At 50.5% G+C, this 57,671-nt stretch carries 53 protein-coding genes (2 of these 53 cut by a window edge); 8 read left to right on the top strand and 45 right to left on the bottom strand.

The genetic code is table 11. The annotated features are described in order from the left end of the window. The 3 genes from AC506A_RS18460 to AC506A_RS18470 form a co-directional block, all read right to left on the bottom strand. On the bottom strand, window positions 1-704 hold the start of the coding sequence (locus AC506A_RS18460) for a spore germination protein (RefSeq protein WP_495462480.1). The gene continues 721 nt to the left of window position 1, outside the view; the window shows 704 of its 1,425 coding nt (coding positions 1-704); it begins with the start codon at window positions 702-704; its stop codon lies off the left edge, out of view. 127 nt (window positions 705-831) lie between these two features. Next, window positions 832-1,845 (bottom strand): Gfo/Idh/MocA family protein, encoded by a 1,014-nt coding sequence (locus AC506A_RS18465; protein ID WP_495462481.1) that lies wholly within the window; start codon window positions 1,843-1,845, stop codon window positions 832-834. 17 nt (window positions 1,846-1,862) lie between these two features. After that, window positions 1,863-2,756, bottom strand: coding sequence for a sugar phosphate isomerase/epimerase family protein (locus AC506A_RS18470; protein WP_495462828.1), 894 nt, complete (start codon window positions 2,754-2,756; stop codon window positions 1,863-1,865). 187 nt (window positions 2,757-2,943) lie between these two features. Here AC506A_RS18470 and AC506A_RS18475 point away from each other — a divergent pair, with 187 nt between their 5' ends. Together AC506A_RS18475 and AC506A_RS18480 are read left to right on the top strand one after the other, a co-directional pair. Then, complete coding sequence (locus tag AC506A_RS18475) at window positions 2,944-3,813, top strand: helix-turn-helix domain-containing protein (RefSeq protein WP_495462482.1); 870 nt, start codon at window positions 2,944-2,946, stop codon at window positions 3,811-3,813. 15 nt (window positions 3,814-3,828) lie between these two features. Then, the gene (locus tag AC506A_RS18480) at window positions 3,829-4,374 is read left to right on the top strand and encodes a GNAT family N-acetyltransferase (protein WP_495462829.1); all 546 of its coding nucleotides are present in this window, start codon (window positions 3,829-3,831) and stop codon (window positions 4,372-4,374) included. 96 nt (window positions 4,375-4,470) lie between these two features. On the opposite strand, the gene AC506A_RS18485 is transcribed toward AC506A_RS18480, so the two are convergent. From AC506A_RS18485 to AC506A_RS18500, 4 genes are all read right to left on the bottom strand, one after another. Next, on the bottom strand, window positions 4,471-5,469 hold the full coding sequence (locus AC506A_RS18485; RefSeq protein WP_495462483.1) for an aldose 1-epimerase: 999 nt from the start codon (window positions 5,467-5,469) through the stop codon (window positions 4,471-4,473). A 177-nt stretch (window positions 5,470-5,646) separates the two neighbouring features. Then, a complete protein-coding gene (locus AC506A_RS18490; RefSeq protein WP_495462484.1) occupies window positions 5,647-6,450 on the bottom strand; it encodes an alpha/beta hydrolase in 804 nt (267 codons plus the stop codon). After that, a complete protein-coding gene (locus AC506A_RS18495) occupies window positions 6,426-7,358 on the bottom strand; it encodes an aldo/keto reductase (RefSeq protein WP_495462485.1) in 933 nt (310 codons plus the stop codon). Before AC506A_RS18495 ends, AC506A_RS18490 begins: the two co-directional genes overlap by 25 nt. Window positions 7,359-7,382: 24 nt before the next feature. Next, window positions 7,383-8,369 carry a Gfo/Idh/MocA family protein gene (locus AC506A_RS18500; protein ID WP_495462486.1) on the bottom strand — a complete coding sequence of 329 codons (987 nt, stop codon included), beginning with the start codon at window positions 8,367-8,369 and terminating at the stop codon, window positions 7,383-7,385. A 157-nt stretch (window positions 8,370-8,526) separates the two neighbouring features. Here AC506A_RS18500 and AC506A_RS18505 point away from each other — a divergent pair, with 157 nt between their 5' ends. After that, window positions 8,527-9,132 (top strand): DedA family protein, encoded by a 606-nt coding sequence (locus tag AC506A_RS18505; protein WP_495462487.1) that lies wholly within the window; start codon window positions 8,527-8,529, stop codon window positions 9,130-9,132. On the opposite strand, the gene AC506A_RS18510 is transcribed toward AC506A_RS18505, so the two are convergent. Continuing rightward, window positions 9,133-9,918: an arylamine N-acetyltransferase family protein gene (locus tag AC506A_RS18510; RefSeq protein WP_495462488.1), complete on the bottom strand. Its 786-nt coding sequence runs from the start codon at window positions 9,916-9,918 to the stop codon at window positions 9,133-9,135. A 164-nt stretch (window positions 9,919-10,082) separates the two neighbouring features. Between AC506A_RS18510 and AC506A_RS18515 the strand changes: the two genes are divergently transcribed. The 3 genes from AC506A_RS18515 (at window position 10,083) to AC506A_RS18525 (ending at window position 12,572) form a co-directional block, all read left to right on the top strand. Then, entirely contained in the window at window positions 10,083-11,033 is a 951-nt protein-coding gene (locus AC506A_RS18515) for a nucleoside hydrolase (RefSeq protein ID WP_495462489.1), read from the top strand. A gap of 117 nt (window positions 11,034-11,150) precedes the next feature. After that, window positions 11,151-11,645, top strand: coding sequence for an AraC family transcriptional regulator (locus AC506A_RS18520; RefSeq protein ID WP_495462490.1), 495 nt, complete (start codon window positions 11,151-11,153; stop codon window positions 11,643-11,645). 33 nt (window positions 11,646-11,678) lie between these two features. Further along, window positions 11,679-12,572 carry an AraC family transcriptional regulator gene (locus AC506A_RS18525; protein WP_495462491.1) on the top strand — a complete coding sequence of 298 codons (894 nt, stop codon included), beginning with the start codon at window positions 11,679-11,681 and terminating at the stop codon, window positions 12,570-12,572. A 215-nt stretch (window positions 12,573-12,787) separates the two neighbouring features. Here the strand turns inward: AC506A_RS18525 and AC506A_RS18530 are convergent, their stop codons facing one another. From AC506A_RS18530 to AC506A_RS18570, 9 genes are all read right to left on the bottom strand, one after another. Then, a complete protein-coding gene (locus AC506A_RS18530; protein WP_495462492.1) occupies window positions 12,788-14,548 on the bottom strand; it encodes an ABC transporter substrate-binding protein in 1,761 nt (586 codons plus the stop codon). Window positions 14,549-14,627: 79 nt separating this feature from the next. Beyond that, the gene (locus tag AC506A_RS18535) at window positions 14,628-15,533 is read right to left on the bottom strand and encodes a carbohydrate ABC transporter permease (protein ID WP_495462493.1); all 906 of its coding nucleotides are present in this window, start codon (window positions 15,531-15,533) and stop codon (window positions 14,628-14,630) included. Window positions 15,534-15,544: 11 nt separating this feature from the next. Beyond that, complete coding sequence (locus AC506A_RS18540; RefSeq protein WP_495462494.1) at window positions 15,545-16,468, bottom strand: ABC transporter permease; 924 nt, start codon at window positions 16,466-16,468, stop codon at window positions 15,545-15,547. Between the two features lie 91 nt (window positions 16,469-16,559). Further along, a complete protein-coding gene (locus tag AC506A_RS18545) occupies window positions 16,560-18,122 on the bottom strand; it encodes a response regulator (protein WP_495462495.1) in 1,563 nt (520 codons plus the stop codon). Beyond that, a complete protein-coding gene (locus tag AC506A_RS18550) occupies window positions 18,115-19,908 on the bottom strand; it encodes a sensor histidine kinase (RefSeq protein WP_495462496.1) in 1,794 nt (597 codons plus the stop codon). Before AC506A_RS18550 ends, AC506A_RS18545 begins: the two co-directional genes overlap by 8 nt. A gap of 269 nt (window positions 19,909-20,177) precedes the next feature. Continuing rightward, window positions 20,178-20,984, bottom strand: coding sequence for a GTP pyrophosphokinase (locus tag AC506A_RS18555; RefSeq protein WP_495462497.1), 807 nt, complete (start codon window positions 20,982-20,984; stop codon window positions 20,178-20,180). Window positions 20,985-21,024: 40 nt separating this feature from the next. Beyond that, the gene (gene cls / locus AC506A_RS18560; protein WP_495462498.1) at window positions 21,025-22,473 is read right to left on the bottom strand and encodes a cardiolipin synthase; all 1,449 of its coding nucleotides are present in this window, start codon (window positions 22,471-22,473) and stop codon (window positions 21,025-21,027) included. Window positions 22,474-22,732: 259 nt separating this feature from the next. Beyond that, window positions 22,733-23,413, bottom strand: coding sequence for a DNA-binding response regulator (locus tag AC506A_RS18565; RefSeq protein ID WP_495462499.1), 681 nt, complete (start codon window positions 23,411-23,413; stop codon window positions 22,733-22,735). A 215-nt stretch (window positions 23,414-23,628) separates the two neighbouring features. Continuing rightward, window positions 23,629-23,901, bottom strand: coding sequence for a DUF2277 domain-containing protein (locus tag AC506A_RS18570; RefSeq protein ID WP_495462500.1), 273 nt, complete (start codon window positions 23,899-23,901; stop codon window positions 23,629-23,631). 147 nt (window positions 23,902-24,048) lie between these two features. Here AC506A_RS18570 and AC506A_RS18575 point away from each other — a divergent pair, with 147 nt between their 5' ends. Further along, window positions 24,049-24,948, top strand: a complete 900-nt coding sequence (locus AC506A_RS18575; RefSeq protein WP_495462501.1) for an SDR family oxidoreductase — start codon at window positions 24,049-24,051, stop codon at window positions 24,946-24,948. 56 nt (window positions 24,949-25,004) lie between these two features. Here the strand turns inward: AC506A_RS18575 and AC506A_RS18580 are convergent, their stop codons facing one another. The 18 genes from AC506A_RS18580 to AC506A_RS18665 form a co-directional block, all read right to left on the bottom strand. Continuing rightward, entirely contained in the window at window positions 25,005-25,712 is a 708-nt protein-coding gene (locus AC506A_RS18580) for a FadR/GntR family transcriptional regulator (RefSeq protein ID WP_495462502.1), read from the bottom strand. Between the two features lie 18 nt (window positions 25,713-25,730). Continuing rightward, window positions 25,731-26,465: a LutC/YkgG family protein gene (locus AC506A_RS18585; RefSeq protein ID WP_495462503.1), complete on the bottom strand. Its 735-nt coding sequence runs from the start codon at window positions 26,463-26,465 to the stop codon at window positions 25,731-25,733. Further along, window positions 26,455-27,984 carry a LutB/LldF family L-lactate oxidation iron-sulfur protein gene (locus AC506A_RS18590; RefSeq protein ID WP_495462504.1) on the bottom strand — a complete coding sequence of 510 codons (1,530 nt, stop codon included), beginning with the start codon at window positions 27,982-27,984 and terminating at the stop codon, window positions 26,455-26,457. Before AC506A_RS18590 ends, AC506A_RS18585 begins: the two co-directional genes overlap by 11 nt. Next, complete coding sequence (locus tag AC506A_RS18595) at window positions 27,981-28,709, bottom strand: (Fe-S)-binding protein (protein WP_495462505.1); 729 nt, start codon at window positions 28,707-28,709, stop codon at window positions 27,981-27,983. Before AC506A_RS18595 ends, AC506A_RS18590 begins: the two co-directional genes overlap by 4 nt. 124 nt (window positions 28,710-28,833) lie before the next feature. Continuing rightward, a complete protein-coding gene (locus AC506A_RS18600; RefSeq protein WP_495462506.1) occupies window positions 28,834-29,604 on the bottom strand; it encodes a DeoR/GlpR family DNA-binding transcription regulator in 771 nt (256 codons plus the stop codon). Window positions 29,605-29,687: 83 nt separating this feature from the next. After that, window positions 29,688-31,160, bottom strand: coding sequence for a rhamnulokinase (locus AC506A_RS18605; RefSeq protein WP_495462507.1), 1,473 nt, complete (start codon window positions 31,158-31,160; stop codon window positions 29,688-29,690). Window positions 31,161-31,171: 11 nt separating this feature from the next. After that, entirely contained in the window at window positions 31,172-32,461 is a 1,290-nt protein-coding gene (gene rhaA, locus AC506A_RS18610) for an L-rhamnose isomerase (protein WP_495462508.1), read from the bottom strand. Window positions 32,462-32,479: 18 nt separating this feature from the next. Beyond that, window positions 32,480-32,851 carry a sensory rhodopsin transducer gene (locus AC506A_RS18615; RefSeq protein ID WP_495462509.1) on the bottom strand — a complete coding sequence of 124 codons (372 nt, stop codon included), beginning with the start codon at window positions 32,849-32,851 and terminating at the stop codon, window positions 32,480-32,482. A 17-nt stretch (window positions 32,852-32,868) separates the two neighbouring features. Beyond that, window positions 32,869-34,938: a bifunctional aldolase/short-chain dehydrogenase gene (locus tag AC506A_RS18620; protein ID WP_495462510.1), complete on the bottom strand. Its 2,070-nt coding sequence runs from the start codon at window positions 34,936-34,938 to the stop codon at window positions 32,869-32,871. Window positions 34,939-35,298: 360 nt separating this feature from the next. Next, window positions 35,299-36,327 (bottom strand): zinc-binding alcohol dehydrogenase family protein, encoded by a 1,029-nt coding sequence (locus tag AC506A_RS18625; RefSeq protein WP_495462511.1) that lies wholly within the window; start codon window positions 36,325-36,327, stop codon window positions 35,299-35,301. Between the two features lie 25 nt (window positions 36,328-36,352). Beyond that, window positions 36,353-37,396, bottom strand: a complete 1,044-nt coding sequence (locus tag AC506A_RS18630) for a Gfo/Idh/MocA family protein (protein WP_495462512.1) — start codon at window positions 37,394-37,396, stop codon at window positions 36,353-36,355. Between the two features lie 13 nt (window positions 37,397-37,409). After that, window positions 37,410-38,486, bottom strand: coding sequence for a serine hydrolase domain-containing protein (locus AC506A_RS18635; RefSeq protein WP_495462513.1), 1,077 nt, complete (start codon window positions 38,484-38,486; stop codon window positions 37,410-37,412). Window positions 38,487-38,489: 3 nt separating this feature from the next. Continuing rightward, entirely contained in the window at window positions 38,490-39,284 is a 795-nt protein-coding gene (locus AC506A_RS18640) for an MBL fold metallo-hydrolase (RefSeq protein ID WP_495462514.1), read from the bottom strand. Continuing rightward, the gene (locus tag AC506A_RS18645; RefSeq protein WP_495462515.1) at window positions 39,281-40,207 is read right to left on the bottom strand and encodes a ketopantoate reductase family protein; all 927 of its coding nucleotides are present in this window, start codon (window positions 40,205-40,207) and stop codon (window positions 39,281-39,283) included. The genes AC506A_RS18640 and AC506A_RS18645 overlap by 4 nt, the downstream gene beginning before the upstream one ends. Further along, the gene (locus tag AC506A_RS18650) at window positions 40,204-41,577 is read right to left on the bottom strand and encodes a four-carbon acid sugar kinase family protein (RefSeq protein WP_495462516.1); all 1,374 of its coding nucleotides are present in this window, start codon (window positions 41,575-41,577) and stop codon (window positions 40,204-40,206) included. The genes AC506A_RS18645 and AC506A_RS18650 overlap by 4 nt, the downstream gene beginning before the upstream one ends. A 28-nt stretch (window positions 41,578-41,605) precedes the next feature. Next, window positions 41,606-42,379 (bottom strand): FadR/GntR family transcriptional regulator, encoded by a 774-nt coding sequence (locus AC506A_RS18655; RefSeq protein ID WP_495462517.1) that lies wholly within the window; start codon window positions 42,377-42,379, stop codon window positions 41,606-41,608. Between the two features lie 48 nt (window positions 42,380-42,427). After that, on the bottom strand, window positions 42,428-42,841 hold the full coding sequence (locus AC506A_RS18660) for a VOC family protein (protein ID WP_495462518.1): 414 nt from the start codon (window positions 42,839-42,841) through the stop codon (window positions 42,428-42,430). Window positions 42,842-42,871: 30 nt separating this feature from the next. Continuing rightward, the gene (locus tag AC506A_RS18665) at window positions 42,872-43,711 is read right to left on the bottom strand and encodes a fumarylacetoacetate hydrolase family protein (protein ID WP_495462519.1); all 840 of its coding nucleotides are present in this window, start codon (window positions 43,709-43,711) and stop codon (window positions 42,872-42,874) included. 235 nt (window positions 43,712-43,946) lie between these two features. On the opposite strand from AC506A_RS18665, the gene AC506A_RS18670 reads away from it, so the two are divergent. Then, window positions 43,947-46,052, top strand: coding sequence for a Sip1-related alpha-galactosidase (locus AC506A_RS18670; RefSeq protein ID WP_495462520.1), 2,106 nt, complete (start codon window positions 43,947-43,949; stop codon window positions 46,050-46,052). A gap of 384 nt (window positions 46,053-46,436) precedes the next feature. Here the strand turns inward: AC506A_RS18670 and AC506A_RS18675 are convergent, their stop codons facing one another. The 10 genes from AC506A_RS18675 to AC506A_RS18720 form a co-directional block, all read right to left on the bottom strand. Further along, window positions 46,437-47,204 (bottom strand): alpha/beta hydrolase, encoded by a 768-nt coding sequence (locus AC506A_RS18675; RefSeq protein WP_495462521.1) that lies wholly within the window; start codon window positions 47,202-47,204, stop codon window positions 46,437-46,439. A 44-nt stretch (window positions 47,205-47,248) separates the two neighbouring features. Continuing rightward, a complete protein-coding gene (locus tag AC506A_RS18680) occupies window positions 47,249-48,055 on the bottom strand; it encodes a ChbG/HpnK family deacetylase (RefSeq protein ID WP_495462522.1) in 807 nt (268 codons plus the stop codon). A gap of 26 nt (window positions 48,056-48,081) precedes the next feature. Continuing rightward, on the bottom strand, window positions 48,082-48,966 hold the full coding sequence (locus tag AC506A_RS18685) for a carbohydrate ABC transporter permease (protein WP_495462523.1): 885 nt from the start codon (window positions 48,964-48,966) through the stop codon (window positions 48,082-48,084). Between the two features lie 24 nt (window positions 48,967-48,990). Then, a complete protein-coding gene (locus AC506A_RS18690) occupies window positions 48,991-49,890 on the bottom strand; it encodes an ABC transporter permease (RefSeq protein WP_495462524.1) in 900 nt (299 codons plus the stop codon). Window positions 49,891-49,978: 88 nt separating this feature from the next. Next, entirely contained in the window at window positions 49,979-51,700 is a 1,722-nt protein-coding gene (locus AC506A_RS18695; protein ID WP_495462525.1) for an extracellular solute-binding protein, read from the bottom strand. A 175-nt stretch (window positions 51,701-51,875) separates the two neighbouring features. After that, window positions 51,876-53,261 (bottom strand): response regulator, encoded by a 1,386-nt coding sequence (locus AC506A_RS18700; RefSeq protein ID WP_495462526.1) that lies wholly within the window; start codon window positions 53,259-53,261, stop codon window positions 51,876-51,878. Beyond that, the gene (locus tag AC506A_RS18705; protein ID WP_495462527.1) at window positions 53,254-55,020 is read right to left on the bottom strand and encodes a sensor histidine kinase; all 1,767 of its coding nucleotides are present in this window, start codon (window positions 55,018-55,020) and stop codon (window positions 53,254-53,256) included. The genes AC506A_RS18700 and AC506A_RS18705 overlap by 8 nt, the downstream gene beginning before the upstream one ends. 242 nt (window positions 55,021-55,262) lie before the next feature. Beyond that, window positions 55,263-56,228 carry a DMT family transporter gene (locus AC506A_RS18710; RefSeq protein WP_495462528.1) on the bottom strand — a complete coding sequence of 322 codons (966 nt, stop codon included), beginning with the start codon at window positions 56,226-56,228 and terminating at the stop codon, window positions 55,263-55,265. Window positions 56,229-56,329: 101 nt separating this feature from the next. Continuing rightward, the gene (locus tag AC506A_RS18715) at window positions 56,330-56,797 is read right to left on the bottom strand and encodes a GNAT family N-acetyltransferase (protein WP_495462529.1); all 468 of its coding nucleotides are present in this window, start codon (window positions 56,795-56,797) and stop codon (window positions 56,330-56,332) included. Continuing rightward, a protein-coding gene (locus tag AC506A_RS18720) for an MDR family MFS transporter (protein ID WP_495462530.1) crosses the window boundary here: on the bottom strand, window positions 56,794-57,671 show its 3' portion. 673 nt of this gene lie beyond the right edge of the window; the window shows 878 of its 1,551 coding nt (coding positions 674-1,551); its start codon lies beyond the right edge, outside the window; its stop codon occupies window positions 56,794-56,796. The genes AC506A_RS18715 and AC506A_RS18720 overlap by 4 nt, the downstream gene beginning before the upstream one ends.

Below are 57,671 nucleotides of genomic sequence, written 5' to 3' on the forward strand. Positions count from 1 at the left end.
AAGCCGACCACTCTTCCGGCAACAAGCTTGGAAGCAATGGCGTCAGGCCGCTCCGAGGTCAATATTTGCGGAAAAAGCGCATAAGGACTGTCATCAATAAGCTGAATCAGCATGTTCGTATCGAGCACCGCATCCATTTCAATGTCCTGAATTCGATTCTTCAGTTCGTTCACATACTCCATATTGGCAATGTCTTTGATGTAGAGTACATAGACATCCGACTTCGTAACTTCCCCTACAGAGAGTCGGATTACTTTAAGGTGGGAGCTCTTAATTCGCTTGCGCAGCAAGCCGAGGCTGACACCGGCATCCTCTGTGAATGCATCATGTGGGCCGGTAATCGTTGTTTCCTGTTCCGACTGCGAAACGGAGCGCCCTTCGTTGCCGGAAACATCAACTGCATATGCCATATTTTCAAAGAAAAAGGCTGCATGTCCGGACAATATATTGATAACGAGCTTCTTGCTATCCGTCACAGGAACAAACTGCGACTGCGTTACGAGCTGCAGCAGCTGCTCTGGATCCGTATTCTCGATCAGGTTCAGCAAATCTCTGTAAAGCTTGTCCCCTGAAATCAGGTTGCCTATAAAGAGTATATCGACACCTAAACTAGGAATCGATCGGTGAATGAGATCACTACACTCCTGAAACTCATGAAGGGTATGTGCAAGCGTAGGTAGATTATTCTCTTGTGATGAAGTCATACACACGCCTCCGCTGGATGGGATTTCCGTTATTATGTATCGAATGGAAACTCTCTAACCGCATATAAAAAGAGAGCCGCCACTTTGGCCGACTCTCTCTTCCTTACAGCTTCCAATCCATTACAGCTTATAGTTTAATCTTCTGTCCCAAGCGTGCGCTTTCTACGGCGCCAAACACCATTGCAACGCTCTTAATATTGTCATGACAGTTCGTTTCGGCAGGACGGTTCTCCTCCAGCGCCGCGAACATTTCATCCATACAACCGAAATGGCCTTCACGCCCGCTCCATTCTTGACTGCCTTCCACTCTTTTCATTTCACGGGTAAAGCCCTCTGGTTTTGAACGGTCGATGCATTCACCGTACGGCATCGTTGCTCCGTCCCAACATGCCCCGCCTTCGCTGCCGGTTACGCGCCAGTTCGATTCCCATGAGGTATTGAGTCCATCCGCGCACCAGGAACCGTTATAAGTGAAAACCGAACCGTCGCTCATTTCATAGATACAAACGGCAGACGCATTTCCTTTGTACCATGAACCCGGAGGGTTATACTCGTGGCAATAGACAGAAACAGGATCAGCGCCGCTCAGGAAGCGGGCTTGATCGAACGTGTGAATCGCCATATCTACGATAAGCGGATTATCCATGAGGTCACGGAAACCGCCGAAATGCGGTCCGAGGAAGAAATCAGCATGAATCGAACCGACAGTACCGATCGCTCCAGATCCGATTAAATCGCGGAAAGAACGGATTTGCTTATTATAACGGCGGTTTTGCATGACGGAATAGCTTCTGCCTGTTTCCTTGCTCACAGCAACGATTTCTTCGGCATCGGTATACGATTCTGCCATTGGCTTCTCGCCGAACACGTTGCAGCCTGCGCGCATCGCCGTCGTTACGATCAGCTTATGGCTGGCCGGTATTGTCACATCAAACACAAGATTGGCATTCGTTTCAGCTAAGGCTGCTCCGAGATCCGTGAAAGTCGGCACTTGCAGGCCGCGTTTGGCTGCCTGCGCCTTGGCACTCTCTTCATAAATGTCGACTAACCCGACAATTTCGGCATTCTCCCGCTCTGTTGCGTAATCGAGCCACGTATTGGACATGCCGCCGCAGCCTGCTACTACAATGCGATGCTTCATCGATCATCGATCTCCTTTTATACCGGATTAGGAACAAAATCGCCGCCGCGGCAGCGTTTCAAATAGTTGAGACCATGCACTTGACCTGTCATTTCGAGCTCATCCCTGTAGACCGGATCATGCCAGCCCTCGATATCGATGCTGCCTTTGTAGCCGGCTTGACGCAGAATCGAAATAATATCGGTCCAGTTGGAATCGCCGAACCCCGGCGTCCGGTGCCAAACAAATTCACGCGGACCGTGAATGCCATATTCCTTCACAACATCCCATGCGATTGTAGCATCTTTACCATGTACATTGAATATTTTAGAGGTCCATTTGCGAAGCTGTGGAATCGGATCGATCAAGCTCACCATCTGATGGCAAGGCTCCCATTGCAGTCCGATGTTGTCCGCGTTCACCGTATTGAACATCATTTCCCACGCCGTCGGGTTATGCGCGATATTCCATTCACCGCGGCCCCATGTGCCGCCCATATCGCAATTCTCGAAAGCGATTCGAACGCCGCGCGACGCTGCGCGTTTGGTCAGTTCGCCAAACACTTCACCGAATCTCGTCATGGACTCATCAATGCTGCCGGGCATTCTTCCCGTAAATCCGGTGACCAGGTCTGTGCCAAAAGCTTCTGCAGCATCAATCAGCCGCTCCCAGCTGGCTAATGTATCATAGTTGTCTCCCGCGCCAGTGAGTGGATTGCCGAATACACCTAACGTAGAGATGACGATATCGTGCTCCGCCAGCTGCTCCTTTACTTTCTTGGCGAGCTCCGTTAGATCTGTCCCTTGCGTAGTTTGCCAGAAGGTCAGACCGAAGGACTCGAAGCCGTGCGGGATAATTTGCGGTATGACCGATGCTGCCGTATTGCCATTAACAAGCGTACCAATTCGAATATTATTCACGTTAAAGTCCATCACCTTTCCGATTGCTTCCAAATGCTGGTTCTGCTCCTATCGTACCGAAAGTCGGGAATTGAAACTAGAAACAAAATTGCGTAATATTCGAACAATCTTATGATAGTTTTGACGATAAAAGCGATTCCAATTGAGATTGGAGGCAGTTCTATCGTAAAATCGTACGTATAGACAGGAGGCTGTCCCTATGACGGTAAATCCGTTTAAAGAGAATACGTGGATTCCCGATCGCACTTTTCCAATCAATGTGTTCATCGTGAAGGAAGTACATTTGCATTGGCATGATCATATGGAATGGGTGTTTGTCAAAGAAGGCCGCGCCCGCGTACAAATCGATGCTTCTTATAGGCAGTTGAACAAGGGCGAGCTCGCTTTCATCAATACGAAGCAGCTTCATAGCGTCGTACCGCTTGAACCGGATGCTGAGCTTATCTGTATCGTATTTAATGAGGCATTGGTGAGGGGAAGCGGGCTGGATATTACAGAGCATCATTATTTTGTTCCCTACTTGCAGCAGCAGTTGAAATGGCCGAGTACGATGCAGTCCACAGATCCGTACATCGACGAGATGAATCTTTCCTTTGCTAGACTCGTGGAGGAATTCCAAGCGAAGCAGCCGGGATATGAGCTGCTCGTGAAAGCGGAGCTGCTGCGGATCTTCGGGCTATATTTTCGATATGCCCAGCAGCACACCGACTTATCTATGCCGCGCGCACAGAAGCCATATGATTTCTCGCATCTGCTCCAAACGCTTCGCGAGCGTTATCAAGCGTCTATCAGCGTAAACGAAGCTGCACGTATGGTAAATTTAAGCCCGACTCATTTCTGCAAAATCTTCAAGCAGGTCACAGGCAAGACATTGATCGAATATATCCATATGCTGCGCGTTCAGGAAGCAGAGCGGATGCTGCTCGATACCGATTATCCTGTCGCCGAAATCGCCGAGCGTGCAGGCTTCTCCAATATGACTTATTTTGGTAGAGTGTTTAAGAAGGTTCGCAACTCGACGCCGTCAGCGATCCGTAAGGGACAACTGCTGCAAAGAGCAGATCAATAATTAGGAGGGACTTATCTGTTTCCGAGATTAGAAACCGACAGACTGATTTTACGTGAATTAACGGAAGCGGATGCGACTGGGATATTTGCTTGTTTCTCGAATGTGGAAGTCACGCGTTATTACGGGCAAGAACCGCTCGATCAGTTGGAGCAAGCCGCCGCCTTCGTAGAGTTCTTCGCTCGAAATTACCAAGAGAAACGCGGCATTCGGTGGGGCATTCAGCGCAAAGACAGCCCGGATAACAGTATCATTGGCACGATCGGTTTTAATGCGTGGATGTCCAAACATCGTAGAGCCGAGATCGGCTATGAGCTCCATCCGGATCACTGGCACAAAGGATATGCGTCAGAGGCTGTTTCCAGGATCGTCGACTACGGTTTTGAACAGCTTGAACTGACAAGAATCGGTGCCGTTGTTTTTCAGGAAAATACGGCTTCACATACCTTATTAACGAAGCTCGGCTTTCAGCAGGAAGGTGTTCTGCGAGATTACATGGTTCAAGGCGGCAAGTCTTATAATACGAATGTATACAGCCTTCTTCGCGACCGTTCATCGCATTAAAAAAGTCCGCATCGGCGGCCGGCGCTCCCTCCTACGGAGGAGAGTGTGCTGGCTGCAGATGCGGACTTTACTATATGGCGATTAATAGTCAGTGAATTAAGCCTTCTTCACGTACAGGCGGCCCGTCTCTTCCCAAATCTCACCGGGAGCGAGGCTGAATAAGCCGATTTCATCAGCAGGCATGTCCACATGCGGCGCGTTCACGAGGTTGATTTGCGGCTCTGGGCAGAAGAAGCCTTCTGTAGCGCCGTTGTTCCAAATCATCCACTGCTTGTATGAAGTGCCTACATCATAAACGAGCGTGATGCCGTGCTTCGTATCGGTCAGTTCCATCCGGTTGCGGCCATTTTGCGCTGCAGCCGTATAATGGTTGTCCAGCGATTCGAAGAATGGATACACACCGTCGCCTTTCATCAGCTCTTCATTCGTGGACAACGGCTGATGTTTGCCTGTCGGAAGCATGCGCTCGCTCATCTCCCAGCGCTCGCCGATCGTCAGCTTCAAGCGATAGTCTTGCGCAGACCCGCCTGGAACGAACGGAGCGTTAACCGACGTGTGAAACGCGAACAGACATGGCATGACATCGTCGCCATCATTACGAACCAGTACGTGCTGGTGCAAACCGTCGGCGCTAATGGCATAACGAAGTCTGATCGTAAATTTATGCGGCAGATACGTATACACGGAACTCTGCTCATCGACTTGAAGCGCAACAACGACATAACTCTCGCTCGCTGTTGTGCCGAATTCTTCAACTGCCCAAGTCTCGCTATGTACAAAGCCATGCAGATGGTTGCCCGTCGCAGGCTCATTGACCGGGAATTGGTACGTGCGTCCGTTCCAAGGAAACTTGCCGTCCTCGAAGCGATTCGGTGGAAACAAAACCGGAATACCGTGAATGAATGGTCTCGCCTTGAATGATTCCATCTCGTCCATCGTTGGTTCATGAAGATATGGAGTACCGCTTGCCACATCGCGGAAAGCGATCAGATTTCCCCCAACCTCGGGCAGAATGGCCGCCTCGTAGCGATCGTATTTCAACCAAACTGCCTTTTCTCCCTGATAGGTACCTTCAAAAGCTCGATTCTCGCTCATCGTCATTTCTACTCTCCTTTAGCTTCTTGGATCGCACAGACTACCTCACTAGATTAACATAGCCATTAGGGGATAATCACCCGTATTCTTCAAAAAAACCTCCCTTGCAAGAACCGTCCACATCAATGCGGACCGTTCACAAGAGAGGCCATCTGCTGCGCTAAGCACTAGCACTAGTTAAAATTCGTTTCGCTTCAGCCAAAGTCCGCATACCGTTGTCCAGTTGGCAACATGCGAGTCTGCTTCCGCCAGTCCCAAGCCATGTGCGCCTTGCTCATACACATGAAGGTCAAACGGGACCCCTGCACGTCGCAGCGCCAGCGCAAACTGCAAGCTGTTCTCGACCGGAACGGCTCCGTCATCGGATGTATGCCACAGGAATGTCGGCGGTGTATCCGGCGTAACCTGCAGCTCATTGCTTAGCAGTTCGACCAGCTCTACTGACGGATTCGCGCCGAGCAAATTCATACGGGAGCCTTCGTGCGTAAACGGAGACTTCATCGTAATAACCGGGTAGCACAGAATCGTGAGATCAGGTCGGCAGGACACACGTTCAATCGGATCATCCGCTTCCGGATTCCCTGCATCATAATGAGTGCCAGCCGTAGAGACCAGATGTCCGCCTGCGGAGAACCCGAGTATGCCGATCTTGCGCGTGTTCACGCCAAGCCCTTCCGCATGAAGCCGAACATATCGAATCGCCCGCTGCACATCATACAGCGCACTCGGGTATTGATAAGGCGCCACCCGGTAACGCAGCACGAAAGCTGATATGCCAAGACTGTTAAGCCAAAACGCGATCGGCTCTCCTTCATGGTCAGCCCGCATCCCATACCCGCCGCCCGGACAGACGATAACGACACTTTCGCTGCCATCTACCAAATAAGGCGTGAGTGCAGGACGATCTTCGTCGGTCGTTCCCGCAGCAAGCGGTGCGCCTTCCGGCCATAGTTCGATTAGCGTGTCCGCAGATCCAACCATTTGATTTCCTCCGGCGTCAGTGTAAGCGTCGTCGCTTCCAAACAAGACTTCATTTCCGCCTCATTGCGCGCCCCGATGATTGCAGCCGTTTGGAAGGATTGGTTCAGCACATAGGCAAGCGCGATTTGAATAGTCGAGAAGCCTTTCTCTTTGCCAAGCTGCTCTGCACGGCGGTAACGCTCCCAATTGTCGTCATTGTAGAACACCCGTACCAAATCCGCATCTGTGCGATCCTCTGCCGTAAACCGGCCTGTGAAGAAGCCACGTGCTTGCGCCGACCAAGATAACAGAGGCAGCTCCGTACGCTCATGCCAGCCCAGAATCTCCTCATCGACACTGATGCAATCTGCCCAATAAGGCTCCTGAGCTTTCGCAAGACTAAGATTGGGGCTGCTAAATTCAAAGCCGCGCAAACCATGCTTAGCCGCATATTCGTTCGCCTCTTGCAGACGAGCCGTTGTCCAGTTGGAACCGCCGAAAGTGCGAATGCGGCCTGCTTCGATATGCTCATTAAGAATCTCTACAATTTCGCCAACCGGTACGTTCGTATCGTCGCGATGAAGAGCGTACATGTCGATATAATCGGTGCGAAGGCGCTCTAAGCTGATCATCAGCTGGTTATAGATGGACTGCTTGTTCACTTGCGGACCCTCTTGATTCGGATGGCCGCCTTTCGTCCATACATTGATGGATTCGCGATTTTTGCGCTCTTCCATCCACATGCCGATGGCTTGCTCGCTCTTGCCGCCGTAATAAATAAAGGCCGAATCAATCGTATTGCCGCCAATTGCCGTAAACGCATCCAAATTCGCGGACACGAGTTCATACACTTCCGGCGCAAAATAATCCGAGCCCATGATAAGTTGAGAGATGCCCTGCTTAACGCCAGGCAGTTTGATTTGTTTCATGATTCCATTAACCTCCTACATCAATTAGATGCTAACTCGTGTACGTGAGTAAGCTGATTTCAAACATGCATCGATAACTTTCATATTTGCCACCGCATCCGCAGCTGTGAACGAAGCTTCTTTCTCGCCCCATACTACTCGGGCAAACTCATCGGCTTGCAGCGCATATTGATTAAGTACAGGCTGCGTCACTTCACGCTTGCCGTCCTTCGAATGTACGTAGAAAGTAGGATTGCCGATGTAGGCTTCCGGCACTTCAATGCGGCCGTTCGTTCCAATGACTTCAAGCGTATTGCGGAAAGCAGCCCACATGCCGCAATCGAATGTCAGCGCTACGCTGCCCGGGAATTCCAGAATACCCGAAGCCATCATATCGACATTGTCATGTTCAGGGGAAATTAAGGCATGCACCGTTGCCGCTTCCGGCTCTGTGCCGAGCAGCAATCTCGCCGCACTAATCGGATAGCAGCCAACATCATAGATCGAACCGCCGCCCCAATCTCTGCGGTAACGTACGTTTTTGGAATCTCCGGCATTATTAAATGTAAAAGTCCCGTGAATACCGCGAATTTCGCCGATCTCGCCGGAAGCGATAACGGCCTGAATGTCTTCATAACGAGGGTGCAGACGGTACATGAATGCTTCTGCAAGATGAACGCCGTTCTTGGCAGCAGCATCAGCCATACGCTGTGCCTCTTCGGCATTGAGCGCGATTGGCTTCTCACATAGGACATGCTTGCCCGCTTCCATCGCACGGATGGACCATTCCATATGCAAATGATTCGGCAGTGGAATATAGATAGCGTCGATATCCGCATCATTCAAAATTTCTTCATAGCTTCCATAGGCTTTGGCGATTCCGAGCTTCGCTGCGGTTTCTTCTGCCTTTGCCAAATCGCGGCTTGCAATCGCTGTCACTTCTCCGGTTTCGGATTGTTTCGTGCCCGGGATAACGGAATGTACGGCGATTCCGGCACAGCCGATAACGCCCCAACGCAATTTACGTGTCAATGTGATGGCCACCTTTTTCAATAAATTGGATTCGACCCTAGTATAGTCCATAATGAGAAGGGAAGAAATATAAAACAACTTCATTTTCATATAACAAAAGCGTACTCAAGCGAGTCGAATCGGACTTGAACCCGCATAAGAAAGTAGGCTGCACCGCTTGGAATATCTATTAGAATTACTCATTTTCCGTTATGGCTATATCGGATTAACGTTCGCACTCGCACTTGGCATTGTCGGTGTGCCTGTCCCGGACGAGGTGCTGCTCACCTACTCAGGCTACCTCGCCGGCAACGGGACTCTGCATCCGCTGCTTGTCGTGTTATGTGCCTTTCTCGGTTCAGCACTAGGCATTACCGTAAGCTATTTGATCGGCATCCGGTTTGGGCTTCCCTTCCTGCTCAAGTACGGTCCCAAGATTCACATCTCTGCGGCTAAGATCGAACGTGCGCAAGGGTGGATGAATAAATACGGCAACTTGCTGCTCATACTGGGCTTCTTCGTTCCGGGTGTTCGCCACATAACAGCTTATATGGCGGGGATGTCGAGGCTCAAATTCAGTACGTTTATGTTATATGCTTACACAGGTGCGCTGTCTTGGAGCGTGCTCTTTATTTATATCGGTTTCCTGCTAGGCGATCGCTGGCTGCACGTCAAATATTACGTCCATCATTATGGGCTTGCCTTCTTGCTGTATGGGGGTATTGCGATATTCGCGTTGTTCAGCTTCCGAATGCTGCTAGCTATGAGGAAAGTGAAAACCTAATTAAAGCTTGATGCCAAAATACTTCTCTAATGCTTCATCAAACTGGGCTTTCGTCCCCGCTTGAAAGACGACAGGTATCCCTTTGCCTACGAATATACGGAACTCCTCTCCGGATACCGTATTACGTCCTTCCTTCGTTCGGACAGCCAGTATCGGAGCTTTTCTGAAAACCGAATCCGGCGCATTCTCGCACCAGAACGTTGCAAACTCGTAGTCTCCCGCAAGCTGCGGTTCTTCGGTAAAGGAATAAATACGGCTCCATTCTCCTCGCTTCTGCTCACACAGAAACCAACCAAACTCGCTGTCTCGCTCCATACGATAGACTTCTTCGCCTTGTGTCTGCTCCAGCTTCTCTACCAGCTCAATCGGCCTTCGCGGTACGATGCCCCCAACGCCGACATCGACTAAATAGGTGCGACCTTCCGCCTCCACCTTCAACACATGGTGACGCCGTTTCGGTGGCAGCGTATCGACATCGCGCCAGAAGCGGGCCACAAGATCCGTAACCGGGTAACCCAGCTCCCGCAGCAGCCAGCCGAACAGCGCATTAAGCTCGAAGCAGTATCCGCCGCGGCGGCGGTGAACGATTTTGTCCATGAGGGAGTCAATTTGCAGGGACAAGGGGATGCCGTTCATAATATCCAAATTCTCATAAGGCACTGTGTGCAAATGACATTCTTGCAGGTCGGCAAGCGCTGCTGCACTGCCGTCAAGCGGACCTTGATAGCCGATCCTCTCGAGATAGGCAGCTACTTCAGGTTTTACATGCGTACGATCATTCAGCATTTACGTCTACTCCTTTGCCCTTACATCGTAAGGAATGAATACTTCTAAGTTTAATTTTCAGCGCGAAAATGTTCAACACTTTTCACCCTAATATTGGTGCTGCGGCTCCCGTAAGGTTATACTGGAATATAGCGTCATTTAACATCAGGATAAGGGGTAGCAAAATGAAACAACTGAAAATGATCATCGATGCCGATACAGGGATCGATGACGCACTAGCCATCCTATATGGCATCAAGTCAGGCAAGGCGGATATCGTTGGCATCACTACTATCTTCGGCAATATTCCTGTCGATCAAGCTACAGAGAATACGCTGCGAATCATAAAGCTAGCCGGAAAAGAAAACGAAATTCCTGTCAGTCAAGGTGCTTCACAGCCCCTTACTCGTAAAGTAGAAGTATTCCCTACGCATGTGCATGGCGTTAACGGGATCGGAAATGTAGAGATTCCCGCATCTGCGCAGCGTCCGATTTCCGAACCTGCAGCAGATTTCATCGTTCGCACGGCGGATGAGCTGGAGAATGAACTCGTTATCGTTGCACTTGGCAGACTCACTAATCTCGCACATGCGCTGAAGAAGGACCCTGAGCTCCCGTCCAAAATCAAGCATCTCTATGTAATGGGCGGAGCCGTACACGTTGCCGGGAATGTGACACCGACTTCCGAAGCGAATATTTGGGGCGATCCAGAGGCTGCTGATTTCGTCTTTCAATCCGGATTGAAGATCACGATGGTTGGTTTGGACGTCACTTGTCAAACGCTGCTTCGTCAATCTCATCTGGATATGCTGGAGCAAACCTGCAAGCCGGAGAACCGTGAGATCGTTAGTTTCCTAAATCGCTCTATGTCCTATTACTTTGATTTCTACCGCCAATCCGATGCTTTGCATCAATGTGCGCCTATGCATGACCCTCTAACCGTGCTCGTTGCGTTAGAGCCTGGCATCGTTCAGACGCAGCAAATGCATCTATCGGTGGAATGCAAAGGTGAGCTAAGCCTGGGAATGACCGTTGCTGACCTGCGGAGAAAGCCGGCTGTCGGCTCTCCCGTAGACGTTTGCATCAAGGTTGATGCGGACCGCGCGATTGATCTCATGCTGGAAGTGTTTGTATAACGTGATCAAGGGACAGCGCAGCATCTATTGCGCTGTCCCTTTTGCTTTTGCTCCATTGACTAGGAACGGACGTTCCCTTATCATGAAGCTGTATGAATCTTCCATAGGAGTGATTTGGTGAGACAGCTGAACATTTCGGTTTTGCCGGAGATGAGAGCTCAGATTGTAGAACATGGGGAGATGAAATTGATCGGCATCCCTTGTATCGGCCTCCATGACATGGGGGGTAAATATCGTCACGCGAAAGAAAGCTTACTTGGACTTGCCGCACATATGCCCCAAATTATAGATGCGTCCGTTCAATATGGCATGTGGCCTCAAGTTCCTGGGCAGGATACCCCGGACACGCATGCTTATCTATTGTCCGTAGAAGTATCCACGTTTGAAGGGATACCCGAATGGTTTGCACGTATGACCGTTCCAGCTCAAAGCTGTGTAGCTGCATCCAGTCAGGATGGCGATTTTGATGGTGCCGGAGAGGTAATCGATGCCTATATTGAGCAGCACGGCTTGCAGTTTGATCCGCAAGCACGAGCCTATACCATCTGTGAACGATATCGTTACAATGCCGAAGGTTTCGCACGATACTCGCTGCCGATCATATCGCAGTAGGAATGTGACAGATGTCCCGATCAGGAGGAATTTATGACCGTATTTCGAGGAGAGAATTACTTCCACCAGGAAGATTTCCCCTTCCATATTGATCGCTACACGATTCAGAAAGGTGAGCATATCCCTTCGCATACGCATGACTTTGTCGAGCTTGTTTTTGTCGTGGAGGGCAGCGCGCTGCATGAAATGTCCGGCCATACGTACCAGCTTGTTGCTGGGGACGTTTTTGTGCTGGAGCCCAACGTCTATCACAGCTATACCTGTTCACCAGATAAAGAAACGATTGTGTATAACGTTCTCTTCGAAGCGTCTTTTCTCCAACGTGAGATGGAAGTGCTGCAGCAGATGCCGTCGTTCGTCAACTTCTTCTATCTCGTTCCTTTTCTGCGCAAAACGCAATCCTTCGTTCCCTATCATTCGCTGCAGCCCAGTCAGAAGCTGCAAATTCAATCCCATCTGCAAATCATCTACGATGAATTCCGGCAGCGGCGGGAAGGTTATCAGCTCATCATCAAGACGCGATGGATCGAGTGTCTCGTCTGGCTTAGCCGCTTCCATCATGAGAACCGCAAAACGTTACCGCCCTCCGTTGTAAGCGACAAGGAGTGGATGGACTCCATCGTTAACTTCGTGGAGCTGCATTATTATCAGCCGCTTACTCTTCAGCAATTAAGCCAATTATGCGGCATGAGCGTCTCTTCCTTTACCGCAAAGTTCAAGGAAACGACTGGCCTCAGCCTGCTCGACTATAAGCACGCCGTCCAGATCCGGCATGCCGCGAATCTACTTGAGACCACTGATAACAAGGTGCTCAATATCGCACTGGACGTCGGCTTCAACGATGTCAGCTTCTTCAATCGGATGTTCCGTAAACACACCGGCCAGACGCCTGGTGAATACCGCCGGCAATTGAATGCTGGAACTTAGTGGGACTGTCCCGAAAGTGTGCGTAGTGACTTTTGGGACGGTGCTTTTTTTTGGCGGTGCACTGCTCCCGGAGCAACACATCTGCAGTTCGCTCACCTTTTAGGTGCATGTGTTGCTCCCAGAGCAACACATCTGCAGTTGATCGATCTGCAAGCCGTGAATACAGAACAAAAAGCCTCTCACACCAATGGTGTAAGAGGCTTCATTGCTATTACTTACTTCGCGCTCCACAATTCTACGCGGTCTTTCACGTATTTCGTGTAGCCTTCTTCCATTTTCTTCACGCCGGCTTTGTCGAGATCCGCCATGTAAGCATCCCATACTTTATCGAAGTCAGCTGGTTTTGCCAGAATCGCTTCAGGGATACGTTTCCATGTGATGTCTCTCATCTTCGTGCCAAGAATCGATACTTCGTCTTCGCCCGGTATGGAGATATTCCATGCAGCGCCGTATGCTTTAACCTTGAACTCGTCCTCTTTCGGGAACAGGTCTTTCCAAGTTGTTGCTTTGTAAGCAGCAAGTGTTTCTTTCTCTACATCGCTGTAGCCAAGAACCAATTGCTCAGGGAAGTTCTTCGTGTAGTAGTTGCCGGATGGATCTTTGGCGCCATCGCCGTAGTGAACCATCATGTTCCAGTAGAAGTTGATACCTGATTCTTTCGTGAATGCTGTATTGTCGTTGTTGATACGATCTTGCACTTCTTGCGGCACAACGCGCTTGCCATCAACTACCTTATAATGTTTGCCTTCGACACCCCAGTTGTTAAGCACTTGGAACTCATCGGAAGCCAGGTAATCCAAGAATTTAATGGTACGAACCGGATCCGGATTCGTGCTGGAGATCGAAATGCCGTAGCCGCCCATGAAACCAGTTGGCCAGAACGATGCTTCTTTGATGTCTTTGGACATTGTAACTGGATAGTGACCATACGTTTGATCGAACTTGCCAGCTGTTTTCAATGCTTGCTGACCATCGTTGTAATCCCAGTCTTGATCGATCAGACCAAGAACGCGGCCTGTTGCAACTTTCGCTTTGTATTGATCATATTTCTGAACGAAGCTTTCTTTGTCAAGCAAGCCGATATCGTTCATGTGGTTCAACCAGCGGAAGTATTCTTTCTCTTCCGGACGACGGAAGTGGTAGATCGCTTCATGCGTGTCTTGGTTAATGAAATATTCGCCATCATCAGAACCGCCTGTTGTAGCTACGGCTGGGTTCGTTACGGAAATATACATATGCCAGTCATCTGCATTCAAGGAAACGCCGATGTTTTTGTTGCCGTTCTCATCTGTCGGGTGCTTCTCTAGGTACGACTTGATTACAGCCTCATAGTCTTGAACCGTACGAATTTCAGGGTAGCCCGCTTCTTTCACTACGCGGTGTTGAAGCTCGAAGCCGCCGCCTGCAACGAAACGCTGCTCATCCGCTGCAGCCCATGTAGGAATCGCATAGATCGCTTGGTCTTCATTCGTATATTTAGCGCGCACCAGGTAATCGCCCAGTACTTTCTTAATGTTCGGAGCGTATTTATCGATCAGATCTGTCAGATCAATAACAGCGCCGGCATCAACGAGCTTGCCGATATCGCCTTTAGCAGAAATAATATCCGGATATTCGCCGCTTGTAGCAATCAGAGCAACCTTCTGCGCCGGATCGCCGACTGCGAATTCCGCATCAAGCGTTACGCCGGTTTTCTTCGTAATTTCTTTACTGACATCATCTTGCATGTTGTTCCAGTTCGGATTCGGGTCTTCAGCAAACATGGAGAACGTGATTGGAGACGTATCTTCCGCTGCAGCATCTTTGTTTGCATCGGCGTTTGCGGCATTCGTATTCGAATTGCCTTCTGTAGTTACCGCAGTATTGCTCGTTTCATTGTTCTTCTCATTGTTGTTGCCACCGCAGCCAGCAAGTAATCCAGCAAGCATTGTGAGCGACATTAGAATCGAAGCTGTTTTGGCTGTCTTTCTTTGCATGTTGCAAACCCTCCCATAATGGTAAAAATTATATTGTATAAACAGGAAACCTGCTAATACCAAATTGTGGTGAATCGAGTTAGCTTTTTACCGCACCAAGCGTCATCCCTTTGACAAAATAGCTCTGCAGAAACGGATACACGATCAGGATCGGTACCGTTACGATAATCGTAATGGCCATCTTAACGGATTCCGGTGAAATCTGTGCCATGACCTCGACCATGTTGCGGCCGCGGAAATTATCGACGTTCGTTGTCGTGCTCTGGATAACCTTCATGAGCTCATATTGGAGCGTTGTCAGATGATCCTGCGAGCCGTTGTACAAGTAAGTATCGAACCAAGAGTTCCACTGACCGACCGCAAGGAACAATGCAATCGTGGCGAGTGCCGGCTTCGTCAGCGGTAGAATGACACGCCAGTAAATCGTGAAATCGTTAGCGCCGTCAAGCTTGGCTGATTCTTGCAGTGCATAAGGGATCCCATCGATAAAGGATCGAATAACGAAGACGTTGAATGCGCTAACAAGTCCGGGTAAAACATAGACGGCGAAGGTGCCCATCATATGAAGATCCTTGATCAAGATGTAGAACGGAATCAAGCCGCCGGATACATACATCGTGAGCGCCAAGAATGTAGAAACGAATTTCCGTCCTTGGAAGTCAACACGGCTAAGAGTGAAAGCCAGCATGGAAGCACTGATGAGACCAAGAAGCGTGCCGATAACGGTCCGAAGGATCGATATTTTGAGTCCGGTCATTAACCCGGAGAAGGCAAATATGGTTTCGTAATTCTTCAGTGTGAATTGACGCGGGAAGATCGTAATTCCGCCGCGCACACTGTCTGTAGAGTCATTCAGCGAGATTGCCAGTACGTTTAGAAACGGATACAGTGTAGCGATCGTAACAATGATGATTGCAGTGTAGACAACAATATCGAAGATGCGGTCAGACCAAGGCGTACCGCTGGATATTGAGCGAGTTTCCATTTGGCAGCCTCCTATATAATGCTTTCTTTCGTAATTTTCTTGAAGATGCCGTTAGCCGTGAAGAGCAAGAGAACACTGACGACAGAGTTGAAAATATTAATGGCGGTACCGAATGAATAGCGCCCCATCCCTAACCCGTAGTTAAGCGCATACAAATCGAGCGTTTGTGAATAATCACGGACTAGATTGTTGCCTAGCAAGAACTGTTTCTCAAACCCGATGCTGATCAAGTGACCGATCGAGATGATGACCAAAATGATGATTGTAGAGCGAATACCCGGCAGCGTAATGTTCCAAACCTGCTGCAGCCTGCTCGCGCCATCTACTCTTGCTGCTTCATACAGCTCCGGTCCAATACCGGCAATCGCAGCCAGATAAATGATCGTGTTCCAACCTGTTTCTTTCCATACATCAGAGGCGGTAACGATACCCCAGAACAAATTGCCTTTGGCCGAGAACTGAATCGGTTCGCTAATGATATGAAGACCGACCAGCAGATCGTTCACTGCACCGTTATCGGTGGAGAGCATCTTCGTTACGATGCCTGCTGCAACGACCCATGAGACGAAATGCGGTAAATACGAGATTGTTTGTACAAACCGCTTGAACACTTGAATGCGAACTTCGTTGAGCAAGATTGCAAAAATAATCGGGATCGCAAATCCTGCAATCAATCCCATCACGCTCATCGCCAGCGTATTGCGCAGCGCCTGGTAGAACGAATCGTCATGGAACAGTTCCTTGAAATAATCGAACCCTACCCATTTTTGTTCGAAAAACGATTTGGCAGGCTTGAATTTCTGGAACGCCATCGTCCATCCCCAGAGGGGCAAATAGCTGAATACGAACACCCACGCTATAAAGGGAAGAGACATCAGATACAAATATTTTTGCTGCATAAATGTGTGCCAGAAACGCGGCTTCCGGTAGTTCATAAGCAATTCCTCCTTGCTGTATGATCTAATGATAAATTAAATAAAGCGCTTTCAGTACCCTAACAATTTTGCTCAAAATCATATAAAAATCTCACATTTTCCGATAGGCGGACGGAGAGCTGCCGACGTATTTTCTAAATTTGCTATGAAAATAATCGACGTTGGAGTATCCGACCTTCTCAGCAACCAGATACACTTTCATCCCTTGGCTGAGCAGTTCTTTCGCTTTCTCAACCCGAACTTTATCCAAGTACGTGTTGAAATATTCGCCTGTTTCGTTCTTAAACAGCTTGCCGAGATACGCACTGTTGTAATTGAATACTGCTGCCAGCGCATCCAGCTTCAAATTCTCCACATAATTGCGCTGGATCAAATCAAGCATTTTCTTGATCTGTTTGTCGGTCCCCACGGTGGCCGATTCTGGCTTTAATCCCTGTAGAAAAGCAATGACATGTTGTTCCAACTCGTTATAATGTGTTTGCTCGTATATGGCATGAATGCTTGCAGACAGCTGCCCGCCTCTTGTCTGCATGTCCGTATCATGCTGAGACAGCTTGCTGATCACGCAGGTAACAATTTCGGCAAGCGTAGACTTGATCGTTTGCTCCGAGGTGCCGCGCGCAAGCAACCATCTGCCTTTCTCCGAAACCAAATCCGCGATGGCCTTGGTATTACCGATATCGATGGCAAAATAGATCTTCGCCGCTGTTTCACCGCAATCAATAACTACAACGTCAGCCTCAGCATCTACAGTCGGTGCAGATTGTATAATTGGCATCGTTTGCGCGGTGATTAGCTGACTGCCCTCATAGAAGAATCGCAAACTCACGTACTTCGCAGCTTCCTCATAAGAACTGCTGATGTCCTCTAATCGGCTCACACTTGATCCTGCCGCAGCTGTAATTATGAGGTCCTCTTTCGATAATAGTGTTGTCATGTCCCTGTATAAGGACTTTCGCTTCTGTTCGAGCTGCAGATCCTTCTTCACGAGCAGCCCAATAAAGGAATCAACGGAGAACACGACACCTATGCCATTCTCCTCAAACGCTTGAACGAACAGCCCCTTCAGCCTCATAAGCTGACCATGCTCGATTACTTGCCCCTTGCCTTGCAATTTAAGGAGCACGACTGTATAGCTGTCCCAATTGAGGTCGGCATCCGCCAATTCTTGAGCTGACAGTGCTATTGGCATTTGAGTGCCCGGAGTCAGATAGGACTGTACGACTCGCTCCCGATTCCATACTTCCTTCATCTCATTCTTCTGCTTCTCCGCGGATTCTCGCGTAAGTGTGGTGTGCAGCTTGTTCAAGTAATCGACCAACTCGTCTTCGTCGACCGGCTTGAGCAGATAACCGTCCGTATCCAGCGCAATCGCCTTCTTCGCATAATCGAAATCCGCATAGCCGCTTAGGATTAAGACATGAACAGCCTGGTCGTTCTTCCTGAGCTGATCGATCAGCTCAAGCCCGCTCATTCCCGGCATACGAATGTCCACGATCATCAGATCCGGTTTGTGACGTTCATATTTTACAAGCGAATCCTTCCCGTTTGCTGCGGTATCCACCACTTCAAACCCAAGTCCATTCCAGTCAATCAGCGTTCTTAAGCCTTCGCGGATCGTAGGTTCATCATCAGTAATGAGCACTTTATACATAAGCAGATTCGCCTCCAATAGGAATCGTAAATTGAACTCTGGTACCAATGCCCGGCTCGCTCCAAATATCCAGTCCATACTCGCTCCCATAGAGGAGCTTCAATCGCATATGGACATTTCGAAGCCCGATGCGGTTGCCTTCCCCATCTTCCTGATCGCCGAACGTTTGATATACCTCTTCCAGCCTCTCTCTCGCCATGCCTTCGCCATTATCAATGACTTCGACGTGAATCATTTCCCCTAGCAATTCGGCTTTAATGCGAACGAGCCCGCCTTCTTCCCTGTTCTCAAGACCATGAATAACCGCATTCTCGACTAAAGGCTGAATGATTAGTGGAAGAATCGGTGCCTGCTCAGCAGCGGGATCAACCAGCAGCTCATACATTAACCGATCTTCATATCTGAATTTCTGGATGTCCAAATAACAGCGAACCATATCGATTTCATTACGCAGCATGACCGTTCGATTGCCGGCTTCGAGATTTTTGCGCATCATTTTGCCAAGAAGCCTGACGACATTCGAAATTTCCTTCTCCCCCTTCAAATGTGCCTTCATCCGAATCGATTCGAGCGCATTGAATAAGAAATGGGGATTGATTTGACTGGCCATCATTTTGAATTTGATCTCATTTTGCTTCGACTGAATTTGCACCTTCTGCTTGTTCGATTCCTGTACTTCAATGAGGAGCTCGTTGATGCTGACTACCATGGCATTAAACTGCCTGGATAGCTGCCCGATTTCATCCTTGCCGTCAATTTCGAGCGCAATATCGAGGTTACCGGTCGCCACCTTCGTGATGTGTTTACTAAGACGAAGCAGTCGATTCGAGAGAAATGTCGCAAAGCCGTATATTAAGCCGATTGCCACAACGAGACTGATCGCAATGACGGTCAGCGCCAGCACGATAATTTGATTCGCGTCCTTTACGATGCTGTCGATGGAGAATACAGAGATGATCCGAATCCCGTTCAAGCTCGAAGCTGGAATGAGCTGTTCAATTTGAATTTGCGACGACTTGCCATCTACAATGGCCTGGAATCTACCGCTTTGCTTATCGATGACGTTGGGATCAAACGAAATGTCGGTAAGCGTCTTTCCCACCCGATTCGGACGGTTCGCGGACACGATATGATTATCATCATCTACGATCATCGTCTCGAAGGTTTCTTGATTGAGGATGGAATCGAGCATTCGCCCGTTCACATTGATTACGAGCACACCGATGTTATGCTGATTAAGGAAGTCGATTTTGCGAATAAGACTCAAATATTGTTTATGATCGCGTTCATCCTCGATGTAATTCCAGCCAATCAGCCCGCTGCTGTTGATGGCAGTTTGATACCAGTTTGTCCGGATAATAGGGGTCGTTGGCTGTATGAATTCCCAATTGTTCAGCAGCGTCTTATTATTGATATAGAACCGAATGTTCGTAATTTCCTTATACAAGCGGATGTATTCCTTGATATCCGGATAATCTTTGTATGCCTTCACGACGTCATAGACCGTCTCATACTGACCATTCGCGAGTCCCGCGAGCCGGCTGTCATTAGACATCCGATAGGAAATATCATTCGAGACGTTGATCACCTCGGCCGTCCGTTTCTTCACCCGCTCCACGTTTGCAGCTGTCTGTTCAAGTGCGTTCTCAAGCGCCATATGCCGCAGCTCACTCGTCAGAAAGACGCCGACCATCATGACCGGTACGAAAACAACGACAATGCAGGATAAAATAAGCTTGGTTCTCAGCTTCATATCATTCATGCTGCGGATCAGGATTCGGAACATAGCTGTGGCCTTCCCTTCTGTATATGAGCGATCTATTTTCTGGAAGCGTTTTCAAAATAGTTGGTTAATGATGATGCTCAAAAGCATATCCTCCATTCTAATCAATTGATTACATAAAGAACAGGTAATATTTGTTCCATTTTTCATGTAATAATTAGTGATTTTGGATCATGCTGTGCATTTCGGAGGGGATCATCCTCGAAAAAAAAGAACAAGCGATCCCAAAAGGGACCGCTTGTTCTTTACTTCAACTACCATACCTACCTGCGTTACTTCAAATTCGTCACCGGAGCAGCCGGCGATTGTGCAGGAGCAGGCTGGGGCGAAAGTGCAGCTGGAGCTGGTTTAGGCGATAGAGCCGCCACAGGTGCTGGTTTCGGAGCTGGTTTAGGCGTTCGTATAGCAGGTGGCGCAGGTGGTGACAGCGAGAGTGATGAGGTCGAAGGCGCGAGAGTCCCTTCGCTGAAACGCTGAACCTCCTCTTTCAAGCCCAGCATCCGTTTGTCGAGCACGCCGATCATATCGGCGGTTTCCTTCAATTGATCGCGAATGGATTCCGGCATATCATCATGAAATTGATAATAGATTTTGTGCTCCAAGCTTGCCCAGAAATCCATAGCGATGGTCCGCAGCTGAATTTCCACTTGTACATGTTCAATGCGCTCGGACAGGAACACAGGGATTTCGATAATCAGATGCAAGCTCTGATACCCGTTTGGCTTTGGATCTTTTATGTAATCCTTGACCTCGATCACCTTAACATCGCCTTGTCTGCGAATCATTTCGTATACGCGGTATACATCGGTTGTAAACGAACATATCACACGCACGCCGGCGATATCTCGAATATGTGCGGCCGCATTTTCTTTGGAAACTTCCATACCTTTGCGCTGCAGTTTCTCCACGATGCTCTCTGGCGATTTTATCCTTGTTTTCACATGCTCGATCGGATTGTAATGTTGAACAAATTGAAGTTCTTCGTTGAGAATGGTCAGTTTGGTGCTTATTTCATCTAGTGCAAACTTATAACTCATGAGCATTTTCGCCCATTCCATCACCATTTGCTTGTCCATCATCGTCTCTCACACTCCTTGTTGCTCTCATCTGTATTACCCACTACAAGATCGGCGATAACAGCCGTACGCAGGATTCCCTGAACCTGTGAAACGTCGATCGTTGCTTGTAGGCTTCATAAGTCAGCTCAGAGCTGACCTTCATGTCTTCTTCAAATATACGTTTCAATTGTGCCGCCGTTTCGGTGTCGTATAGAATCGCATTAACTTCAAAATTCAATTTAAAGCTTCTAATATCCACATTGGCTGTCCCGACCGAGGCGACATGACCATCCACCACGATCGTTTTCGCGTGAAGGAAGCCCTTCTCGTAGAGGTAGCATTTCATGCCTTCGCTGAGCAGATCCCCCAGATACGAGTACGATGCCCAGTACACCATTTTGTGATCCGGCTTGCTTGGCAGCATCATGCGTACGTCGATTCCGGATAGAACGGCCATTTTCAGAGCGGTTAATAAGCTTTCATCCGGTATAAAATAGGGCGTTTGGATATAGATCGTTTCCTTCGCCGAATTGATCATTTTGATATACGCATTCTTGATTTGCTCCAGCGTCTGGTCCGGTCCGCTCGACACAATCTGAATACCCGCGTTTCCTGTATTGGCGGCCGGCGGGAACAGCTCCAGCACGTCTCTTGTAATCGGCGACGATGAAGCCATGTTCCAATCCAGCATATAATGGGCCTGCATTTGGAGCACCGCATGGCCGGTAATGCGCAGATGCGAATCCCGCCACGCGCCATAGCGCTCATCCTGCCCTAAATATTCATCTCCAATATTGAAGCCGCCAATATAGCCAATTTGCCCATCGATAATCACAAGCTTTCGATGATTGCGATAATTGACGCGAATGTTCAAGTAAGGGATTTTGGATGGGAAGAAGAATGCGACCTCTCCACCTGCAGTTCGCAGCCGATCGAAGAAATGACGCGGGAGCAGCGAGCATCCGATGTCATCGACGAGAAATCTGACCTTGACGCCTTGTTTGACTTTATTCGTAAGCGCATCGAGTAGGCGATTGCCCAGTTTGTCATTTTGCACAATGTAGTACATGAGATGAATGTGACTGCTCGCCCGCTCTATATCGTCGAACAGCGCACCGAATTTATCATTGCCGTCGGTAAAAATTTCAACCTTGTTGTTCTGCGTGTACAGCGCAAAACCGCTCGTCAAATTCATATAGATCATATCCGCGTAGTTCGCAGCTGCTGCATCGTTAAACACAACCTGATTATCCCGAAACTCCCGCCGCTGATTCTCGATCATCGTGTTCATCGTTTCTTTCGTCCGTTTGTTCAGCTTATAAATCTTCTTCTTGCTCAGATTCTGCCCCAGTACCAGGTACACCACGAATCCGACCGCCGGCAGAAAGAGCAGCACCATCAGCCATGCCCACGTCACGCCAACGTTACGCCTCTCCATGAAAATAACCGCAATCGCGAGTGGAATATTAACGACCATCAAATACGTAAAAAAATTCCCGAAAGTAAGCATCGGCATGCATCTCCTCGAATGCTGGCGCCATCTTTGCATTCCTTACCCAGTATAAACCATTTTGGCCCAGAGGCCAAAAGTTGGAGTGGCGGGGGGGCGTTCGGCCCATGCAAACTTTGAATTTGCCACCATGTAGATCTCCTGGTGCGCTACATGCACTCATTTCGCCGCATTTGCCCCCATGTAGATCACCTGGTTTGCTTCATTGGCTCATTTCGCCGCATTTGCTCCCATGTAGATCACCTGGTGTGCTACCTCATTACCTGCTACTCCAGTTTGAACTGGAGAGACTGTAGCGCATGATTCTACCTGTTAATGAAACTTTAGTTACAAGATACCCTTTACTTAAGAGGGATCGAAGATATTTTGCTGCTGAAACTCTGGAAATCCCCAGCTTCTTCGCCGCCGTGACAGGTGTCAGCTCCCCCCAGCATTCTTGCATCAAATGCAAAAGTGCTCGCTCGTAAACACTCAAGTCCTCTCCAGCACGGCGAGCGATGCCGCCCCATTTGGCCAGTGCCATGAGCAGCGTTTGTTGACTGCGGCGCGGCTTTTCCATGACCTCGTCGAAGGCAAAACGAAGCAGTTTCCAGCCTTCGATAAGCAGCTGATTTTGGCGGCTTAGATCGTCGGCGAACTTCCAGCGGGAAATATCGCGCCAATGCAGGCCGAAGCCATCGACCTCCAGTAATAAACGGTAAGTCAAAGGAGGGCAGTAAGCATAATTGACGAATCGCGTCCCGCCCTTCAAATCCTGCAGCTCATACTCGGGATGCAGATAATCCAGGTTCCCCACGGCCGGCCACCACACCTGCTGAAGCAGAGCTTTCTCTGCATCGCCAGGTTCCGCCAATCTGCGTTTTCGCTCCTCGCTCCCACCTTCGATCGCTTGCTCCATCATGCGCGAATAGGCTAGCTCGAACCCTTGCTCCATCATCATAGGCACACTCCTCCGACAAACAAAAATAGGCTGCCCGCTCGGAAAAGTTCCGAGAAGAGCAGCCTGTGCTTCAGGACTATTATTTTTACTTTATGTACAATTATAGTGGATTCAACTTTTGCGCGCTAGAGAAGATTTTGCGAGTAAAGAATTCGCTTTACCACCGAATACGAACTCATCACTTCGTCGATGACGCAACTCGGCATGACGCCATGCTACTTCGTCCCAAACCGCTTTACCGAGCGAATGCGGGCGCGTTCGATTTCGATTTGGCGATTGCGCGGCTCGGCGTTGGTCACCAGTGAGCTCAGCAGCTTCTGAGCAACTGCAGTAACTTCATCAATGGCGGTGTGAAAAGCAGCTTCATTCGCTTTGGATGGCGCAGTGAACCCCGAGAGTTTACGGACAAATTGCACCGCCGCTGCATGAACCTCTTCTTCCGTAGCAGGCGGGTCAAAATTGAACAGCGTCTTAATATTACGGCACATATCAAGTCTCCTTTGATCAAGCATGATTCCTTATTTTACTACACCACAGCCGCAGTCACTAGTCTTGAACTCCGCTCATGTACCCATTCACGTTCCGCCTGAATAATGTAGACCATCTGAATATTTTCAGGAGGTTATCCATAACCAATGATTCCTGTATACCCTTATTATGGGAAAAAGACTGTCTGCAAAGAAGAGCCTATCGCGTTTCCTCCCCAGCATCAGCCTGTCCAGCCAGGGCTCGAGTATGAAATGGTGCCAAGGCCAATCTTTGAAAATCCATCATATAAAGGCAGCTGCAAGCTTCAAGATAAGGTTGCAATCATTACCGGCGGTGATAGCGGCATTGGTCGCGCGGTTGCAATTGCTTTTGCCAAAGAAGGAGCCCATGTCGTCATCCCCTATCTGTATGAACATAAGGATGCTGCCGAAACAAAGCAAAGAATCGAACAGCTCGGCAGAACCTGCCTGCTTCTACCAGGTGATTTGAGATCAGAGCAGCATTGCCGGGACGTCGTCAATCTTACGCTGCGGACATACGGTAAGATTGATGTCTTGATTCTTAACCAAGGCGTACAATTTCCACAAACCAGCATTATGCATATTTCTACGGAGCAGCTATATAACACGTACAAGACGAACATTTTCCCCATGTTCTATTTAACCAGAGCAGCGCTTCCGCACATGAAGTCCGGAGGTACGATCGTCAGTACGGCTTCAATTACAGCGTATCAAGGGGCACCTCTTCTGATTGACTACTCTTCTACGAAAGGCGCGGTCGTTTCATTCACACGATCACTTGCCCTTTCCTTAGTTAACCAAGGTATCCGAGTAAATGCGGTCGCACCGGGACCGATTTGGACGCCACTTACCGTTTCCAGTTACCCTGCAGATTACGTTTCCACCTTTGGCTTGGATACTCCGATGAAGCGGGCAGGGCAGCCGTTCGAACTGGCACCTGCTTATGTGTACCTGGCGTCCGACGATTCCAGCTATGTAACAGGCGAAGTCATCCACGTCAACGGAGGGGCAATGGTCACCACATAAAAGTTGCAAAATAAAATGCCCGCCTAAGATCATACCTGATCCCGGCGGGCATCCCCTTATAAATGCTTCAATAAATTACTTACCACATGCACAAGGTGCTGCTTCATCCGTTCACCCGCGAGGTCTGCATCCCGGCTTGAGATCGCTTCGTAAATAGCGAGATGCTCGCGGTACAACCGCTCGGAAACCGAGCGATTCGCATAGATCTCGACCCGCCGAATTTCGCGGATGGCCATTTCGAGCTGGCTCACGATGGAATCGAACAGCCGCACCATGATGGAGTTATGCGTCGCTTGTGCAAGCGTGGCATGGAAGAGTACATCCGTGCGCTCCCCTTCCAGGTCATCGCCGACCGATGCTTCCATCTCCAGCATGATCCGGTGCAGCTCCGCCAGATCCGCGTCGGTTGCCTTCAGCGCAGCGATGGAGGCATTTGATACTTCCAAGGACTGCCTCGCTTCGAGCAGCTCGAGCAGCGTCTCGCGGTTCATCCGCAGCGACTGCAATTCGGGCAGTTCGATTTCAGGCGGGGCACTACTAATGACCGTGCATCCGCCGCCCTGCTTAATCTCGATATAGCCCATGGCCTTGAGCGCACTGAGCGCCTCGCGCATAGTCGAGCGTCCGACGCCGAATTGCTCCGACATCTCCTTCGTGGAAGGCAGCTTGTCGCCAACCTTCAACTTGCCGTCAATCACCAAGCGCTTCAACTGCTCGGCAATCTCCTCATAATGATTCCGTTTCGATAAACGGGTTACTTCCATCGCTAGCATTCCCTTCTGTTAGCCAACAATGATCGCATAGACGACACCTGGACCGTGTACGCCGATCGTCAGATCGTTCTCAATATCTGCCGACCGCGAAGGCCCGGATATAAAATGAATGCCTGCCGGCAAATTCTCGCGCCCTGCCTGATCAAAGTTAATCAGGACTTGACCTAACCGCGTATGCAACCGTTCAATCGGAATAATGGCCATAAGCACCGTCGGCAGCAAACTGACTGAGCGGCCTTTGTCTTTCGAAGATAGAACGGTGATGGAGCCGGTATACGCAGCAGCATAGTCGGCAACAACTACTCCGAAATCTGCTTCAGCCGCGCGTGCTTTCCAGTGCTCCTCGGGATCGCTGTTCCAGACGGAAATCTTCGCATCCGGAATGGCGGCTTCGAGTCCAAGCTCATTTAGCTCAGGCTGATTCTGGCGGACTATATATTTCACGCTCATCTCGGCCGCTTTGCCCGCAATAAACGACTTCGCTTCTTCCATATCCGTAAGTCGAACAGGGTGTCCGCCGACCGCTTTGAAATTATCCATAAACTTCGTAACACGCTCCTCGAGCGGCCAGTCGAATTCTTTCCAGAAATCCGGCGCGCCGCGATACGGATGCGCCGGCGGCTCGATCTCACGCGGACGTCTCAGCTTCGCGGAGATCCCGTCGATGAAACCAACCTGCTTCGCACGCGACTGCGCCGCCAGTCCGTCAAGCCAAGCTTGATGCTCCTCTGATTTAGCTGCCATGGTGACCATGTCCTCCTTTGCCTGTTCCGCGTTCTTTCACAATCGCTTCCATGCGGCTCTTCATCGCAGGATCCATCTCCTGCAGGCCGCTGCGGATTTCTTGCTCCATTGTCGGCCATTTCTCCCTAAACGATTCCTTCGGCAAACTCGGCGTCACCCGATAAGAGTTCCATCCCTTCAAAGGACCGATCTTCGTACGAATCCCGCCATCTCGAACGACCAGCTTCTGACCGAGTTGACCGATCTTCAGCACAGCTTTAAACCGCTTCGAGTTCTTCATGACGGCAGCGAAGCCCTTCATACCGAGTGCTTCCAGCTTATCGCCGCGACCGCTCTCGAGCTTGCGGCGGCGCAAGTAAATGAGCATTTCGTGCAGCGGAATCTTAACCGGACATGCTTCATAGCACGCACCGCACAAGCTTGAAGCATTCGCGATATCATCCCACTCCGCAACATTCTTCTTCAGCGCAGGAGTCAGCACCGCACCGATCGGGCCACTATACGTCCCGCCGTAGGCATGACCGCCGATATGACGGTAAACCGGACAAGCATTCAGACACGCGCCGCAGCGAATGCAGTTGAGCAGTTCTTGAAACTCAGGATCGCCAAGCTGCAAGGATCGTCCGTTATCCACGATAATAATATGCATCTCATCCGGACCATCTGCATCCACATCGCGGCGAGGCCCGGAAATGCCCGACATATATACAGTCAGCTTCTGCCCAGTCGCCGAACGCGGCAGCAGCGTCGCCATGACTTCCAGATCTGCGAACGATGGAATGATGCGCTCCATCCCCATCAGCGTAATTTGCGTCTTCGGAACGGTCGTCACCATACGCGCATTACCCTCATTCTCGAACAGGACCATCGAACCTGTCTCGGCGATGGCAAAGTTACAGCCCGTCATACCGATGTCCGCATCCAGAAACCGCTCACGCAATTTCCGGCGCACGAAGCCGGCAAGAATTTGCGTATCCGGTTCAAGCGTCTCTCCGGCATCGGCCGACAGCAGGTCGGCAATCTGATAGCGATTCAAGTGAATAGCCGGAATGATGATATGGGATGGCGTTTGGCCGGCCAATTGAATAATGTACTCGCCAAGGTCCGTCTCGATCGCCTCTACACCGATCGACTCTAGTGCCGTGTTGAGATGCAGCTCCTCGGTCACCATCGATTTGGACTTCACGACCGATTTGGCCTCAACATGTTTGGCAATATCAAGCGAGATCTTCACAGCATCCGCCGCCGTCTCGGCAAAATGAACATGGACGCCGTTCGCCCGCGCATTGTTCACAAACAGATTCAAATAATAATCGAGGTGCGCGATCGTATGAAGCCGAATTTGCCGCCCCCGCTCGCGCCAGTCATCCCAGTTACCATGGTCCTCGGCCGCTTTCTCCTTACCCGTACGCAGCCTCTCCGTCGTAAACTTAACTGCTTTGCGCAGAAAATCATTATTGAGCGCTAAATCCGCCCGTTCCTTGACTGTGTTGCCGCCAACCGCTCCTGCTCCACTCATGCGCCTTTCACTCCTTCATAGAGAAGTTCCGCCAGATGCATGACGCGCACTGGTTTATCCCGATAACGCAAATTGCCCGCAATGTTCATCAGGCATGCCATATCCAGCCCGACAAGCACTTCTGCATCTGTTTCCAGCACATGATCGGTCTTCTCGTTCACCATCGCTCCGGAGATATCCGACATTTTCACAGCAAACGTACCACCGAACCCGCAGCAATCATTGGCAAAAGGAAGCGGAATAAGTTCCATCCCCTGCACCTGCTCCATGAGCAGAAGCGGTTCTTCCTTCACGCCGAGCAGACGACTTCCGTGGCACGAGGGATGATAGGTGACTTTATGCGGGAAGCTCGCGCCAACATCCGTAACCCCCAGCACCTGCACCAGAAATTGCGAAAACTCATAGGATTTCTCCTGCAGCTTAATTGCTTTCTCCAACATGACAGGGTCGTTCTCGAACAGCTTCGGATAATGATGAATCATTCCCGTACAAGAACCCGAAGGTGAAATAACGAAATCGCAATCTTCGAAAGCAGCCAAAATCGTAGCCGCAGTCTCCCGAGCTTCCTTCCAATAGCCGCTGTTGAAAGCAGGCTGACCGCAGCAGGTTTGCACCGTCGGGAATTCGACCGTCACTCCGTATCTAGCAAGCAAACGCACCATCGCTTCACCTACCGGGGGATATATGGCATCGCTTAAACAAGTAATAAATAAAGAAACTTTCATGTTCACCGGCACCTCGCCTTATGAAATAGTTATGATATCATTTTATCAGGTTGTCAGACATGTTGACAATAGAAAAAAGCGGATGCTCGTCAAGGCTTCCGCCCCACTTCACAACCGCTTTGACTCATACCGTCAAAACCGTAATCGACGTTCGCTCCGCAAGCTGCACCCGCGTCTCCTGCGGAAGCCGCTGATCCGTAATCAGCATGTCAATTTCGCCGATATCGGCGACATGCGTGAACGCTTGAACGCCAAACTTGCTGGCATCAGCCAGTACGATGACTTCGTCCGCCATACCGATCATTTTCTGCTTGATGCGCGCTTGCAGCTCATTGGACTCGCTGATGCCGCGGTCCAAATGAACGCCCTTGCAGGAGAGAAATACTTTATCGACATGGTAAAGGTCGAGCGACCGTTCCGCAAGCGGACCGACAAAGGATAAGGAACGCTGCGCAAGCAAGCCGCCGGTCGAAATCACTTCGATACGCTCCTTGCTGCTCAGCTCCGTCGCTACTTTGATCGAATTGGTCAGCACCGTCAGCGGAAAATCCGGCAAATACGAAGCCATATACCAAGCGGTAGAGCTTGCATCGAGCAGGATGCGATCCTTCGGGCGAATGAGCTTTACCGCCTCCTGTGCGATGCGCTTCTTCTCTTCCGCGTGCATAATTTCCCGCTCCGCATATGGAATTTCCGGCTGCTGCTGCGGCAGCTCCTTCACGCTGACCGCGCCGCCATGCGAACGGCGAAGCCTGCCGGCCTGCTCAAGCCGGTCCAGATCGCGGCGGATGGTTTCCTCCGTCACCTGACACAGCTCGCTCAGCTCCGTTACCCGAATGCTGCCCCGTTCATTTACCAGTCCTACTATTTTCTCATAACGCTCTGCAACCAGCATAGTCATCCTCTTCTCGCGAACTGCTCATATTACCTTCAAAATAAAACGGCTGCCCCGCCTTCAAGCGGCGCAGCCATCTTCTATTAATGAAGCCCCGTCAATGCACGGAACTTCCCGTATGCATCTTCCCATAATTGGCTCTCCTGCGGCTCGTACGTAACGACAGGGAACGATTCCCGGATTACCTTACGCGCTTCCCAAATATCGGAGAGCTCGCCTTGCGCAATCCACTGCACGACAAGGTTACCAAGTGCGCTTCCTTCAACCGGACCGGCCCAAACCGGCTTGCCGATTGCATTCGCCGACCACTGGCATAGCAGCACATTCTGAATGCCGCCGCCAACCATATGCAGGCCGCTAAACGTCTTACCCGACAACCGCTCTGTTAATTCAAGCACATAACGGTATTTCAGCGCAAGACTTTCCAATATACAACGGACAATTTCGCCCGGTGTTTCCGGTGCTGTTTGGCCTGTTGCTGCGCAATATTGACGAATGCGCGAAGGCATGTCGCCTGCGTGGAGGAACATCGGATCATCCGGCTCGATGAGTGCACCGAACGCCGGCGCTTTCTCTGCCATCGCGACCAGCTCAGGGAAACTATACGACTGTCCGGCACGTTCCCAAGCTCTGCGGCTTTCCTGCAAAATCCAAAGCCCCATGATGTTCTTGAGCAGACGGTAAGTACCGTAAACGCCGCCTTCATTCGTGAAATTCAGCTCCTGCGCGAGTTCGTTAATGATCGGACGATCGACTTCCGTTCCCATCAGCGACCAAGTGCCGCAGCTTAAGTAGGCAAAATCACGCTCAAGCGCCGGAACCGCCGCAACCGCAGAGCCCGTATCGTGCTCCGCTGCAGCATACACCGGAACAGCGCTGATGCCGAGCTCTTCCATAAGTGAAGGCCGCAGTTGACCAACTCGGGCTCCGGGCTGAACAACATCGCCGAACAGCGAAGGCGAGATCCCAATCGCTTCAAGCAGCGGCTGGTCCCAGCGTCCTTCAAGAGGATTGTACAGCTGCGTCGTTGTCGCATTGGAGAATTCGTTATGCATTTCGCCAGTCAAGAAGTAACGCAGCAGGTCCGGAATCATCAGGAAACGTTCCGCTCCCTCAATCAGCGGAGAGTTCGCTTCCTTCAGCGCCGCAAGCTGATAAATCGTATTAAACGGCAGAAACTGAATGCCAGTCCGGCCGAAAATCATCTCCGTCGTCAGGCGCGACTTCGTGCGTTCCATCACACCATCCGTATGGTGATCCCGATAGTGGTACGGATTGCCGAGCAGCTCGCCGCCTCGACCGATCAGTCCAAAGTCAACCGCCCAGGAATCGATCGCGAGACTTGCCGGCGTTTCGCCGGCATGTTTCGCCTTCAGCAGTCCCTGTTTGATCTCATGAAACAATCGGAGAATGTCCCACTGCAAACGATCGCCGACGCCAACGGGGTCATTGCCGAATCGGTGAACCTCTTCCACCTCAATGATGCGATTACTCAATCGGCCTAGCAGCGCTCTTCCGCTGCTGGCTCCAAGGTCATAAGCCAGAATGCTTGGCAAGCTGCATCCTCCTATACGTTAGATTCTGCTTCGACCGGCTCTTTGCCACGCTGCAGCAGCACTGCTTGCTCGTAAGCTTTCACTTCGGCAAGCCATGCTTCACGCACAGGCACACCATTCTTCTCGCAGTAATAATCCCATACCGCGCCGAAAGGATAAGACTTGAATTCTTCTTGAAGAGCAAGGCGAGTCGTATAGTCGCCGTCAAGCTCAGCTTGGCGCAGCGCCTCAACCGGATCCAGCATCGCTCTCATCAGTGCTTTAATTGTGTTGCGTGTTCCGATAACCCAAGCAGCGACGCGGTTAATGCTGGCATCGAAGAAATCGAGGCCGATATGTGTTTTGCTAAGCAGATCGCCGCGAACCAGCTCACGGCCGATATCGATCAGCTCATCGTCCATCGTCACGACATGATCGCTGTCCCAGCGCATTGGACGGCTGACATGAAGCAGAATGCCATCTGTGAAGAGCGAAATCGCAGACAGCTTATTCGAAATGACTTCCGTCGGATGGAAATGGCCTGCATCCAGACAGATCAGTTTATTGTTTTGAATACCATAACCCATATAGAACTCATGCGAACCGACTACGTAAGCTTCGGAGCCCAAGCCGAACAGCTTGCTTTCAACCGCATCCAGGTTATGAGCAGGGTTCAATTCTTCCTCGAACACTTGGTCAAGCGCATCCTTCAGACGTTTGCGCGGTGCCAGACGATCAGCAGGCGTGTCCTTGAAGCCGTCCGGAATCCATACGTTCGTGACGCAGGTTTGGCCGAGCTGCTCGCCGAAATACGCGCCGATTTTGCGTGATGCTTTGCAGTGGTCGATCCAGAACTGACGGATCTCCGGATCGGGATGGCTGAGCGTGAAGCCGTCCTTCGACTTCTCGTGGGAGAAGCAGGTCGGGTTAAAATCAAGACCTAAGCCTTGCTCCTTCGCCCAATCTACCCACTTCTGAAAATGCTTCGGTTCGATTTTATCAAGCTCCACTTGCTCGTTGGTATCTACATAAATGGCATGCAGATTCAGCTTATGCTTGCCCGGAATCAAGGAGAATGCCAGCTCCAAATCCGCGCGCAGCTCTTCCGGCGTACCTGCAGCCCCAGGATAATTACCGGTAACCGAGATACCTCCGGTCAACGCTTGGCCTTTATTTAGAAAGCCGCGTACATCGTCTCCCTGCCAACAGTGCATCGATATTTTGACTTGAGCCAGCTGTTCCAATGCCGCATCCACGTCGATTCCATGGCGAGCGTACAGCGCTTTGGCCGCTTCATAATTAGCTTGTATTGTTTGGTCCATCTCACATGCTCCTTTACGCTATTTTAGAGGATGAGCTATAACTGACATCAATGCATTCTCCGCTTGGGTTGCATCCAGACGGCTGTATTGCACAATAATTGGAATGTCGCTCAATACCTCAATCGCATAAGGAACGCCCACCGGAATGAACGCTCCTCCTGACGAAAGGGTAGAGGTGCGGATATGTTTGGTTCGTCTGCCTGGTACGACGACAAGAATGTTTTCGAGCGGATTGCGGTCTTCGAAGAAGATGGTCATTCGAATCAGCGCATCTTCGGAGGAACAGTTGAGCACACATACCGATTCATGGCTTTCAAGAGAACCTTTGCTCGTTGGCGGAATATAACCGTCCGGAATAATCCAGTGCTTCTCGCCTCTTGCTTGATACATGCCCGCACCAACCTCTCTTATCGTGTAAATGCTGCCGGCACGCCGCCGTCAATCGTCAACATGCAGCCAGTCGTTTTATCAGCCTTGGACGATGCGAAGAACGCTACGCCTTCTGCGATATCGCGCGGATAGATGTTAACGAGCAGCGTCGTCCGTTTACGGTAGTACTCTTCCAGCTGATCCGGCTCAATGCCGTAAGCGGCTGCCCGCTCGTTGCGCCAGCTGCCGTTCCAAATTGCAGATCCTTGCAGAATCGCATCCGGTAAAATCGTATTGCAGCGAATGCCGAACTCTCCGCCTTCTGCTGCCACGCAGCGTGCCAAGTGAGCCTCCAATGCTTTTGCAGAGCTGTACGCAGATGCGCTCTTACCCGCATAGACGGAGTTTTTGGAGCCGATGAATACCATGTTGCCGCCGATTGCTTGCTCTTTCATCAGCTTGAACGCTTCACGAGCCACAAGGAAGTAACCTGTGCCAAGCACGTTCATGTTCAGGTTCCATTCTTTCAAGGAAGTCTGGTCAAAAGGACTTGATGTAGCAAGGCCCGCGTTGTTCACGATGATGTCGAGACCGCCGTAAGTAAGTGCTGTTTCAGCGATTGCAGCCATAACCGCCTCTTCGCTTGTAACGTCCATTTTCACAGCAGCCGCACGGCCTTCGCCGTACTTCTCATTAATTTCGCCGGCTACCCGCTCTGCACCTTCCAGATTCAGGTCGGCAAGTACAACATGCGCGCCTTCGGAAACGAGTCGGCGAGCTGTTTCGCTGCCGATTCCGCCTGCACCGCCAGTAATGAAGGCAACCTTGCGGGAGAATTCCGCTTCTGCAGGAGCAAGCGACAATTTGTACAGCTCAAGCGGCCAGTACTCGACATTGTAGGATTCGTTCTCGCTGAGGGAAACGAATTCGCCAAGAGCCGTTGCGCCGCGCATAACTGCAATCGCACGGTGGTAAAGAGCACCGCTTACTTTGGAGTTGGACCAGCTTTTGCCTGTATTGATCATGCCGATTCCCGGAATAAGAATTACGCGCGGCGCTGCTTCGAACATCACGTCGCCTTCGTTCTTATTACGCTCGAAATAGGCTTCATATTGTTTCTTATACGCAGCGATGCTTTCTTTAAGAATCGCTTTCAAGCCGTCGATGTCACTTGTGTTCGGCGTCCAGTCGATGAAGAGCGGAACGACCTTCGTGTGAACGAGGTGATCCGGGCAAGCTGCGCCGACTTGGGACAGCTCAGGCGATTTCGCCCCGCCTACGAATGCAAGTACATCGTCTGCATCGTCGAACGTCAGAATCATTTTCTTCGCATCGCTGACAGCGCCGCGAATCGTTGGCATCACTTGTGCAGCAATGCTTCTACGTACGTCTGCTTCAAGTGCTGCGTGCTTCACGCCGCCGAACAGCTTCGCTTCATTGACACGAGCTTCGATGAAGTCTTCCGCTTCTGTAATGATCTTGATCGTTTGCGCGTAAGCTTCCTCGGACGTTTCGCCCCAAGTAACAAGACCGTGTTTCTCCATGAGTACGAGTTCTGCTTTCGGATTCGAGAGCACGCCTTGAGCGATCATTTTGGAGAGCGTAAACCCTGGGCGTACATAAGGAACCCAAACGAAACGGTCGCCGAAAATTTCTTTCGCCAGTTCTCTGCCGTTATCTGCGCAGCACAAGCTGATGATGGAGTCCGGGTGAGTATGGTCAACGTGTTTGAACGGAAGGAATGCGTGCAGCAGCGTTTCGATTGAAGCGCGCGGATGCTTGCTGTCGATCATGCAGTGCGCCAGGTAACCGACCATTTCCTCATCGGACATTTCATCGCGCTCGAACAGCGGACGAATATCCTCCAAGCGCAAACCTGTGAAGTTGCCTGCTTTCATCGTTGCAAGGTCAGAGCCGCTTCCTTTCACATACATCACTTCAATGTCACGGCCGCGGAAATCCTGTACCGTTGTCTTGCTGGATGTGTTGCCGCCGCCCCAGTTGCATACGCGACGATCGGTACCGATGATATTAGAACGATAAACCAGCTGCGCAAGTCCGCCTTGCAATTCTGATGCTTTCTCTTGTTCCCACAAACTTTGTACCATTGTGAATACCTCCGAATGAGTTTGATTTATGATGTTGAACTTAGTTTATCATGTTTGTTTGTTTTTGAATACAGAAATTCAAACAAAAACAAACAAGGCCCGGAAACAGCAGCAAAGGTGAATTCGCTGTCCTTCCGGGCTTATTTATTAGGCTTGGCTCGAAGGAACAGAGCAGCTACCAAGCAGTTCCCTTGGTGCGCTTCATTCGCTCATTGTGAAGAATCAAGTAGCTCCTAGAGCTGCACATTCACCGAAACTTACACGAATCGCGTTATGTGTTGCTCCCAGAGCTACTCTTACGCCGAATTCGCTCCCATGTAGATCTCCTGGTGCGCTACATGCGTTTTATCTCCTGCCCGCCTATGCTTCGTCGAACATCAAAATGATTTTGTTGAACGCATTCGGTTTCGTCTTGGCTTCGTGGAAGGCATGCGCAATGTCCTGAAACGGCATCGTTGCCGTAATAAAGGATTCCGCCAGCTCGCGATGGCGGCTGAGGAAATCGATAATAAACGGAAATTGATCCACGCTGTTCCGGCTGCCACGGATTTCGACTTCTTTCTTCGTAAACAGAATGCCGGGAAAGCTTACGTCATCGGAGGTTAACCCAACGATCACGATATGACCGCCTGCGCTAACCAGATGAATCGTCTGCTCCATCGTCCGCTTCAGGCCGGCCACCTCAATGACGGCATTGGAATATTCGCCGCCGGTCAATTCCTTCACGCGCTGAACAGGGTCCACTTCCAGCGGATTGATCAGAATGTCCGCACCGAATTGCTTCGCGGTCAACAGCCGCTCGGGCACAACATCGACGGCAAACACGCGCACAGCGTAAAGCTGCTTAAGCAGAATCAGAATCGTCAGTCCGATCGGACCCATACCCAGAATCGTAACGGTCATGCCATTCTTGATATTCGCCTGCTTGACCGCCTGCGCCCCAATCGTGAACGGCTCGCACAACGCGCCGATTCGGAAATCCATCTCATCCGGCATCGGATGAATGCATCGCTCCGGAACCGCAACATAATCGGCGAAGCCGCCTTGCCCGCCAAAGGAGCCGACGAATTTCATATCGATGCAGCAGTTGTACTTCCCGCTCCTGCATGGATAACAGCTGCCGCACGGAATAGCCGGTTCAATAATGACACGGTCACCCGGCTTTGTCCCGGACACCTGCTCTCCTACCTCTTCGACAACGCCGGACAGCTCATGCCCGTAAATCGAAGGATACCGAACATAAGGATGCGATCCATCGTAATTATGCAGATCGCTTCCGCAAATCCCTGCCGCCTTCACAGAAACCAGCACTTCGCCGGGAGCAGGCTGGGGCTTTGCTACTTCACTCACTATAATTTCAAATGGTTTACTGAACACCGCAGCTTTCATCGCAATCACCCTTCACCGTCAACAATCAGTCCAGATGGACCACTTGATGCTTCTCGTTACTTTCATAAGTGGCAAAAGCTAAGCGCAGCGTCCGCAAATTATCTTCCCCACTCGTCTGAAACGACCTGCCCGACATCAAACACTCAATGAAATGGGACTGCAGCCGATAATGGCTCTCTTCATGGTCGAGCTCGGTACGCTCTGCCACTACAGTCTCTTGTCCGTCGTTATCAAGGAGGACGATCTTCCCTTCATTCCCGTACATCTTGAGCGTAGCAAGGTCCCCATCCACCACAAAATGCTCCACGAATCTTGCATCCACCTGCTCTTCAATAATCGGTCCTGTAAGCTCGCGTCTCGAAACCCAGCAAATGTCCATAAGGCCGTAGAAATTGTCATAACCAAGTGTGACCACACCGGAATCATCGCCAACTACGTTCGGGCTAAACGACCTTAGCTCCGCATAAAGCCGCTTCGGCTCGCCGAACAGGAAACGCCACGTATCGTACCAATGAACACCCATTTCATAGAACATCAGCTGCGGCATCTTTGTTAGGAAAGGCTGCGGTAAGTTCGCTCCCGGTTTCATCCGTTCGGTAAAATAATCCGAGTGGATAAATCTCGCCACCCGAATCTGGCCAAGCACGCCGGATTCGAGCACCTGCTTGATCGTTTGAATCGGCTGCAGCCAGCGCCAGTTCTCCGTAACCATCAGCCTGGCATCATACTTACGGGCTGCCTCAACAATGGCTTCCGCTTCCTCGTAGGACGGTGCGAACGGCTTTTGGCACATAATGAATTTCCCTGCCTTGGCAGCCAACTCCACCAGATGAAGATGCGTTTCAGGCGGCGTAACGATATCGACGATATCGATGTCCGCCTGCTCGAGCATCTCTTCCAGTGAGGAATAAAGCTGATCATGCGGCACGCCGTATTCGTCCGCTTTGCGCAGCAGCTTCTCTTTGCTCCGGTTGCATAATGCGGCAATCTGCACATTCGGAATACGCTGCCAAGCTTTCAGATGCTTCTCCGACCAGAACCCCGTCCCGATCAACCCGACTTTATACATGAGCATCCTCCCATTATGAGCCCCCTTCGGCAGGCAGGCAGGCGAAAATGTTCCAGAGTCTACGGTAATGCGACCAGTCCGCGTGCAGCTTCTGGCTATTCGTTACCAGGCAGCCGGCTTTCCGCGTTTCCGGGTCCAGCATCAGCATACAGCCGGAGAAGCCCGGATGGCCGACAGCCCTTGGCGATACGAAATCACCGAAGCAGCTATAAGGATCAACGGCACCTTTCATCCAGAAGACTGGAGATTTGGAGAAGCGCCTACCTGTCACTTCCGACAGCATGGCATGAACAGCGGCTTCTGAGAAAATCCGTTTTCCTTCGAACACACCGTGATTCAGCAGCATAATGGCAAAATGAATGAGATCACCAGGCGTCGAATACAATCCGCTCTCACCGGTTGCCGCTAAACCTTCAAGCTCACTTTCGGGGGCCGTGTTTGCGAGATTGTACGGAAGCGAATAGCTGCCCGACTCCCAGTCCAATACATCAAAGGTCGTGTTGGTCATACCGAGCGGAGTAAACAGGATTTCCTTCGCAAACGCTTCGAGTGATTGCCCGGTTGCCTGCTCGATGACATCCATCAGAATGAAATAGCCTTGCGTAAAATAAACCGCGTTCTGATCCGGCGGCTCCGCTGGATCACAGTCATAGATCGCGGTTCGGCAGGCTGCCAGCTCTTCCGGTTTGGGCCACTTCCACGGCGTCGTCCATTGCAGACCTGAAGTATGTGTCATGAGCTGCCGGAGCGTGGTCGCATGTCGGTAGGCCGGCACAAATCGGGAAACGGCATCATCCAGCGACAGCTGCCCAACTTCGGCAAGCTTCATAATAAGCGAAGCCGTTATCACTTTCGTGACGGAGCCGACGTTAAACGGCTTAGTTGGATCAGGCGCCATATGACTACCATTTGAGGTTACAATTTGTCCGCCATAGGACTCGCCGATGCTGCCGTCGGCTCCGTAGAATGCCGCAGCATAGCAATTCGTTACGCCAGACTGCAGCAGCACTTCCAAGTACCGAGTACGAGCATCCTCACTGGAGAGAAGGAAGTAATCCGGCCGCAAAGTCTGAGACGCAGGCATAATCATAGGCTATTGCTCCCTTCTGACCGTGCTTCCTTCAAAATGTAATGTTTCTCCTACTTCCATATAGAGCGCTTCGCGTTTACCGGTCGTGTCATACTCCGGCACGAGCGCCAGAAACGCATCCACATCCTGCTTCTCAAGTTCATTGGTTAGATCGAGATAATGGGACGCAATCGCATAATCTAAGCCGAGGAATTCAGAGGCCATGGCCGCCTCCTTCGGCGACATCTCACCGGTCAGCAGTCGTCCCGCTTGAACGGCTCTTGCCAGCAAAGCCTGTGAATTATTGCAGCCCATAAGACCGATTGTCGGTGCGTACAGATCACGGATCAGCTTCATATCGCCGAAAATAGCAGTATCACCGCAATGGTAGATACGAATTCCCGGCTCCGGTTCCACGATGAAACCCATCGGCACACCCGATACATATTGACCATCCTTCAGCCTCGTCTGTGACCAATGATGGCTTTCTACCGGGCGCACGATGACACCGTTCACCTCAACTACAATACCCCATACCGTTGCCTGCACCTGCTCGGGTGGCAGTCCCGCTTCGAACAGAACCGCTCGCACATCACCGCCGCATACAACCGGTGCTCCGGTTCTTTTGGCAATGGCCGCGGTATCGCCGAGATGATCATAAGCAGCATGCGTCACGAGGATCACATCAGGCGTTTCCATCTCTTCATGCTTAATTGGAGCATTAGGACTGCCGGAAAGAAAGGGATCGATAAGAATCCGCTTATCGGGTCCAACAATTTCGTAGCCGGCCATACCTAGAAAACGAATGCTTGTCGTCACGCTCTCCAGCTCCTCTCGAGTCCTGCAATCATCGCGACCATCGCCTTGTTCAGCGGGACAGGGACGCCGGTTTGTTCCGCGGCTCGTACGACTGCGCCGTTAACGACCTCCACCTCGGTTTTGCGCTTGGCTTCCGCATCCTGCAGCATGGAGGATTTCCCTTTGCCTGCATTCTCCAGAATCGTATGAATGCGATCAATCCGTTCTTCGTGTTCAATCTCATAACCGAGCGACTGCGCGACGGCCACTGCCTCCGCAGCCAAATCATCCACGAGATCAAGCAGTGCACCTTTCTCTCCTTGATAACCTGCGCACAATCCGGTCAAAGCTGAAGTAGGCAGTGTTGCAGCGTTTAGTATCAGCTTCTTCCAAATCTCTGTCTTCACCTTCGCCGTTACCGTCGTTTCAATCCCCGCTTCATTAAGCAGCCTGCCGATCCGCTCTGCCGACTCCAAGCTCACGCCTTCATCATACGGTCCGACAAAGGTAGCTCCGAAACCGGTATGACCGACTTTGCCAACCCCAAGCACTGTAGCACTATGGTAGGTGACACCAACAATGATGTTCCCCTCCGGGTAGGCGCCGGATAACACATCGGCATTTCCCCAGCCGTTCTGCAAGCTGACGATGACCGTTTCTGCACCGATCATCGGTCTGGCATTCGCTGCCGCTGAGGAAGTATGATGCGCTTTGATAAAGAAGAAAACAACATCCTGAATGCCGATCTCTTCCGGATTCGAGGTTACATGAAGCTTGTAGGTCGCACTGCCTTGCCCTTTCGCATCGACAATAAGTCCGTTCTCATTGACTTCATTGATTAGTGCTTGTGATACGTCGATCAGTGTCACATCGTTACCGGCTATGGAGAATTTAGCGGCAAGCATACCGCCCATTGCCCCTGCCCCGACTATGGCGATTTTCATTGTGAACTACCTCCGATTGAGTTGAATTTCTGTACCAACCGCACTAACGTACTCTCATCACCGACATTGCCGGGAACGACACAGTATGGTATTTCTCGTCCATCTTCTTCGCCCTTTGGGTTCAATAACCAGAGCGACACGCCGGGCTCCAATTGGCCTGCAACATAAGCGCTGTCTGCCCCAAGCCCTACTGACGCTACATCCGCAGAGGTGATGCCCCCTTTGGAAATCACGCCATCACAATGCAGAGCAACCTGAGACACTACACTCGTAAGCGCCTTCATAACAAGCGCTCCGATGGCAAGATCGCCATGCTCGGCAAGCCTTACCCGTTCCGTTGCAACTATCGCAAGCTTCCCTTCATTCAACCTAGTCACCACACGCGCCGCAATTTCTGAGACAATCGAATCCTGCTCATCATGGAGCAATCGCTGCGTCGGAAGCACGATCGGCGTCTCGCCGGTATAACGCTCCAGCTGCGCCAGTTGCCGCGAAGAAGCAGCTGTGTGCGACCCGCAAACGATAAGCAATCGACCGCTTTCCGGCATCGCCGCCTGCTCTAAAGCGAGCGGCTGCAAACCGCAGCGAATCGAAGCAAACGTAGATGCGCTGCGAACGACGACCGTTTTCCCTTGTTCTTCCGCTATTCGAAGGCCTTCATCAACGCGGCATAGATCCTCAAACGACTGAGCATCCGGAACGACCACTGTGCCCGGCTCTGCTTCCAGTAGCGCGCGGCTTACGGCAGCTGCGATTCCGATGTTTGCATAGTCATCCAGGGTAACCGCTTTCAATTTCCAGTCGCCTTTACTAACTTCTTCAACCCATTCCTGCATCGTTGCGCTTTTGTACCCAAAGACAGGGTCCTGCGCAAATTCCGTTGCGGCAACCGGTATCCAAGTCGGAGTCGTCGCATTGCCGTTTGTGCCCGTCAGCAAATAGTGAACCCCGCCTCGCGTTACCCGGCCGCATTCCGGGAATGCCGGCACGAACAGCGCTGTTTCTTTAACGCCTCCGCTGAGCGCTTCGATTTCGGCAAAAACATGTCCGCGCAGCGTAGAATCGCCTCTAAGCAGGAACCGGACAGCGACATTTGCCTCAGCTGCAGCACGCTCCGTATCCGACTTGATACGGTGAATCAGCGCCACGGCTTCTGCCTGCGGCAGTGCTCTCGTGTTCGTCAGCACGTAGAGAGCATTTCCTATGGGACCCTGAAGCAGCTCACGGCGGAGTGCTTCTAAATCCGGTTTCAGAATCACGGATACACCCGACACGGATTGCGTCCCTGTCGGATCGTCATCCAATACGATTGTTATCATCTGAGCCGACGCTGATTCTGATTGATTACTTGAATCTATTTCACTCGTCAATGAGCCTGCACCTCACTTTACATTCCATTTATTGCTCTTCATTCCATTCCTCAATCAGCTGCTTCAGTCTGGAAGAAGCCGAATCCATGTGGGCGTCCATCGCCCGCGCTGCCGCTTCCGCATCCCCTAGCTCGATCGCTTTGTAAACAGCCAAATGCTCCATGTAGGAGAACTGAGTGCTTCCCTCGGAAGCCACAACACTCTTGATCCACACGCGCAGCAGCGACCTGATGCTGGTAAGCATATCGCGCAGCACCGTATTTCCGGCGATTTCCGCAAGCTTCATATGAAAAGAAATATCCGATTCCGTATACGCTTCGAATACGCTGTTGGTATTGCCTGTCGTATCGAGCTGATCAACAATCGCTTTCAATTCAAGAAGCTGCTGCTCATTCCGCCTGGTTGCAGCTAGCTTGGCAACGGCTACCTCTATCGTTTGACGCGCTTCGATGAGATCCATCGTCCGTTTCTCGCCGAGCAGCAAGCCCCATTCGATCACCCGTGGCAGCAGCTCAGAATCGGCTCTTTTCAAATAAGTGCCATCCCCGTGCCGCACTTCGAGCAACCCAATTACGGTGAGCGCCTTGAGTGCTTCGCGCAGGGAAGAACGTCCTACACCGATCGCTTCGGAGAGCTGGCGTTCGGCTGGCAGCTTGGCTCCCGGTCTTATTTTGCCGGATAATAGGTAGCTCAGCAGACGGTCTGTAATCTCCATCACCATCGTCTTGCGTTCAATCGGTTCGAAGTGGAGTTCGTTCGAGTTTGTCGTCGTGTTAGTCGTATTCGAGTTCATATTGGTCATTGTGATGCCTACTTTCGTCGTTTCGTTATGTATATCTAGGATGCTCGATTAGCTGGCAGTATCAGCTTCAGCGGCGAACGGCTCCCGCTCCGTCAATTCAATCGGCACGCTGTTCGGTCTCGCTCCAATAAAACATGCCCTGCGGCTTCTTCCGCCCATCTTCACTTGTACGTTCTGTTCTCCCGGAAGGCTCCCGAGCGTTGCCGGAATGTTTTCTACCCCGAAGCAAATATGCTGCAGACCTTCGCCCTTCTCCTCCAAATGCTTACGAATCGCTGTCTCGCCAATCGGCTGAACGAGCTGAATCATTACATTACCTGCTTGCAAATAGGCAAGCCGCACACCTGCGGAAGGAAGCATTTCATCCTCGATGAGTACCAGACCGAGCACATCGGTATAATAAGGCAAAGATGCGTCAATATCCCAAACTGCAATCGCAATATGATCGACATTTCGGATCAAATTCAGCCAGCTCCTCTTTCATGTGTATGGTTACTCTTTCCAACCGGCAGCAACCGGATTGGCCAATTTGCCGATCCCGTCTACCTCTACAATCACATGGTCACCAGGCTCCAAATATTGAGGCGGGTTCATGAAAGCACCGCATCCGGCAGGCGTTCCTGTCGAGACGATATCTCCGGGATTCAGCGTGAACATACTTGTCAAATATTCGATCAGCACCGGGATGCTGAAAATTTGCTCCGATGTATGACAATCTTGGCGAAGCTCGCCATTGACGTATGCGCGGATGCGCAGCTGGGAAGGGTCTGTCAGCTCATCGGTTAAGACAATTTCCGGTCCGATTGGACAGAACGTGTCAACGCCTTTGCCTATGGTCTCGTGCTGCAACCGGAACTGTCGCGCCCGCTCGCTGACATCATTCATAACGGTATATCCGAATATATAATCGAGTGCCTGCTCCTTCGGCACATTCTTGGCTGATTTTCCAATAATAAAAGCTAGCTCTACTTCGTAATCCGCCTGGCAATCCTGCGTAGGAATGATGATCGCCTCATTAGGGCCGATGATCGAGGAAGGCAGCTTCGAGAATACGGACGGTTCTGAAGGCAGCTTCGCATGCTCATCCTCTTCCGAATGCGCGGCGTAATTGATGCCGGAGCATAGGATTTTGCTGGGTGACGTAAGCGGTGCAAGCAGCTTCAAGCCTTGCTGTGGATTTCCGTTTTCAAGACGTGTTCTAGCGCTCTCGATCCCTTTCGCGCCATCCTTAATAAGATCCTTCATGTCTGTGTAGTCAGTCAGAATAATACCATCATTCGTCCTGACACCTACTCTGGGTGCGCCTTCAAATTCGACTGTCACAAGCCTCATTGTGCGTCATCCTCTCCCTCATGAAATTGGACGATTGGTCGACCAATTTGGTTTTATTATAAAATCCATTTCCAAATCTGTACAGTAGAAACTTTTCGGCCCATGCAACTACAGACGATTTTCCACCTTTGCAAGACCTATTTCCCTCCTAGCAGACGAGTCATTTCCGTTATGATTACAGATGTACTCTGCTCGACTAGCTGAGCATGACCGAAGCTGCAAAGGAGATTATTCAATGAAACCACAGCAATTATTTAACCAATATGCTCTTCAAGTTACTTATGAGAATGGCGATACCCCTATCTATGAAACAAAAGGATGGGTCCAAGGTGAAGGCGGCCAAGATGAGCTGGGCAGTTTTGAAACTTACCTCCTACCTTTCCATGATGCTGAAGAAACAAGCCATTTGACACTCGAGCTTCGTTGTTATGAGCACACCGTCACCGCATATATGTCCGTTCAGTTAAAACAAGATATCTTCGGCGTTACGCATGCTTTGGCGGCAGATAACGGCATTTTGCTGTCTGTTGGTGAACCTGTCGGCAGCTTGGAAGGAATATTGGCCCACTATAATGCGTACAAGTGGTGGTGGACGAGACCTTATATGGCGAAGAACACAGCGGCTCTCCCTGAGAAAACGCAAGCGCTGCTCTGGAAAGCGGACGGCCGCTACACCCAGTTGTTCCCGCAATGCTCGAATGTGTTCAAAACAACCATGCGCGGTGATGGCGATGGGCTGCAGTTTGTCATTTCCCCGCTGCTTCGCGGTGTGAGGACTGGCCGTGAGCTGCTGTTTGTCCTGCATGAAGGTGACAGTGCGTATGCAGTTGTTGAGAAAACCGCTGAGGCGGTATTCCTCGCACGGAAAGAACCGGTTCGTCTTCGCGAGTCGAAGCGTTATCCGGAGGTTTTCGAATATTTGGGCTGGTGCACATGGGATGCGTTCTATCATGATGTCTCTCAGAAAGGCATTGAGGATAAAGCTGAGGAGCTGCGAGCTAAACAGGTTCCTGTCAAATGGGTGATGATCGACGACGGCTGGTCACCGGTGCGCGAGAAAGCGCTCGTTTCGTTCAAGGAAGATCGCTCCAAATTCCCGGATGGACTTGGCGGCACGGTAAGCAAGCTTAAGAACGAGTACGGCGTCAATTGGGTTGGGGTCTGGCATGCGTTCACCGGCTATTGGCACGGAGTAGATCCGGAGAGTGAAATCGCGATTAAACATCGGGATCTGCTGCAGGCCGACACTGCCGGGCGGCTGCTTCCAAGCCCTGATGCGAAGCTTGGTTTCGGCTTTTGGAAAGAATGGCATAGCTGGTTGGCTGGGCAAGGCATCGATATGCTGAAGGTCGACAGCCAGAGCTCTCTGATCGAATTTGTCAAAGGCCAGCAGCCGCTTGGACAAGCTGCGAAAGGGTTGCACGAAGCCTTGGAAGCGTCGGCATCGCTCTACTTTGATGGCAGATTGATCAACTGTATGGGCATGGCACAGGAAAATGTGTGGAGCCGCGTCAACTCTGCTATTTCGCGTAACAGCGACGACTTCTATCCGGCGAAACCGGAATGGTTCCGCGAGCACGCACTGCAGAACGCCTACAATTCGTTCTATCACAGCACGCTGTACTGGGGCGACTGGGACATTTGGTGGACATCCCATCCGGATAGCAGGGATCATGCCGTTCTCCGCGCGATCAGCGGCGGCCCGGTTTACGTCAGCGATAAAGTCGGCGAAACCGATGCTGACGTGCTTCGCCCGCTTATTCTGTCGGATGGCCGCATACTCCGCGCCGACAAGCCGGGCATACCGACAGAAGACGTGCTTCTGGTGAACCCGGTAGAAACCGCGGTGCCGCTCAAAATCATGAGCCGCTCCGGCGACAGCGGCTTGCTCGCTGCGTTCCACATTCATACGGATGCTGCGCCGATAGAGGGTTCACTGCGACTGGCGGATATTGCTGGACTTGAGGCTGCTGAATATGCGGTCTACAGTTACTTTGGCCGCTGCGCTTCGTTACTGGAAGAGAATGGAGCGTATAGCTTCACGGTTGAACGCGGAAAACCTCAGCTGCTTAGCGCAGCTCCTTACCGGAACGGCTTTGCAAGCCTCGGCCTGATTGAGAAATACGTTTCTGCGGCGACAGTCAAGTGGATGCGCGCTCAGCCAAACCGCGCGTCTGTGCTGCTTCATGAAGGCGGAACTTATGGTTTCGCGTCAAAGTCTGCTCCCGTTTCTGCGACTGTGAACGGATTAGCTGCTGAAATCCGCTCCGAGCAGGGCTTCTATTCCATTGCATGCGATGCAAGTACCGAAGAAGTACTCGTCGAAATCCGCTTCGCTTAAAGTGAATTAATGAGGGCTGACTCACAAAGCGCGCAATTATGCGGCTTGTGAGTCAGCCCTTTTTTTGTTTACTGATGTTGCCTCGTTTAAAGCTAACCGCACTGCTTATTCCCTACCATGAGCGGTATCTCGTATCTCTCTTCTTGCTCTATTCCGCTGAGTTTCGGCGGATGTGTTGCTCTGGGAGCTACTCTTTACTCGTTTCCGCAGAGTTTGGGGCTGGTGCCCCGCCCAATGAGGATTTAAGCTCGAATTCCAAGTGTGTGTCAAGGGTTCGCGGGGTTAGCGAGGTCCGGCCACGCTTAGTTGTTGCAGGTGAGCACCCCGCAACAACAAAAAAAACACCCGCTAGTCAACAAATTGACCAGCGGGCATTCCCTTTATCTATTGAGTTACAGCATCCTTCTTCGCTGCTCCAGTAAGAAACTCAAGCACACGCGGGAGCTTCATGTTCCAGTAGCCCCACTCGTGCAGACCTGTTTCTTCCTCGTACGTCAGCTCAATGCCAAGCGACTTGATATGGTTCAAGAAGTGGATATTGTCGGCATAAAGGAAGTCCTCCGTGCCGCAGCATTGATACAGTGCAGGGAGCTCCTTGCCGGACTTCGCCGCGACATTCGCAAGGTGGAACAAATCATCATGATGTTCCTTCGTACCTTCAATGTCACCGAAAATATCCGTGAACTCGTTGCCCTCGAACAGATGCCCCAGCGCGCGGATATCCAGCGCACCGGAGAAACTTGCCGCAGCCGCATAACGCTCCGGATAAGCCAGCGCCAATTTCATTGCGCCGTAACCGCCCATCGACAAGCCAGCTGCAAAGGTATCTTCTCTGCGGTCCGAAATCGGGAACATCGCTTTGATGATCTTCGGCAGCTCCTCGCTCACATACGTCCAATACTTGCGGCCATGCGCCATATCGGAGTAGAAGCTGCGGTGCACGTTCGGCATGACGACGAACATGCGGTATTTCGACAACTGGTATTCCAGCGTCGTTTGGCGAAGCCATGTATTTTCGTTATCGCTTAAACCATGGAGCATGTACAGCACCGGCAGCTTCTCGCCCGGCTGCACGTCCTGCGGCATCACGATCGATACCGAAGAGGTCATCCCCAAAACGCTTGAAAAAAAATCCATATGAATGACTGCCATCGTTCATTCTCCTCCTGTAGCTGCGATAGAATCCGCAATCGTTTCTATAGGGCCTGCGCCTCATCATAGCGAAGCAATCGAACGCCACCGCTCTTCACGGCTTCGAGCACACGCGAATCCGTATACATCAAACGCTCCCAGTGGCGATCTTGCGCAACCTTCGTACCCGGATAATCCGAGTTCCCCCAGCCCCGAGTCTCTTCATCGTCATAACCGGGATGGCCGACGATCAAATACTGACCCGGCGCGGCAAGCTTCAGCCTAGCGACGAACTGATCCACCGGATCCCCTGCATCAGCGTTCTCTCCAGCTCCCACACTCGCACTTTCACCGCCAAGCTCAGGCAACCTGCCTGTAAACGGTCGATGACTGATAAGCCCTTCTTGCACGCACCATGCATCAAAAGCTGCATCGAGCCCTTTAACCGCCCACTCGAAGAACATATGCGAATCCGCATATGTAATTTCAAAACCCGCTGCACGCAGCTTGTCCAGCTGCGCCTTCATCTCGCTTAAGATCTGCTCAACATCCGGCTGCGCGGCAAGCCACAGCCCCGGATGCTGCATGAAATAACCATCGGCATCGACAAGTGTCGATACTTCCGATGCCGGGAGCAGCGGCTTCCAGCGGAATGTCTCCCATTCCGCATTCATCGTAGCATGAAGACCGAAGCAGATGCTCCGGTCTCCGGCAAACTGAGCCGCCGCGTGATCAAGCGCGGCGCCCGTTGCCATCACGGAGACGTTACGCACGATGCCGTGCTTCACGCTCTCCGCGATCGCCAGGTTATGCGACTCGCAATTTCCGCAGTCGTCGGCTCTTGTAATTAATGAAACTGTACTGTTCGTCATGAAAGATCCTCGCTTCACGCTTTGATTTATTCTTTGACAGAACCCATCGTTATCCCCGTGATGAAGTAGCGCTGAAGAAGCGGATAAATAATGAGAATCGGCAGCATCGTTACGGCGATTTTGGCCGAGTTGAGCGTTTCGCTGGAAACTTTCGTAAGCTGACTTACGTTCTCTGTGGTGATTTTCGTCGGATCGATCGTGACAACGACCTGCTGCAGATACGTTTGCAGCGGAATCAAGTTGCTCTTCGTGACGTAGATCATCGCGGAGAAGTATTCATTCCAAGTGGTGACGACGTTAAAGAGGGTAATGGTCGCAAGTACCGGCAGCGAGAGCGGCAAGTAAATGAGAACCAGCTTCCGCCAAGCGCCTGCTCCGTCCATACCGGCCGATTCATCCAATTCTTTCGGCAGGTTACGGAAGAAGTTCATCACTAGAATAGCATTGTACACGTTAACCAGACCAGGAAGAATCAGAACCCAGAAGTTATTCATCATACCAAGGGATTTGATCGTCAGGTACGTAGGAACCAGACCGCCGTTAAACATCATGACGAATACGAATACCCACATATAAACGTTCCTTGATTTGAACTGTCTCGTTTCGCGTGACAGCGGGTACGACATCAAGACAGTGACGAGCAAGCTAAATCCAGTATAAGTGACGGTACGCTTTACCGAAACCCAGAAGGAGAGAAAGAATTGCTTATCTGTAAATACTTTTTGATAAGAGCTGAATTCAAAGCCTTTCGGCCACAAGAATACTTGTCCAGCCATCGCATAGGAAGCTTTACTAAGCGACAACGCAAGTGTATGAATAATAGGCGCAACGGACAGAAGAGATACGACTACCATAAACAACAGCAGAAATACATCAAATGACCGCGAACCGAGCGTTTTATTTTGAACCATTCCATTTCACCTCGCTTGTCTACACTAGAAGATGCGGTAATTAGCAAATCTGTAAGCCATCGTATACGTTAGAATGACTAGGATAAAGCTTACGACGGAGTTGAGCAAACCAATTGCGGTTGCCATCTCATATTGGGCAGACATGAGCCCTGAGCGGTACACGTAAGTATCGATAATATCACCGGATTCCATAACCAGTACGTTGTACATATTGAAGACTTGGTCAAAGCCCGCATTAAGTACACCATTAAGGCTGAGTGTAGCAAGCAGCGCGATGGTCATCGCAATACCCGGCAATGTAATATTCATTAGTTTTTGGAAACGTCCTGCTCCGTCAATTTCAGCCGCTTCATAGAGCGAAGGGTTGATGTTTGTGAGAGCCGCTAAGTAGATGATGGTAGAGAAACCAAACTCTTTCCACACGTTAGATGAAACGATGATCGTACGGAACCATTCATTGCTCCCGAGGAACATCTGAGGGTCAAAGCCGAACCAGCTGTGCAGCACCCAGTTTACAGGGCCGCTAAGGGACAGAACATCTTTCAGAATACCGGCTACAACTACCCAAGACAGGAAGTGGGGCAGATAGACAACCGTTTGAACCGTACGTTTAAACCAGCGCAATCTGATTTCATTCAGCATAAGTGCGAATACGACTGGAACAATGATGAGCGTGATGATTTTACCGAACGAAATAATTAAGGTATTGCGCAAAATCTTGGCGCTCTCCGGATTGTCGAGAACGAAGAGAAAATGCTTGAATCCTGCCCATGGTGAGCCCCAGATTCCTTTGGTAGGTACAAAATCTTTAAATGCCAATACAATCCCTGACATCGGATAGATTTGAAAAATCAAAACCAATGCAAGTGCAGGCAACAGCATAATATGAAAATGTATGGATTCCTTCTGCCACAGCTTTGCCATTTCTCTAATCCTCCCATCACGCTTAGGAAACAAAAGGCGTTAACCGTTAGGATTAACGCCCTTCCTTCTCCATCAGCTTGAACTTACATTAATGCGTTTTTGTATATTCTGCGTTTACTTCTTCTGTAATTTTCTCGCCGCCCAGCTTGTTCCATTGCGTTACGAAGCTGTCGAATTCGGAAATATCTTTCTTGCCCATGATGATTTCGAGGAACACTTTCGTTTGCAGGTCAGTAAGCGTCGTGTTGCTTTGTTCCATTGTTGGCGTTGTGCCTGTGAATTCGTTGAATACGTTGTTAAGCTTGTTATGCGATACTACGCCGTTACCTTCCATCCAAGCCAGGAACGTCTTGTAGTTGTTCAAGTCTTTCTTCGGATTGTCTTTCTCGGATTTCACTTGATCGAAGATTGGTTTCTCCGCGATATCAAGAATATCTGCTTGTGCTGTTCCTGCGAAAATGTCATCGAATTTCTTAACGGTACGAGCCGTTGTATCCGGGAATGCAGGGGAAATTTGTGCGTTCAGACCCCATTGGTTTCTAGTCGAATCGCTTGCTTTGTAGATGCCTGTTGTTTCAAGCTCAAGCAGCTCAGGAATTTTCTTCGTCGAGTTTGCTTTCATCGTGTTCATGATTTTAACAGCAAGCTCTGGGTGTTTGTAGCCTTTCTTAACAACCATGAAGGAGTTGGAGTAGAACTCGTTACCTACGTTAACATGGTCGCCAGTCAGGATCGGATAAGCTTTCCATTCGCCTTTAGGGTTGTTATCGATCGCACCGCCGATTGGCCAGAACGGATTCCACCACATACCCATCATCATACCTGCGCGGTCGCTAGCTAGGAATTCAGCTGTTTTGTTACCGTCGCGAAGCGCGAATTCGCTGTCGATTGAACCGTCTTTGTACATTTGCGCCAATTTGCCAAGCGCTGTTTTCATTTCAGGTGTTGTCGAACCGTATACGAGTTTACCGGAAGCGTCTTTGATCCACATGTTCGGGAATGCGTTCTCCGCCCATACGAAGCCTGTCAGTGTAAACGGATCGCTATTGAACAATTGAGCGCCTTGCACAGCCAGACCAAGCGTATCTGCTTTACCGTTGCCGTCTGGATCTTGTTCTTTGAACGCTTTAGCTACAGCCATCAGCTCATCTGTTGTTGTTGGAGCTTTCAATTGCAGCTTGTCCAGCCAATCTTGGCGGATCCAAACCATTTGAGCGTTGTTCATATCGTTTACGCTTGGCAAACCGTACAGCTTACCATCGAACGATGCGTTCTCAAGCGCTTTATTATCAACCGATTTGTTAACTTCTTTAATCGCATCGGTTGCATATTGCTCGTAAACCGTTGTTAAATCTTCCAGCATCCCTGCATCGTACATACGTTTCAGAAGTGTTTTTGCAGGCGTCTTATCAATGTTCTCTACAACGAAGATGTCCGGCAAATCGTTACTTGCGATCATCAGGTTGAATTTATTGGAGTATGCCGATCCATTCGCTTCCCAAAGCGGAGTGGATTTCACGTTAAGCGATGTTTCCAGGTAGGACTTGTATTTATTGTTCTCGAAGGATTCGCCTTCAGGGAACTTCTTAGCTGCTTCCGGGTTGTTGTTCACGATTGTCGTAAATTCAACGGTTTCTGCGTATTTGCCAAACGGATCGGCATTCTCTACCGGTGTGTTCGTTGGTGCGTCCGATTGTGTGTTATTCGAGTTATTCGAGTTATTCGAGTTTGCGGTCTCATTTGTTTTATCTCCGCAAGCGGTTACAACAAGCATTAATGCTACTGCCGACAACAATGCTGCCTTTTTCAATGCTACCCCTTCTTTCGGCTGTTAATGTTATTTGGTACATGTCCATCATACCGCCGCACCAAGCCGAATCGTGAGGGAATCGGGACCGCTGCATGGGAGAAGAACGTCTACCCTCGATCGTCACAACGACACGAGACGACATTTTTCTCACCTGCATTCGTTTTTTTTCTGACCTTTACCGCCGGAGCTGACGTTCTCTGAACTCTGAGGGCACCATACCGGTCTGCAACCGGAAGATTTTGCTGAAATACTTCTCATCCTGGAAGCCTGTTTTCTCTGCGATCCAGTAAATCGGCATATCGGCATGCTGGACGAGCATTTGCTTGGCTTTCTCCAGCCGCGCTTCTTTAACGGCTTCATGAAAAGATTTACCGATGATTTCTTTGAAAATCGTGCTGAAGTAGCTTTGACTGAGATTCACTTTAGCGGACAGCTCCGTACGGTTCGCACTTTCGCCCGAATCCGTATGCAGCATCTCAAGTGCGCGCATGATCGCGATAAAGACGTCATTCGAGAACCCTCGGCTTCTCGCATATTGAGCAATGCTGCCTGATGCCTGCTCGAACCAGCGCTGCCATTCAGCAAGCGTAGTAAAGGCCGCTGTTGCCGTGCGCCAATTAGCCCACAGCTTGTTGTTGACAGCCAGCAAGTCCCATGCGGATGCTAAATCCTCGAACATGGCTGCGACGCTGCCAAAGGAAGGCTTACTATCGCGAATGGACAGCATCAGTTCCTCGAACTCCTTCTTATCGAACAGCCAGCGCTGATTGCGCCAAGCTTGCCGGATTTCGGAAGGTACATCCATGGTGCTCGGCTTCTCTCCCGTTAACTCCGCAAGTGAAACGATATATTCATCGTTTGCATACGACTCGTAAAACATGCGTTCCTTGAGCATCGGAAGCCAATCCGAGGTCTTCGGCTTATCCGGCCAATTCGTTACGCGTGCGTAACAAAGCTTGTCCGCTTCTCCGTCATGTTCGATCCGAGAAAGCAGCGCATCGATTTCCGAGCTGGTTTTGCCCGGAACCATCCAGATCGAATCTTGAATTTGGACAGCCCCTTCCAAACCTTCCGGACGGGCTTGCGGCGTCCCTCGCTCCGGAACCATAACGACCAGAGATTGCCTTGATTCATGCCGCTTCGCCTGTTCACCCGCTTCAGCAGGTCCGCCTTGTGCTTGCTCAGCCACGATGCGCTCCGAAATACGCAGCAGCATTTCTTCGAGCACATTGTCGGCAATGTCGGTCTTGACGACATAGTCGATAGCGCCTAAACGCATCGCATCCTGCAAGAAATGAAAATCTTGATGACAGGTCAATACAACGGTGCGTACAGCCGGGTGCCGCTCCTTCACAATGCGCATCAGTTCAAAGCCATCCATGACCGGCATCGTCAAATCGGTCAACAGCAGGTCAATCGGCACACGATCAATAATATCGAGCGCACTTTCCCCATTATCCGCTTCGGCTACAATTTCAAACCCGCATTCCTTCCACGGAACGGTAAACACCAGTCCTTTGCGTACCAAATGCTCATCGTCTACGATCAATGTCCTAATCATCCCACACCTCCTTTACTGTGATTGGCAGCAGCAGCCTCATTTCCGTACCGACTCCGATTTCACTTTTCACTTTCAGTCCGTACGGATCACCGTAATACATTCTCACAATGTTATTGACAAAGCTCAGCCCAATGCCAAGGCCGACCTTGCGACGGTTGGCATCATCAGAGGACTGAAACAGTGACTCGATGACCTCTTGTGACATCCCTTCACCGTTATCCTTCACGCTGATGAACAGATGGTCTTCATTCTCCCGGCTTACGCTTACGACAATGGTACCGTCCTTCTGCTTAAAGCCATGATAAAGGGCATTCTCGACAAGCGGCTGCAATATAAATCGCGGCATCTCAATTGCGCTTGTCCCCTCTTCCACTTCGATGTCCACATTGAATTTATGATTGTATCTGATTTGCTGCAGCTCCATGTAATCTTTGACCGTCTGAATTTCGTCGCCGACGGTTACAATCTTGCCTTCCTTGCCCAAATTGTAATTAAGCACACGCGTAAAAATCATCAGCAGCCGGACGATCTCGTCCTGACCGTTAATACGAGCAAGCCACTGCGCCGTATTGAGTGTGTTATGGATAAAATGCGGATTCATCTGGTACATCAGCTTCTCGACCTCGAGCTGTCTTTTGCGTGCTTCCTTCTGTTCGATTTCCACCATCAGACCGCGAATGCGCTGACGCATTTCGTAGAAGTGGTACAGCAGTTCGTCGAACTCCTTGATATGAAGGGAAACCGGCGGCTCGTGGAACCGATTCTCGCCAAGCATCTTGAACTGCTTGCGGATCCGCTGCAGCGGACCATAGATCATGCTCCAGATGATCCAACCAATGACTAACCCGATCACAAGGGAGAGAATGCCAACGGCTGCAAAACGCTGGAGCCAAGCATTCATCTCTTTATGGTAGTCGTTGCGGTCAATCACGACAGCGACTTTGATGCCGTAACTGCTTTCGTTCTCGAAGAAGACGAATTTATCGCCCAGACGTTCTTTGATAGCTGTAATATCGGCGCCAATCGGGAACTCGGTATCTTCCTGACTGTTATAGATGATGCGTCCCTTCGCATCAATCATCAAATGCCGGACAGGCATCCCGTAAGGGTCATTATTGAACAAGCTCGTAATCGCGGAGACGTTCGTCTCGATGTACACAAAGATCGGCACGTTGTTCTTCTCGCCGGAGCTGGACTCCGTTTGCCGCATAATAGAAAAGACGGAATTGCGGCTGTTGGTATATAACGTTCGATGCGGTCCGTGAATCGTATAATTGCTCGTATTCTGATTGATTTTAGCAAAGTCGTCAATATTGAGCTTCGGGTTGATATATAGATTCTCGAACAGGAATTCCCTCGTATCGGGCAAGTAATAAGTTGTTAAGCCAAGCAGCGGGTTTGTGTAATTAATCAGCGAGATGTAATTCTCAATTTCGTCCGCCAGCTCTTTGCGATCAAGCGGATCAGGCGTGGTGAGATAGCTCTTCAGGTCTTTGCCGACCTTCCCTTCGAAGGCCAGTTGGCGCGAGGAATAATCCAAGTTGCTCAATATGGACTCAATCCCTTTGCGCTCCTGCTCCAAGCTTTTCTCGACCCCTTTCTCCACCTTGTTCTGAAGCAAATTGTAGATGCCAAAGAACGAGATGAGTCCAATCAAGATCAGCGGAATAATAACGGACAGCGCCAGCATGGCCAGCAGTCGATGTTTCAGTGTGTAAGGCAGCAGATCGAGTCTGCGTTTCGAGCTTCGATACGCCATAACGTCCTCCTTCTTGCTTCTATGCGGTTAAGTTGAAGCGTTGCGTACGGGGAACAAGAAAACCCCCATGCACGCAAAGCATCAGCTTTACGAACAAGGAGGTGAGGATGAGCGTATAGGTGATCGGCTCTGCCATGGCTGCTTGAAGGGGCTCCTGATGCTTCAACTATTTTACATCTAGTTCATGCATAGAACAACTCCGGCATCTTCGGTAATGAAAGTATTTGCATGAGAAGCATCAATTATTCTTGTGTTGCAACCGGTTTAGGCGTATTCTGTTTCGACTTTCTCGTTCTAGCCGGCAAACTAATGCCGATCAGTCCCATAAACATCAAACAAGCACCGACGAGCTGACCGGAATAAACCGGTTCTTCGAAGAACAATACACCGGATAAAGCAGCAGCCAAAGGGGTCAAATAACGATAGAAGCTCGCCGTAGCTGCGCCGATCTGAGGCATTGCTTTGTTCCACAGCAGGAAACAAACGATCGTAATGACAAACACATTGCATGCAAGTGCCCCAATCGTAGACCAGCCCATGCCGGTCCAATCGGTTGCTCCCCAAGCTTTGGTTGTAAAAGGCAGCATGAACAGGGTGCCGAAGGAGAACATCCACGTGGTCATCCGCAGCGCTGAATATTTCTTAAGAATCGGAATGCAGGCAGCAGAGTAGAAACCCCCGCAGACGCTGACGGCGAAGGCAAGCAAATTGCCAAGCAGCAGTTCGGAATCGAGTGAGAAGCTGCCTCCAGCCAGGATGACCAGCACTACGCCTAGCATCGATATGAAGCCATACCCGATCAGCGATCGTCTGATTTTCTCTTTCGTAAAAATCGGTGAGAAGATAGCCGCGAAGATCGGCCATGGCGCGATGCTTAGAATCGACGAGTTCGCAAGCGTTGTATAATCGATGGAGACCACCACGAAGCTCTCCAGCAGCGTCGTGCCAATTAACCCAAGGGCAATGAATTTCCATAGATCACTTAGGCTAATGCCGATGCTCCCTTCCTTCCACCGAAGAAGGCCGAACATGAGTATTGCGGATACGCCGAAGCGCAGCACTAAGAAAAGCATCGGATCGAGCGACTCCAAGCCCACCCGTACGACAGCGTAATTAAGCCCCCACAGAAATGCGATAATACCGAGTAGAAAGTATGCGCTCACGCCTTGTTTTACAAGTGGAGCTTGTGCTGATTTTGAAGGTTTCAACCGCTTCATCTCTCCCGTCGCCAATAGTCCCATTAATTGTAAGGCCATCAAGACCAGCGGGCAATGTCAAAAGCAAAGAGGAGCTTGCCGGCTGTAACAGCTCAGCAATCTCCTCTTCTGGTGAACTCCGTCATGAATAATCCCGGTGCCGCTTCCACGTCTCGCTCTTCCTTGAAGCCGAGTTTCGTGTATAGCCGCTTCGCCGGCGTATTCGCGGCTCCTGTAGCCACGATGATTGTATTTGCAGGGCTCCGGAAGGATTCCAGAACAAACGTTACGAGCTGTTCGCCGATTCCTCTGCGGAAGTAATCAGGGTGGACAACAAGCCGGTGGATATCGACAACGCTGCCATTCTCCTCCAACCTGTAGGAAATTGCTCCTGCAAGTGAGCCGTCGACATAGCAGCCGAAGAACGTTTCTTGGCATTTCCCAAGCTTCTCTACCGTATCATGAAGACCCGGAATACCGTCGAAGCCGATAAGCTCGGCCTCGATTCGGTAAGAAGGAAGCTGAACATCAAGGAACTGCTGCGCTGCCGATGGATTCGTCAAATCAAGCTGCTTGATCATATCGTCGCTTCCATCACGCTTTCTTTGGCTCCCGCTTCGTCATCTTTCTTCGTCACGAGCACTTCCTTCTTCAAGAACCAGCAGATCAGGAAGGATACGATCGCAAGGACGAACGAGATCCAGTAAAGGTTTGTAAACGCGTCTGCGAAAACGATTTTGATTTGTTCGAGCAGCGTAGGATCAATATCATTGGGAATCAAGCCTGTCGAGATATCGCCCAGCTTAGCTGCTTGATCTGCCGTCATGGAACCAGCCAACCCTTTCAAGCCGGACGTTACATTCGCCGCAAGCACGGAGCCGAATAAGCTGAATCCGATTGTCATCCCGATGGATTGGAAGAGCGTCACGGCAGATAGCGCGATACCGCTGTTCTCTTTCTCTACAGATTCCTGCACGATCAGCTGATTGCCGAACAATGTACCGAAACCAAGTCCGAGAATGATGAAGTAAATAACGAACATGTAAATTGGCGTATCCACATGCGTTGTCGAGAGCAAATAAAATCCGATAACCGGCAGAATGAACGAAACGCCATAAATGTTGCGGTAAGGCACTTTCGTCATCAAACGTCCTGCTACAACACTTGCTGCAATTGCGCCCACCATAAGTGGAAGTGTCAGGTAGCCTGCCGCTGTTGGCGAAAGTCCGAGCACATTTTGCGCAAAGAATGGGAACGAAGAGAGTGCGCCCATTACGGCAAGAATGAAGACAAATACGAGCGATGATAAGACAACGAAATTGCGGTTCTTAAACAGGTGAAGCGGCAAGATCGGCTCTTTCGCCTTGGATTCTACGAATACGAACAATACAAGCAAGACCAATCCTACAGCCATGAGACTCAGCATGACAGGATCTGTCCAGCCATATCCTTCTG

This window comes from Paenibacillus sp. N22P23, assembly GCF_059383735.1.

Bases quoted from the DNA above. Each gene is read 5' to 3' on its own strand.
- AC506A_RS18705 (WP_495462527.1), bottom strand. From the start codon at position 55,020: ATGGCGTATCGAAGCTCGAAACGCAGACTCGATCTGCTGCCTTACACA.
- AC506A_RS18685 (WP_495462523.1), bottom strand. From the start codon at position 48,966: ATGGTTCAAAATAAAACGCTCGGTTCGCGGTCATTTGATGTATTTCTG.
- AC506A_RS18655 (WP_495462517.1), bottom strand. From the start codon at position 42,379: ATGACCAATATGAACTCGAATACGACTAACACGACGACAAACTCGAAC.
- AC506A_RS18550 (WP_495462496.1), bottom strand. From the start codon at position 19,908: ATGTTCCGAATCCTGATCCGCAGCATGAATGATATGAAGCTGAGAACC.
- AC506A_RS18545 (WP_495462495.1), bottom strand. From the start codon at position 18,122: ATGTATAAAGTGCTCATTACTGATGATGAACCTACGATCCGCGAAGGC.
- AC506A_RS18510 (WP_495462488.1), bottom strand. From the start codon at position 9,918: ATGCTGAATGATCGTACGCATGTAAAACCTGAAGTAGCTGCCTATCTC.
- AC506A_RS18475 (WP_495462482.1), top strand. From the start codon at position 2,944: ATGACGGTAAATCCGTTTAAAGAGAATACGTGGATTCCCGATCGCACT.
- AC506A_RS18620 (WP_495462510.1), bottom strand. From the start codon at position 34,938: ATGGTACAAAGTTTGTGGGAACAAGAGAAAGCATCAGAATTGCAAGGC.
- AC506A_RS18525 (WP_495462491.1), top strand. From the start codon at position 11,679: ATGACCGTATTTCGAGGAGAGAATTACTTCCACCAGGAAGATTTCCCC.
- AC506A_RS18615 (WP_495462509.1), bottom strand. From the start codon at position 32,851: ATGTATCAAGCAAGAGGCGAGAAGCACTGGATTATTCCGGACGGTTAT.
- AC506A_RS18530 (WP_495462492.1), bottom strand. From the start codon at position 14,548: ATGCAAAGAAAGACAGCCAAAACAGCTTCGATTCTAATGTCGCTCACA.
- AC506A_RS18690 (WP_495462524.1), bottom strand. From the start codon at position 49,890: ATGGCAAAGCTGTGGCAGAAGGAATCCATACATTTTCATATTATGCTG.
- AC506A_RS18680 (WP_495462522.1), bottom strand. From the start codon at position 48,055: ATGACGAACAGTACAGTTTCATTAATTACAAGAGCCGACGACTGCGGA.
- AC506A_RS18490 (WP_495462484.1), bottom strand. From the start codon at position 6,450: ATGGTTGGATCTGCGGACACGCTAATCGAACTATGGCCGGAAGGCGCA.
- AC506A_RS18470 (WP_495462828.1), bottom strand. From the start codon at position 2,756: ATGGACTTTAACGTGAATAATATTCGAATTGGTACGCTTGTTAATGGC.
- AC506A_RS18465 (WP_495462481.1), bottom strand. From the start codon at position 1,845: ATGAAGCATCGCATTGTAGTAGCAGGCTGCGGCGGCATGTCCAATACG.
- AC506A_RS18565 (WP_495462499.1), bottom strand. From the start codon at position 23,413: ATGATGATGGAGCAAGGGTTCGAGCTAGCCTATTCGCGCATGATGGAG.
- AC506A_RS18630 (WP_495462512.1), bottom strand. From the start codon at position 37,396: ATGTATAAAGTCGGGTTGATCGGGACGGGGTTCTGGTCGGAGAAGCAT.
- AC506A_RS18555 (WP_495462497.1), bottom strand. From the start codon at position 20,984: ATGATGGACAAGCAAATGGTGATGGAATGGGCGAAAATGCTCATGAGT.
- AC506A_RS18585 (WP_495462503.1), bottom strand. From the start codon at position 26,465: ATGGCAGCTAAATCAGAGGAGCATCAAGCTTGGCTTGACGGACTGGCG.
- AC506A_RS18670 (WP_495462520.1), top strand. From the start codon at position 43,947: ATGAAACCACAGCAATTATTTAACCAATATGCTCTTCAAGTTACTTAT.
- AC506A_RS18635 (WP_495462513.1), bottom strand. From the start codon at position 38,486: ATGATTATGCCTGCGTCTCAGACTTTGCGGCCGGATTACTTCCTTCTC.
- rhaA (WP_495462508.1), bottom strand. From the start codon at position 32,461: ATGGACCAAACAATACAAGCTAATTATGAAGCGGCCAAAGCGCTGTAC.
- AC506A_RS18540 (WP_495462494.1), bottom strand. From the start codon at position 16,468: ATGAACTACCGGAAGCCGCGTTTCTGGCACACATTTATGCAGCAAAAA.
- AC506A_RS18570 (WP_495462500.1), bottom strand. From the start codon at position 23,901: ATGTGCCGTAATATTAAGACGCTGTTCAATTTTGACCCGCCTGCTACG.
- AC506A_RS18700 (WP_495462526.1), bottom strand. From the start codon at position 53,261: ATGATTAGGACATTGATCGTAGACGATGAGCATTTGGTACGCAAAGGA.
- AC506A_RS18600 (WP_495462506.1), bottom strand. From the start codon at position 29,604: ATGCTGGTTGCAGAGCGTTATGAGAAAATAGTAGGACTGGTAAATGAA.
- AC506A_RS18595 (WP_495462505.1), bottom strand. From the start codon at position 28,709: ATGAAAGTTTCTTTATTTATTACTTGTTTAAGCGATGCCATATATCCC.
- AC506A_RS18645 (WP_495462515.1), bottom strand. From the start codon at position 40,207: ATGAAAATCGCCATAGTCGGGGCAGGGGCAATGGGCGGTATGCTTGCC.
- AC506A_RS18625 (WP_495462511.1), bottom strand. From the start codon at position 36,327: ATGAAAGCTGCGGTGTTCAGTAAACCATTTGAAATTATAGTGAGTGAA.
- AC506A_RS18495 (WP_495462485.1), bottom strand. From the start codon at position 7,358: ATGAAACAAATCAAACTGCCTGGCGTTAAGCAGGGCATCTCTCAACTT.
- AC506A_RS18485 (WP_495462483.1), bottom strand. From the start codon at position 5,469: ATGAGCGAGAATCGAGCTTTTGAAGGTACCTATCAGGGAGAAAAGGCA.
- AC506A_RS18515 (WP_495462489.1), top strand. From the start codon at position 10,083: ATGAAACAACTGAAAATGATCATCGATGCCGATACAGGGATCGATGAC.
- cls (WP_495462498.1), bottom strand. From the start codon at position 22,473: ATGCTTACTTTCGGGAATTTTTTTACGTATTTGATGGTCGTTAATATT.
- AC506A_RS18535 (WP_495462493.1), bottom strand. From the start codon at position 15,533: ATGGAAACTCGCTCAATATCCAGCGGTACGCCTTGGTCTGACCGCATC.
- AC506A_RS18715 (WP_495462529.1), bottom strand. From the start codon at position 56,797: ATGATCAAGCAGCTTGATTTGACGAATCCATCGGCAGCGCAGCAGTTC.
- AC506A_RS18675 (WP_495462521.1), bottom strand. From the start codon at position 47,204: ATGGCAGTCATTCATATGGATTTTTTTTCAAGCGTTTTGGGGATGACC.
- AC506A_RS18580 (WP_495462502.1), bottom strand. From the start codon at position 25,712: ATGGAAGTAACCCGTTTATCGAAACGGAATCATTATGAGGAGATTGCC.
- AC506A_RS18575 (WP_495462501.1), top strand. From the start codon at position 24,049: ATGATTCCTGTATACCCTTATTATGGGAAAAAGACTGTCTGCAAAGAA.
- AC506A_RS18665 (WP_495462519.1), bottom strand. From the start codon at position 43,711: ATGAGGCTTGTGACAGTCGAATTTGAAGGCGCACCCAGAGTAGGTGTC.
- AC506A_RS18590 (WP_495462504.1), bottom strand. From the start codon at position 27,984: ATGAGTGGAGCAGGAGCGGTTGGCGGCAACACAGTCAAGGAACGGGCG.